General features: G+C 68.7%; 54 protein-coding genes (2 of these 54 cut by a window edge). 25 read left to right on the top strand and 29 right to left on the bottom strand.

The features are described 5' to 3' along the window. Positions 1-350: the 5' end (the start) of a ferredoxin reductase gene (locus AC3ANK_RS18855; protein WP_484171737.1), read on the bottom strand. 754 nt of this gene lie to the left of the window's left edge; 350 of the gene's 1104 nt are visible here — the first part of the coding sequence; it begins with the start codon at positions 348-350; the stop codon falls past the left edge of the window. Between the two features lie 114 nt (positions 351-464). Here AC3ANK_RS18855 and fabR point away from each other — a divergent pair, with 114 nt between their 5' ends. Next, a complete protein-coding gene (gene fabR / locus AC3ANK_RS18850) occupies positions 465-1109 on the top strand; it encodes an HTH-type transcriptional repressor FabR (RefSeq protein WP_484172904.1) in 645 nt (214 codons plus the stop codon). A 6-nt stretch (positions 1110-1115) separates the two neighbouring features. Here the strand turns inward: fabR and AC3ANK_RS18845 are convergent, their stop codons facing one another. Further along, the gene (locus tag AC3ANK_RS18845) at positions 1116-1592 is read right to left on the bottom strand and encodes an Lrp/AsnC family transcriptional regulator (protein WP_206861905.1); all 477 of its coding nucleotides are present in this window, start codon (positions 1590-1592) and stop codon (positions 1116-1118) included. A gap of 122 nt (positions 1593-1714) precedes the next feature. Here AC3ANK_RS18845 and phhA point away from each other — a divergent pair, with 122 nt between their 5' ends. Then, entirely contained in the window at positions 1715-2608 is an 894-nt protein-coding gene (phhA, locus tag AC3ANK_RS18840) for a phenylalanine 4-monooxygenase (protein WP_484171736.1), read from the top strand. A 79-nt stretch (positions 2609-2687) separates the two neighbouring features. On the opposite strand, the gene AC3ANK_RS18835 is transcribed toward phhA, so the two are convergent. Both AC3ANK_RS18835 and AC3ANK_RS18830 read right to left on the bottom strand, forming a co-directional pair. Beyond that, positions 2688-4103, bottom strand: coding sequence for an FAD/NAD(P)-binding protein (locus AC3ANK_RS18835; protein WP_484171735.1), 1416 nt, complete (start codon positions 4101-4103; stop codon positions 2688-2690). Between the two features lie 132 nt (positions 4104-4235). Continuing rightward, complete coding sequence (locus AC3ANK_RS18830; protein ID WP_484171734.1) at positions 4236-4949, bottom strand: hypothetical protein; 714 nt, start codon at positions 4947-4949, stop codon at positions 4236-4238. A gap of 155 nt (positions 4950-5104) precedes the next feature. Between AC3ANK_RS18830 and AC3ANK_RS18825 the strand changes: the two genes are divergently transcribed. Both AC3ANK_RS18825 and AC3ANK_RS18820 read left to right on the top strand, forming a co-directional pair. Next, a complete protein-coding gene (locus AC3ANK_RS18825; protein ID WP_206861909.1) occupies positions 5105-6208 on the top strand; it encodes a sensor histidine kinase in 1104 nt (367 codons plus the stop codon). Further along, positions 6205-6837 (top strand): response regulator, encoded by a 633-nt coding sequence (locus AC3ANK_RS18820; protein ID WP_206861910.1) that lies wholly within the window; start codon positions 6205-6207, stop codon positions 6835-6837. Before AC3ANK_RS18825 ends, AC3ANK_RS18820 begins: the two co-directional genes overlap by 4 nt. An 81-nt stretch (positions 6838-6918) precedes the next feature. On the opposite strand, the gene crcB is transcribed toward AC3ANK_RS18820, so the two are convergent. Next, the gene (gene crcB, locus AC3ANK_RS18815; protein ID WP_484171733.1) at positions 6919-7299 is read right to left on the bottom strand and encodes a fluoride efflux transporter CrcB; all 381 of its coding nucleotides are present in this window, start codon (positions 7297-7299) and stop codon (positions 6919-6921) included. Between the two features lie 145 nt (positions 7300-7444). On the opposite strand from crcB, the gene scpC reads away from it, so the two are divergent. Then, on the top strand, positions 7445-8956 hold the full coding sequence (gene scpC, locus AC3ANK_RS18810) for a succinyl-CoA:acetate CoA-transferase ScpC (RefSeq protein ID WP_484171732.1): 1512 nt from the start codon (positions 7445-7447) through the stop codon (positions 8954-8956). A gap of 113 nt (positions 8957-9069) precedes the next feature. Here scpC and AC3ANK_RS18805 read toward each other — a convergent pair whose 3' ends face one another. The 4 genes from AC3ANK_RS18805 to AC3ANK_RS18790 all read right to left on the bottom strand — a co-directional run bounded on the left by AC3ANK_RS18805 (position 9070) and on the right by AC3ANK_RS18790 (position 13362). Next, positions 9070-9747 carry a helix-turn-helix transcriptional regulator gene (locus AC3ANK_RS18805; RefSeq protein WP_206861913.1) on the bottom strand — a complete coding sequence of 226 codons (678 nt, stop codon included), beginning with the start codon at positions 9745-9747 and terminating at the stop codon, positions 9070-9072. Between the two features lie 76 nt (positions 9748-9823). After that, on the bottom strand, positions 9824-11245 hold the full coding sequence (locus AC3ANK_RS18800; RefSeq protein WP_484171731.1) for an NIPSNAP family protein: 1422 nt from the start codon (positions 11243-11245) through the stop codon (positions 9824-9826). 87 nt (positions 11246-11332) lie between these two features. Beyond that, the gene (locus tag AC3ANK_RS18795; RefSeq protein WP_206861915.1) at positions 11333-12697 is read right to left on the bottom strand and encodes a sensor histidine kinase; all 1365 of its coding nucleotides are present in this window, start codon (positions 12695-12697) and stop codon (positions 11333-11335) included. Beyond that, positions 12694-13362, bottom strand: coding sequence for a response regulator transcription factor (locus AC3ANK_RS18790; protein ID WP_206861916.1), 669 nt, complete (start codon positions 13360-13362; stop codon positions 12694-12696). Before AC3ANK_RS18790 ends, AC3ANK_RS18795 begins: the two co-directional genes overlap by 4 nt. A gap of 142 nt (positions 13363-13504) precedes the next feature. On the opposite strand from AC3ANK_RS18790, the gene AC3ANK_RS18785 reads away from it, so the two are divergent. The 5 genes from AC3ANK_RS18785 (at position 13505) to AC3ANK_RS18765 (ending at position 18597) form a co-directional block, all read left to right on the top strand. Continuing rightward, complete coding sequence (locus AC3ANK_RS18785; protein ID WP_484171730.1) at positions 13505-13975, top strand: N-acetyltransferase family protein; 471 nt, start codon at positions 13505-13507, stop codon at positions 13973-13975. 37 nt (positions 13976-14012) lie between these two features. Continuing rightward, positions 14013-15044: an MBL fold metallo-hydrolase gene (locus AC3ANK_RS18780; protein ID WP_484172903.1), complete on the top strand. Its 1032-nt coding sequence runs from the start codon at positions 14013-14015 to the stop codon at positions 15042-15044. 44 nt (positions 15045-15088) lie between these two features. Beyond that, the gene (locus AC3ANK_RS18775; RefSeq protein WP_206861918.1) at positions 15089-16117 is read left to right on the top strand and encodes a class 1 fructose-bisphosphatase; all 1029 of its coding nucleotides are present in this window, start codon (positions 15089-15091) and stop codon (positions 16115-16117) included. Between the two features lie 254 nt (positions 16118-16371). Further along, the gene (locus tag AC3ANK_RS18770; protein WP_484171729.1) at positions 16372-17787 is read left to right on the top strand and encodes a sigma-54 dependent transcriptional regulator; all 1416 of its coding nucleotides are present in this window, start codon (positions 16372-16374) and stop codon (positions 17785-17787) included. Between the two features lie 69 nt (positions 17788-17856). After that, on the top strand, positions 17857-18597 hold the full coding sequence (locus AC3ANK_RS18765) for a 2OG-Fe(II) oxygenase (RefSeq protein WP_484172902.1): 741 nt from the start codon (positions 17857-17859) through the stop codon (positions 18595-18597). 180 nt (positions 18598-18777) lie between these two features. Here the strand turns inward: AC3ANK_RS18765 and AC3ANK_RS18760 are convergent, their stop codons facing one another. Together AC3ANK_RS18760 and AC3ANK_RS18755 are read right to left on the bottom strand one after the other, a co-directional pair. Further along, positions 18778-19212: a response regulator gene (locus AC3ANK_RS18760; protein WP_206861921.1), complete on the bottom strand. Its 435-nt coding sequence runs from the start codon at positions 19210-19212 to the stop codon at positions 18778-18780. Continuing rightward, the gene (locus AC3ANK_RS18755) at positions 19212-20348 is read right to left on the bottom strand and encodes a sensor histidine kinase (RefSeq protein WP_206861922.1); all 1137 of its coding nucleotides are present in this window, start codon (positions 20346-20348) and stop codon (positions 19212-19214) included. Before AC3ANK_RS18755 ends, AC3ANK_RS18760 begins: the two co-directional genes overlap by 1 nt. A gap of 113 nt (positions 20349-20461) precedes the next feature. Between AC3ANK_RS18755 and AC3ANK_RS18750 the strand changes: the two genes are divergently transcribed. Further along, complete coding sequence (locus AC3ANK_RS18750; RefSeq protein WP_484171728.1) at positions 20462-22255, top strand: SLC13 family permease; 1794 nt, start codon at positions 20462-20464, stop codon at positions 22253-22255. 8 nt (positions 22256-22263) lie between these two features. On the opposite strand, the gene AC3ANK_RS18745 is transcribed toward AC3ANK_RS18750, so the two are convergent. Further along, entirely contained in the window at positions 22264-23352 is a 1089-nt protein-coding gene (locus tag AC3ANK_RS18745; protein ID WP_484171727.1) for a PA0069 family radical SAM protein, read from the bottom strand. Between the two features lie 84 nt (positions 23353-23436). On the opposite strand from AC3ANK_RS18745, the gene cls reads away from it, so the two are divergent. From cls to AC3ANK_RS18725, 4 genes are all read left to right on the top strand, one after another. Next, positions 23437-24873, top strand: a complete 1437-nt coding sequence (cls, locus tag AC3ANK_RS18740; RefSeq protein WP_484171726.1) for a cardiolipin synthase — start codon at positions 23437-23439, stop codon at positions 24871-24873. Between the two features lie 112 nt (positions 24874-24985). Beyond that, positions 24986-25249 (top strand): hypothetical protein, encoded by a 264-nt coding sequence (locus AC3ANK_RS18735; RefSeq protein ID WP_206861926.1) that lies wholly within the window; start codon positions 24986-24988, stop codon positions 25247-25249. A gap of 118 nt (positions 25250-25367) precedes the next feature. Beyond that, complete coding sequence (locus tag AC3ANK_RS18730) at positions 25368-25832, top strand: hypothetical protein (RefSeq protein ID WP_484171725.1); 465 nt, start codon at positions 25368-25370, stop codon at positions 25830-25832. Positions 25833-25875: 43 nt separating this feature from the next. Further along, the gene (locus AC3ANK_RS18725; protein WP_484171724.1) at positions 25876-26643 is read left to right on the top strand and encodes a pyridoxine 5'-phosphate synthase; all 768 of its coding nucleotides are present in this window, start codon (positions 25876-25878) and stop codon (positions 26641-26643) included. Between the two features lie 51 nt (positions 26644-26694). Here AC3ANK_RS18725 and AC3ANK_RS18720 read toward each other — a convergent pair whose 3' ends face one another. The 11 genes from AC3ANK_RS18720 to dnaA all read right to left on the bottom strand — a co-directional run bounded on the left by AC3ANK_RS18720 (position 26695) and on the right by dnaA (position 38632). Then, a complete protein-coding gene (locus AC3ANK_RS18720; RefSeq protein ID WP_484171723.1) occupies positions 26695-27114 on the bottom strand; it encodes an ExbD/TolR family protein in 420 nt (139 codons plus the stop codon). A gap of 185 nt (positions 27115-27299) precedes the next feature. After that, entirely contained in the window at positions 27300-27716 is a 417-nt protein-coding gene (locus AC3ANK_RS18715) for an ExbD/TolR family protein (protein ID WP_206861930.1), read from the bottom strand. Between the two features lie 14 nt (positions 27717-27730). Beyond that, positions 27731-28147: an ExbD/TolR family protein gene (locus tag AC3ANK_RS18710; RefSeq protein ID WP_206861931.1), complete on the bottom strand. Its 417-nt coding sequence runs from the start codon at positions 28145-28147 to the stop codon at positions 27731-27733. Between the two features lie 49 nt (positions 28148-28196). Next, on the bottom strand, positions 28197-28949 hold the full coding sequence (locus AC3ANK_RS18705) for a MotA/TolQ/ExbB proton channel family protein (RefSeq protein ID WP_206861932.1): 753 nt from the start codon (positions 28947-28949) through the stop codon (positions 28197-28199). Between the two features lie 73 nt (positions 28950-29022). Then, the gene (locus tag AC3ANK_RS18700) at positions 29023-29697 is read right to left on the bottom strand and encodes an energy transducer TonB (RefSeq protein WP_206861933.1); all 675 of its coding nucleotides are present in this window, start codon (positions 29695-29697) and stop codon (positions 29023-29025) included. A gap of 152 nt (positions 29698-29849) precedes the next feature. Then, positions 29850-31061 carry a tetratricopeptide repeat protein gene (locus AC3ANK_RS18695; protein WP_206861934.1) on the bottom strand — a complete coding sequence of 404 codons (1212 nt, stop codon included), beginning with the start codon at positions 31059-31061 and terminating at the stop codon, positions 29850-29852. A gap of 125 nt (positions 31062-31186) precedes the next feature. After that, the gene (locus AC3ANK_RS18690; RefSeq protein ID WP_206861935.1) at positions 31187-31993 is read right to left on the bottom strand and encodes a M48 family metallopeptidase; all 807 of its coding nucleotides are present in this window, start codon (positions 31991-31993) and stop codon (positions 31187-31189) included. 126 nt (positions 31994-32119) lie between these two features. After that, on the bottom strand, positions 32120-34585 hold the full coding sequence (gyrB, locus tag AC3ANK_RS18685) for a DNA topoisomerase (ATP-hydrolyzing) subunit B (protein ID WP_484171722.1): 2466 nt from the start codon (positions 34583-34585) through the stop codon (positions 32120-32122). 133 nt (positions 34586-34718) lie between these two features. Further along, the gene (gene recF, locus AC3ANK_RS18680; RefSeq protein WP_484171721.1) at positions 34719-35816 is read right to left on the bottom strand and encodes a DNA replication/repair protein RecF; all 1098 of its coding nucleotides are present in this window, start codon (positions 35814-35816) and stop codon (positions 34719-34721) included. Positions 35817-35895: 79 nt separating this feature from the next. Then, positions 35896-36996, bottom strand: a complete 1101-nt coding sequence (dnaN, locus tag AC3ANK_RS18675; protein WP_484171720.1) for a DNA polymerase III subunit beta — start codon at positions 36994-36996, stop codon at positions 35896-35898. Positions 36997-37297: 301 nt separating this feature from the next. Beyond that, entirely contained in the window at positions 37298-38632 is a 1335-nt protein-coding gene (gene dnaA / locus AC3ANK_RS18670) for a chromosomal replication initiator protein DnaA (RefSeq protein WP_206861939.1), read from the bottom strand. Between the two features lie 425 nt (positions 38633-39057). On the opposite strand from dnaA, the gene rpmH reads away from it, so the two are divergent. From rpmH to AC3ANK_RS18640, 6 genes are all read left to right on the top strand, one after another. Next, the gene (gene rpmH / locus AC3ANK_RS18665) at positions 39058-39198 is read left to right on the top strand and encodes a 50S ribosomal protein L34 (RefSeq protein WP_036139660.1); all 141 of its coding nucleotides are present in this window, start codon (positions 39058-39060) and stop codon (positions 39196-39198) included. A gap of 58 nt (positions 39199-39256) precedes the next feature. Further along, on the top strand, positions 39257-39688 hold the full coding sequence (gene rnpA / locus AC3ANK_RS18660; protein WP_206861940.1) for a ribonuclease P protein component: 432 nt from the start codon (positions 39257-39259) through the stop codon (positions 39686-39688). A 15-nt stretch (positions 39689-39703) separates the two neighbouring features. Further along, positions 39704-41401 carry a membrane protein insertase YidC gene (gene yidC / locus AC3ANK_RS18655; protein ID WP_484171719.1) on the top strand — a complete coding sequence of 566 codons (1698 nt, stop codon included), beginning with the start codon at positions 39704-39706 and terminating at the stop codon, positions 41399-41401. Positions 41402-41649: 248 nt separating this feature from the next. Next, positions 41650-42996 (top strand): tRNA uridine-5-carboxymethylaminomethyl(34) synthesis GTPase MnmE, encoded by a 1347-nt coding sequence (gene mnmE, locus AC3ANK_RS18650; RefSeq protein WP_484171718.1) that lies wholly within the window; start codon positions 41650-41652, stop codon positions 42994-42996. 81 nt (positions 42997-43077) lie between these two features. Continuing rightward, positions 43078-44355, top strand: a complete 1278-nt coding sequence (gene ubiM / locus AC3ANK_RS18645) for a 5-demethoxyubiquinol-8 5-hydroxylase UbiM (RefSeq protein ID WP_484171717.1) — start codon at positions 43078-43080, stop codon at positions 44353-44355. Between the two features lie 91 nt (positions 44356-44446). After that, the gene (locus tag AC3ANK_RS18640) at positions 44447-45493 is read left to right on the top strand and encodes an energy transducer TonB (RefSeq protein WP_206861944.1); all 1047 of its coding nucleotides are present in this window, start codon (positions 44447-44449) and stop codon (positions 45491-45493) included. A 135-nt stretch (positions 45494-45628) separates the two neighbouring features. Here the strand turns inward: AC3ANK_RS18640 and AC3ANK_RS18635 are convergent, their stop codons facing one another. The 4 genes from AC3ANK_RS18635 to AC3ANK_RS18620 form a co-directional block, all read right to left on the bottom strand. Continuing rightward, positions 45629-46840: an ABC transporter permease gene (locus tag AC3ANK_RS18635; protein WP_484171716.1), complete on the bottom strand. Its 1212-nt coding sequence runs from the start codon at positions 46838-46840 to the stop codon at positions 45629-45631. Beyond that, complete coding sequence (locus AC3ANK_RS18630; protein WP_484171715.1) at positions 46837-47583, bottom strand: ABC transporter ATP-binding protein; 747 nt, start codon at positions 47581-47583, stop codon at positions 46837-46839. Before AC3ANK_RS18630 ends, AC3ANK_RS18635 begins: the two co-directional genes overlap by 4 nt. 4 nt (positions 47584-47587) lie before the next feature. Then, positions 47588-49117 (bottom strand): alpha/beta hydrolase, encoded by a 1530-nt coding sequence (locus AC3ANK_RS18625; protein ID WP_484171714.1) that lies wholly within the window; start codon positions 49115-49117, stop codon positions 47588-47590. A gap of 123 nt (positions 49118-49240) precedes the next feature. After that, complete coding sequence (locus AC3ANK_RS18620) at positions 49241-49966, bottom strand: ferredoxin--NADP reductase (protein ID WP_242525278.1); 726 nt, start codon at positions 49964-49966, stop codon at positions 49241-49243. Positions 49967-50110: 144 nt separating this feature from the next. On the opposite strand from AC3ANK_RS18620, the gene AC3ANK_RS18615 reads away from it, so the two are divergent. From AC3ANK_RS18615 to panE, 3 genes are read left to right on the top strand one after another with little or no spacing between them, the layout of a single operon-like run. Continuing rightward, the gene (locus tag AC3ANK_RS18615; RefSeq protein WP_206861948.1) at positions 50111-51106 is read left to right on the top strand and encodes an ABC transporter ATP-binding protein; all 996 of its coding nucleotides are present in this window, start codon (positions 50111-50113) and stop codon (positions 51104-51106) included. Further along, positions 51103-51909, top strand: coding sequence for an ABC transporter permease (locus AC3ANK_RS18610; RefSeq protein WP_206861949.1), 807 nt, complete (start codon positions 51103-51105; stop codon positions 51907-51909). The genes AC3ANK_RS18615 and AC3ANK_RS18610 overlap by 4 nt, the downstream gene beginning before the upstream one ends. Further along, positions 51909-52862 carry a 2-dehydropantoate 2-reductase gene (gene panE, locus AC3ANK_RS18605; RefSeq protein ID WP_484171713.1) on the top strand — a complete coding sequence of 318 codons (954 nt, stop codon included), beginning with the start codon at positions 51909-51911 and terminating at the stop codon, positions 52860-52862. Before AC3ANK_RS18610 ends, panE begins: the two co-directional genes overlap by 1 nt. 120 nt (positions 52863-52982) lie before the next feature. On the opposite strand, the gene AC3ANK_RS18600 is transcribed toward panE, so the two are convergent. Both AC3ANK_RS18600 and AC3ANK_RS18595 read right to left on the bottom strand, forming a co-directional pair. Further along, positions 52983-53300, bottom strand: a complete 318-nt coding sequence (locus tag AC3ANK_RS18600) for a winged helix-turn-helix domain-containing protein (RefSeq protein WP_206861951.1) — start codon at positions 53298-53300, stop codon at positions 52983-52985. 100 nt (positions 53301-53400) lie between these two features. Further along, on the bottom strand, positions 53401-54243 hold the full coding sequence (locus AC3ANK_RS18595; RefSeq protein WP_484171712.1) for a TatD family hydrolase: 843 nt from the start codon (positions 54241-54243) through the stop codon (positions 53401-53403). Between the two features lie 88 nt (positions 54244-54331). On the opposite strand from AC3ANK_RS18595, the gene hrpB reads away from it, so the two are divergent. Beyond that, positions 54332-55037, top strand: partial view of an ATP-dependent helicase HrpB gene (gene hrpB / locus AC3ANK_RS18590; RefSeq protein WP_484171711.1) — the 5' end (the start) only. Its footprint extends 1784 nt past the window's final position; the window shows 706 of its 2490 coding nt (coding positions 1-706); it begins with the start codon at positions 54332-54334; the stop codon falls past the right edge of the window.

The following is a 55037-nucleotide window of genomic DNA, read 5'->3' as shown; positions in this document are numbered from 1 at the left end:
CTGAGCCTGCCGCCCTCGATGCGCTTGACCGTGATCGCCAGCAGCCCGTCCGCGCGCGGCGCGGCGCTCAGGCTGTAGCTGCGGGTGACGGCGGCGCCGTCGATCTCGGCGCTGAGGTTGATGTGCTGGCCGGCGCGGAAGCCGCGCCAGTGGCGGTTGGGCCGCAGCACCAGGGTGACGGCGTCGCGCGATTCGGCGCGGCGCTCGACGATGCGGGCCAGCGGGCGGTCCCAGGTCCAGGTGCGATCCAGGCGCTGCGCCCAGAAGTCGAACACGCTCGGGGCGACGCAGGCATGCAGGAGGCGCCGGAGACCGCGGGGGCGCTTGGACGGACGGAGGACGGCACTCATGGCCAAGCACTATACAGACATGCGAACAGATGTGTATACGACTGTATATTAAATCCCCTATATGATTCGGAACCGACCGCCGCCGTGTCCGCCGCCGTGAGCCCAACCTCCCAAATCCACGCCGATTCCGAGCACATCGCGGGGCGAAAGTCGTCGATCTCGCGCGAGGACCTGCTCGCGGCGGCGCTCAAGCTGATCGGCCCGCACCGCAGTGTGTCGACGCTCAGCCTGCGGGAGGTGGCCCGCGAGGCGGGCATCGCGCCGAACAGCTTCTATCGCCAGTTCCGCGACATGGACGAGCTGGCGGTGGCGCTGATCGATCTTGCGGGCCTTTCGTTGCAGAAGATCATCGACGCCGCCCGCGTCCGCGCGGCGATCGACCGCAGCGCGGTGCGGGGCGCGGTCGAGGCGTTCATGGAGCAGCTGCGCGCCGACGACCAGTTGCTGCACGTCCTGCTGCGCGAGGGCACGGCGGGCTCGGACGCCTTCAAGCACGCGGTCGACCGGCAGCTCAGCTTCTTCGAGGAGGAGCTGCGGATCAGCCTCATCCAGATCAACGCCGCGCAGGGCGTGACCCTGCGCGAGCCGGCGCTGGTGGCCAAGGCGATCACGCGCCTGGTGTTCGCGATGGGCGCCACGGCCATGGACCTGCCGCGCGAGAAGGACCCGGAGCTGGTCCGTCAGCTGACGCTGATGGTGCGCATGATCATTGCCGGATCGCGGACGTTGGCGGAAGAAGGGCGCCGCTCCGGCGTCTGAGCGTCTTCACCGCGTGGGTAATGGCATTCCGCCGAACGCCTTGACCGTCCGCAGCACGAAGCTCGAATTCACATCCGCCACGCCGGCCTGGGTCAGCAGCCGGTCGAGCAGGAAACGCGAGAAATGCTCCAGGTCCTGGACGACGATCTGCAGCAGGTAGTCCATGTCGCCGGTCAGCGCGTGGCAGGCGACGACCTCGTCCCACTGGTTCACGAAGGTGGCAAAAGCGGCGATCGCGTCGGCATCATGCCGGGAAAGCTGCACGCGCACGAAGGCCTGCAAGCCCAGGCCGAGGCGTTCCGGATCGACCTCGGCGCGATAGCCGGCGATCACCCCCTCGCGCTCCAGCCGCTGCACGCGGCGCAGGCAGGCCGACGCCGACAGGTGCACGCGCTCGGCCAGCTCGGCGTTGGTCAGGCGGCCTTCGCGCTGGAGTTCGGCCAGCACCAGCAGGTCGGTGCGGTCGAGTTCGACGGCAGGCATCGGATTGCGCCTCTTCGGTATCTGGCGCAAGGATCTTGCGCCCCGCCGGCCCTGTAGCGCAACAACGCAAACCCATTGCGCCCCCGCGCCGCTACAGTCGAAGTTCGACACAGGAGCAGCGCATGAATCTCGGCACCCCCAACCGCGTGGAACACCAGCTCACCGACAAGGGCTATGTGCCGGTGTACACGACGGCGGTGGTCGAGCAGCCGTGGTCGGCGTACACGTCCACCGACCACGAGGTGTGGAGCACGCTGTTCAAGCGCCAGCGCGAGATCCTGGTGGGCCGCGCCAGCGACGAATTCCTGCGCACGCAGGAAGCCATGGGCATGACGCCGGGGCACATCCCGAAGTTCGACGATCTCAACCGGATGCTGCGAAAGGCGACGGGTTGGGAGCTCGTCGGTGTCGAGGGCCTGCTGCCGGAACTGACCTTCTTCGACCACCTCGCCAACCGCCGCTTCCCGGTGACGTGGTGGATCCGCAAGCCCGAGCAGCTGGATTACCTCGCCGAGCCGGACCTGTTCCACGACCTGTTCGGCCACGTGCCGCTGCTGATGAACCCCGTCTTCGCCGACTACATGCAGGCCTACGGCCGCGGCGGCGTAAAGGCGCACGGCATCGGCCCGGACGCGCTGGTGAACCTGACGCGCCTGTACTGGTACACGGTGGAATTCGGTCTGATCAAACAGGACGACGGCCTGCGCATCTACGGCAGCGGCATCGTGTCGTCGAAGGGCGAATCGATGTACTGCCTGGAAAGCGCCGCGCCGAACCGCATCGGCTTCGACCTGGAACGGATCATGCGCACGCGCTACCGCATCGATACGTACCAGAAGACCTACTTCGTCATCGACAGCTACGAGCAGCTGATGGATGCCACGCGTCCGGACTTCACGCCGATCTACGCGAAGCTGGCGCAGCAGGACTCGATTCCTGCCGGCAACGTGCTGGACACCGACACGGTGTTCCATCGCGGCACGGGCGAGGGTTGGGCGACGGATGGGGATGTCTGAGGACCGCAGCGCTTTTGCGTGGCGCGCTTCCCGGGTGCGCTGCGCTTACCCGGGTTGCGAAGGCGCGCACCGGTTCTGATCAAGGTCGCGCCAGCGCCTCCATCCCACGCCGGATTCCCACGCTCGCCTGGCGTTCCTGCGCGCTGAGCAGCTGTCTCGCGAGCGTGCGGGCGGCGACGCGCAGTTCCGGCACGGCGGTGATTTCCCACAGCTGCGCGCGCAGCAGCGGGCCGAGCACGTAAAGCCCGCGCACCGGCGTGCCGCTGCCGTCGAGCGCCTCGTAACGCGGCGAGGCCTCGACGCCCAGGCCGAGCGGGTCCGCCCTGATCAACCCCGAATCGCGCAGCTGCGCGATCAGCGGATGGCTCGTGCGATCGACATCCGTATCGAAGCCGGTGGCGCGCACGACCACGTCGAACTCCTCGCGGCTCGCATGCGAGAACCCGCGCTCGCGGATCAGCACCTCCACCGCATCGCCGGTGCGGCGCGCGCGCAACAGCCTTCCGGCGCGCACGCGCAAACGTCCGCGCACGCGCATCTCTTCCAGTTCGCGCGAGAGCGTCGGCGCGAGGCGATGCCGCAGCACTTCCCAATGCGATCGCAGATGCCGCAGGAACCTCGCGCGCTGCGGCGCCGGCAGGCCGCGCCAGAATCCCTGCAGGTAGGGCCGCAGCGCATCGATCAGGCTTCGCCAGTCCGGCACGATCGGCGTCAGCGCACGCAGCGCGCGCACCAGTTCGCGCAGGTCGTGCGTGTTGATCGCCTGCAGCACCGTCGGCGGCAGCGCGATCGGCGGCGACGGCTCCTCGGTGTGCGATTGCGGCAGCAACCCGTGCCGCGACAGCGCGGTGATGGGCCCGCGATGGCCGCGGCGATGCAGCGTCGCCACGACGTCCGCCATCGTCAGCCCCGTGCCGATGATGAGCACGCGCTGGTTCGGCGTGATGTGGTCGATCGCGCCGATGCCGTCCAGCTCGTTCTGCCACGGCCACGCGATGTAGCTGGGATGCACCGCCAGGCGCGGCCCGATGCCCGCCAGCGGTTGCGGCGGCAGCGCGCCGACGGTGAGCACCACGCGGTCGCTGACGAAATCCGAACCGTCGGCCAGGTGCACGCGGAACGCGGCGCCTTCGCGGTCGATCGCGATGGCCTCCTGGCCGGTGCGGTTGAAGCTCGCAAGCGACAGCTGCGCGGCGGCGTGCAGGCGCGAGTGCAGGTATTCGCCGTAGACCAGCCGCGGCAGGAAAGTGGTGCGCGCGCGTTCGGTCAGGTTGAGCCAGTCGGCGAACTCGCCCGGATGATCGGCGGTGGCGCCGAGGTCGCGTGCGCGCACGTTGAGCAGGTGCTCCGGCCGCGCCTCGCCGTAGGCGACGCCGCGACCGAAGCTTTCCGGCACGCCGACCAGCCGCAGGTCCACGTCCGCCGGCGCGGCGCGCGCCAGTTCCGTCGCCAGTGCGCAACCGCTGAAGCCGGCGCCGATGATGCTGATCCGCATGTCGTCTCTCCCGGGTCGTCGTGCGGCCATTGGTAGGCGATCGGCACGCGGCGGAAGTAAACGGCGGGTTATTCGGCGGCGTTTTCGCTGCAACGTTTCGTCAGCGCGACATGACGCATCGGCATGAGGCCTTCACGCATGCTGCGGGCGGGGCGCGCCGGAAGGCGCATGCGCGGGGCGCGGCTTCCAGCGGCGGTCGAGCACGAGCTTGGCCACAATCGCCATCGCCAGCGGCCCGAACCACGACAGGTAATGCAGCACCGTGCCGTCCACCGACGGCAGCAGCCGCGGCAGGCCGATGCCGAGGAAGGCGATGTGCGTGGCGATGCCGTTGCCGATCATCGCGGTGTAGTGCTCGACCATCCACCAGCGCGGCTTCGCGCCGAGGCGCTCGCGCTGCACGCGGCGCCGCAGCATGAGCGCGCCGGTGAACAGGCCGACCGAGGAAAAGCCCATCAGCAGCGGCGCGCCGACCTTCATTCCCAGCGCGAGCACGCCCGCGCCCGACAGCAGCGACAGCACCGCGAAGGCGACGTACACCGGCCCGGTGAAGCGCACGGCCGAGGCCTTGTCGCGGATCGCGCGCCACGACACCCACACGCCCGTGCTGGTGATCACCACGAGGTATCCGAGGAACGCGGCGGTGACGCCGTGCCCGTCGACCCAGCGGACGATCGCCATCGGCGCGCCGGTGAGCACGATGCCGGCCATCGCCAACAGGTACACGCGCCCGGTATTGCGATGCGCGGGCGTGCCCTTGCGCAGCAGGCCGGCGGTCCAGAAGGTCACGAGGGCGACGACGCCCACGACTACGTGCACGGCGACGAGCATCTGATAGGCGGTCATGGCGGCGGCCCGGTTGAAAGGGTTGTCGGTGTGGTCACGATGCGCGCCGCCGCCGCGCGACCGCAGTGCCCGCGGTCATCGCCGCGACCTGCCGGAAGTCACTTTCGTCGCCGGATCCATTGCGCGCCCCGCCGGCGCGGTCGCAGCATGTCGCCATGGACGAACGCCTGCGCCGCCTGTTGCAACCGCTGAACCTCGCCGGCCTGTTCACGCTGGTCGCGGTCGGCATGGCCTTTCGCTGGATGCCGCCCGACCGCCTGCCGTGGGCCATCGCGCTGCTCGCCGCCTACGCGGGCCTGTTGCTCGCGTGCGACCTGTGGCCGCGTCGCACCTGGCTGCGCCCGGTGCAACTCACGCTGATGCCGGCCATCGCGCTGACCCTGGTGTGGCTGGACCCGCGCCCGTCCGTCGCGCCGGTGCTGCTGGTGGTGTGGACCGCGGTGATGGCCGCGCACACGCCGCTGCGGATCACGGCGATGGCGGTGATCGCGGCCGACGTCGGCTTCTGGTTCGTGCTGCGCAACGACGGCCATCGCGCCCCGCTCACCGTGGTGATGATCCACGCCGGTTTCCAGCTCTTCGCCGCGATGTGCGCGTGGTATGCGGTGAGCGCCGAACGTGCCCGCGACCAGCTCGCGCGCGTCAACGCCGACCTGCTCGCCACGCGCGCGCTGCTGGCCGACAGCGCGCGCGACAACGAACGCCTGCGCGTGGCGCGCGAACTGCACGACGTCGCCGGCCACAAGCTCACCGCGATGACGCTGAACCTGCGTGCGCTCGCGGCCGATCCGGTATTCGCGGGGCGGGCGGAAATCGCGATCGCGCAGCAGCTGTCGACCGAACTGCTCAGCGACATCCGCGGCATCGTGCAGGCGATGCGCGACGATCGCGGCCTCGACCTGGGCACTGCGCTGCGCGCGCTGGCCGCGCCGCTGCCGCGACCGGCGCTGCGGCTGCAGGTCGCCGATTCGGTCCGCGTGACCGACCCGGCCACGGCCGAAGCGGTGCTGCGCCTGGTGCAGGAAGCGCTGACCAACAGCGCGCGCCACGCCGATGCGGACTTCGTGCGGGTGTGGCTCGATCGCGACGGCGACCGGCTGCGCATCCGCGTCGAGGACGACGGCCACCTGCGCGGCGCGATCCGCGAGGGCAACGGCCTGTCGGGCATGCGCGAACGCGTGGTCGCCGCCGGCGGACAACTCACGCTCGGACGTTCCGAACGCGGCGCGCTGCGCATCGATGCGAGCCTGCCCGCATGACGGCGTTGCGCATCGCCCTGGCCGACGACCAGGCCATCGTCCGCGCCGGACTGCGCGCGCTGCTCGAACGCCACGGCATCGCCATCGCGTTCGAGGCGGACGATGGCACGCAGCTGCTCGACCGCATCGCGCAGACCCCCGTGGACGTGATCCTCAGCGACATCCGCATGGCCGGCATGGACGGAATCGAAGCGCTGCGGCAGCTGCGCGCGCGCGGCGATGCGACGCCGGTGCTGCTGCTCACCACGTTCGACGACGCGGAGCTGCTGTTGCAGGCGACCGAGGCCGGCGCGCAGGGATTCCTGCTCAAGGACGCCGCGCCGGAAGACCTGCGCGAGGCGATCGCGCGCGTGGCCGCCGGCGAAACACTGCTGCAGCCGGTGAGCACCGACCCGGTGCGCGCGCGTTACCAGTTCCACCAGCAGGAAGCGCCGCGCGAGACGTTCACCGCGCGCGAGGTCGCGATCCTGCGGCTGCTGGCCGGCGGGTATTCCAACAAGGAGATCGCGCGCGCGATGTTCCTCGCCGAGGGAACGGTGAAGAACTACGTGTCGGTGATCCTGGAGAAGCTCGGCACGCGCGATCGCACGCGTGCGGTGTTGAAGGCGATCACGTTGCGGGTGATCTGACGTCCCTGCGTTTGAAGCCCGGGGCCATGCGTGCCTCACCCGGGTGCGGCCTTCGGCCTTACCCGGTCTACAACGGCAAGATCAGCGCACCACCATCTTCACCGTCCAAAGCCCCAGCCCGGTCATCGCCAGCGAACCGAGCAGGTGCAGCGCGATCGTGCCGAAGGCCCAGCCGTAGGCCTGCCGCTGCAGCAGGTCGACGGTTTCGGCCGAGAAGGTCGAGAACGTGGTCAGCCCGCCGAGCAGCCCGGTGATCACGAACAGCCGCCATTCCGCCGCCAGCTGCGGCGCGTTGGCGAAGCCGGCCACCGCGAGGCCGATCAGGTAGCCGCCGACCAGGTTCGCCGCCAGCGTGCCCAGCGGCACCGCGTGGTGGGTCGGATTCAGCCAGACGCTCAGGCCCCAGCGCGCCCACGCACCGAGGATGGCGCCGATGGCGATCGCGAACAGGGCAAGGGGCATGCGGGCGTCTCCGGCGGGTTCCGACGCGCAGGTTAAAGGCGCGCGCACCGGCCGGCCAGCCGCGGCAAACAAGCCGCATCGTCGCGAAAAGCCCGGCGTTGCGCGCGGGTCTAGACTGCCGGTTCCCCCGCCCCGCATCGCCCCCATGAACGACCGCATCCGCCACGCCGGCCTGCGCGAGAAGCGCACGTCCGCCGAGCACGCCGCCGCCCTGATCCAGCCTGGAACGACCGTCGCGATGAGCGGCTTCACCGGCGCCGGCTACCCCAAGGCGGTGCCGCAGGCGCTGGCGGCACGCATGGAACAGGCGCACGCGCGCGGCGAGGATTTCCGCGTGAAAGTGATGACCGGCGCCTCCACCGCGCCCGAACTGGACGGCGTGCTCGCCCGCGCGCAGGGCATCGAACTGCGCCTGCCGTACCAGTCCGACCCGCACCTGCGCGAGCGCATCAACGCCGGCGACCTGCACTACATCGACATGCACCTGAGCCACGTCGCGCAGCACACGTGGTTCGGCTTCTTCGGGGCGGTCGATGTCGCGGTGATCGAGGTCAGCGGCATCACCGAAGACGGCCACCTCGTGCCGTCCTCCTCGCTCGGCAACAACAAGACGTGGCTGGAGCAGGCGGACCGCGTGATCCTCGAAGTGAACCGCTGGCAGCCAGCGGCGCTGGAAGGCATGCACGACGTGTACTACGGCACCGCGCTGCCGCCGAACCGCAAGCCGATTCCGCTGCTGCATCCGGACGACCGCATCGGCGAGCCGTGGCTGCGCTGCGATCCGGCGAAGATCATCGCGATCGTCGACACCGACGCGCCCGACCGCAATTCGCCGTTCACCCCGCCGGATGCGACCTCGCGGCAGATCGCCACGCACCTGCTCGACTTCCTCGCGCACGAAGTCCGCCGCGGCCGGCTGCAACCGCAGCTGCTGCCGTTGCAGTCGGGCGTGGGCAACATCACCAACGCGGTGCTCGCGGGGCTGGGCGAAGCGGGCTACCGCGACCTGACCGCCTTCACCGAGGTGATCCAGGACGGCATGCTCGACCTGCTCAAGCGCGGCGTGCTGCGCATGGCGTCGGCGACGTCGTTCTCGCTGAGTCCGGCAGCGATCGACGAATTCCTCGACCACGTCGATTACTACCGCGAGCGCATCGTGCTGCGCACGCAGGAGATCTCCAACCACCCCGAACTCGTGCGCCGCCTGGGCTGCATCGCGATGAACGGCATGATCGAGGTGGACCTGTACGGCAACGTCAATTCCACCCACGTCGCCGGCACGAAGATCATGAACGGCATCGGCGGCAGCGGCGATTTCGCGCGCAATGCGTACCTGTCGGTGTTCATGTCGCCGAGCACGGCGAAGAACGGCGCGATTTCGTCGATCGTGCCGATGGCCAGCCACGTCGATCACACCGAGCACGACGTCATGGTGATCGTCACCGAGCAGGGCCTGGCCGACCTGCGCGGCCTTTCGCCGAAGCAGCGCGCGCAGCGGGTGATCGAGCGGTGCGCGCATCCGGACTATCGTCCGCTGCTGCAGGACTACTTCGACCGTGCGTGCCGCGAGAGCTTCGGAAAGCACACGCCGCACCTGCTGGGCGAGGCGCTGTCGTGGCACCAGCGATTCCTGGAGTCGGCGTCGATGCGGCCGTAGTTCTCCAGGCGCACGGCAAGCGATGCCTTTGTAGCCCGGGTAAGCGGAGCGCACCCGGGGATCCGCCACGTTCGGCCCCGGGTGCGCTCCGCTTACCCGGGCTACAACAACCCCTACCCCTGCACCGCCTTCATATACGCCGCCAATCCGCGCTCGCGCGTCTCCGCGAACGTCTCCCCCGTCGGCCAGAACTCAACGATCCGGTCCGGCCGGAAGTTGCGGAAATCGCCGCGCAAGCGGCACCACGCGCCGAGCGTCCAGCTGCCGCCCCAGAAGGCCAGGCACAGCGGTTCGATCTCGCGCTCGGTCGCGCGCGCGTCGTTGTCGCGATAATTCATGCGCAGCACCAGCGAACCGGTCACGGCGGCATGCAGGTCGTCGATCAGGCCGCTGTTTTCCAGGCGGTCCACTTCCGGCGCGAAGATGCGCGTGCGTTCGCTGCGTTCGCGCAGTTCCGGCGGCAGCACCGCTTCTATCTTCAGCAGCGCCGCCGCGGCCTCGCGTCCGAGCCGGTTGCCGCCGAAGGCACGCACGAACCGCGTGCCGACCACCAGTGCTTCGAGCTCGTCGGGCGTGAACATCAGCGGCGGGATGTCCGAACCCTTGCGCAGCACGTAACCCACGCCCGCCTCGCCCTCGATCGGAACGCCCGAACGTTGCAGGTCGGCGACGTCGCGGTACACCGTGCGCAGCGAGACGCCGAGCTCCTGCGCCAGTCGTTGCGCGGTGAGGGCGGAACGGCGTCCACGCAGGGCATGGATCAGCAGGAAGAGGCGGTCGGCGCGGCGCATGCGCCATGATCGCGCGCCGCCGCGTCGTGCTCAACGTGCCGTTCCGGCTGCACGCCGGCGTATGGCGCGATGCCGGTCACGCACGCAGCTCCGATCGCGGCGTGGGCGACAGGCGCAACCGTTGCGGCGGCTGCTTCAGTCCTTGGAGCAGCGACCGCGCGACGGCCTCGCGCCAGGCGGCATCGGCGAGCAACGCGGTTTCGTAGCCATGGTGCGCGTCGATGTCGTCGAAGCGCGCGAACCACACCAGCACCTGTTCGCCTTCGCGCACCGGCAGTCGCGGGTAGGTGTTCGCGCTGCCGTGCGTGACGTATACGCCGATCAGCTCGGCGCCGGCCGCGCGCAGGCGCGGCGCCAGCTCGCGTTCGAAGCGCTCAAGGAAGCCTTCGTGCGCCGGCGGATCGAGCAGGCAGATTCCTGCTTCGATCAGTCCGGCATTTGTCGTCGCTTCGTTCGATGCGGGGCGTGCTTTCGATGGCTGCGCGAATCCCGAGTCCACGCGGGCAGGACGCAGCAACAGTACGTCGTCGCTGTCGGCCATCGTCGCGTTCGCCGCCTGGCGATGGCGTTTCCAGGTCGGGCCCGAATAGAAGCCGTCCAGCGCTTCGGCACGCACCGGCATGTCGGCGAAGCCGCGCAGCCACACGAAACGGTCGGGCGCGTCGAGATCGCGGAACTGCCCGATGACGTGCATGCCCACCGCTTCCTGCGGCTCGATGAACTCGCGCTCGAACAGGTCGATGAGTTCGTCGCGGCGCGCGGGCTGCATGGTGTACTGGCGCAGTTCGATGACGTTGTCCTCGTGCAGCAGACGGCCGTCGTCGCCCGTGCGGCGGAGCCACATGTGCCAGTTCGTTTCCCAGGTGACGCCATCGTCGATGGAGAACGCCTGCTGCCAGTGCGCGGTGTTGGCGCTGGCCTGGCTCCAGCGGAAGCGCACGCGCACCGGTCGGCCTTCGTGTTCGTCGGTGCCGAAGAAGGTGCCGGCACGCGTGCCGTCGGCTTCGTCGGCGAAGGCGCCCGTCATCGGCGGATCGAGCACGCCGTCGTGGTTGCCGGCCCAATAGATCGACCATTGCCGCGATTCCGGGCTAAACAGGCGCAGGGTCATGCCGAGGAAGCGCTCGTCCGTGCCGGGGCGCGTCCATTCGCTGACGAAATCGTCGACGTTGCCCATGCCGCCGAGCAACGGCTGGCAGACCTGCGTCGCGTCGAAGATCTCCCAGTCGGTGGCGCCCGCTAGGCGCTGTTTCAGCCGCTCGTTGCGGATGCGCCAGCGCCCGTGCAGGAAATCGAAATCGTGCCGGCCGTCGTTGCGGGGCGGGGTGTCCATCGGGTTCGCGCTCTGCTCGATGCCGGGCGCGCGTGCAGCCGCGCGCATCGGTGCGAGCCACGCGGTCTGCGCGATCGCGGCCAGTTGCAGGAACAGCCGCCGCTGCCGGCGCCAGGCCGGCTCCAGGACTGGATGCCCCAGGACGGCGTCTAAGGTGGAACCCATGGCGTTGCTCCGTCCAGGCGTGCCGATCGCACGCCGGCAGGATCGCCGGGCGCTGCTGACAGGGTCCTGTCAGCAGCCGCGTGCTGCTCAGGCGGCCGGGAAGAACACCGTGATGGCGAGGCCACGACCGTCGAGCCCATCCTCGACGTGGATGCGCGCATGGTGCGTGCGCGCGATGCGTGCCACCAGCGACAGGCCGATGCCGCTTCCGCTGCTGCGGTGCAGGCCGTTCGCGCCGCCATTGGCGCGGTAGAAGCGGTGGAAGATGCGCTCGCGCTCTTCCTTCGCGACACCCGGACCGTCGTCGGCCACGCACAGCGCGACGCCGCCGACGCCGTCGCGCACGTCGCGCCGGCACATCACCTCGATGCGACCGCCTTCGCCGGCATAGCGCACGGCATTGTCGACGAGGTTGCGGATGAGGATGCCGAGCTGGTCGACGTCGCCCAGGATGCGGCCGTCCTCCGTCTGCAGGCCGATGCGCTGCTGGCGTTCGCGCGCGAGCTGTTCGAAATCGCGCACGACCAGCACCAGCAGCGGCGCCAGGTCCAGCGGTACCAGCGCGGGCGCGGCGGTTTCGGCGTCGAGGCGGGCGAGATCGAGCAGCTGCTCCGACAGACGCGACGCGCGCGCCACGCCGGCGCTGAGACGGCGCAGCGCGGTGTCGCGTTCCTCTTCGGTCGCGGCGCGGCGCGCGAGGTCGGCATGCGCGCTGAGCACCGCCAGCGGCGTGCGCAGCTCGTGCGCGGCATCGGCGATGAAGCGGCGTTCGTTCTGCACCGCCTGGTCCACGCGCGTGAGCTGGTCGTTGAAGGCATCGACCAGCGGGCTGAATTCGGTGGGAAGTCCCGGCGCCTGCAACGGCGTGAGGTCCAGCGGCAACCGCGCGCGCAGCGTGTCGCGCAGTGCCGCGACGGGCCGCAGCGAACGGCCGATCACCACCCACACCGTCAGCACGAACAGCACGAAGATCAGCCCCGCGGCGAGCAGGCTCAGGCCGACCCAGCGCGCGATCTCGTTGGCGATCATTTCCTTCGAACGGCCGACCTGCACGATCAGGCCGCGCCGTGGATCGGACAGGCTGTACACGTGCCAGACCTGGCCGGCGATCCTGCGGCGTGCGAAGCCGTCGCGGAAATCGGGCTTGAGCGGTTCGTCCGGCGCGGCGACGGAGTACACGACGTTGCGACCGCTGGCCCACACCTGCCAGCTCATCTTGTGATCGCGATGGCCGGCCGGCACCGCGGGACGTTCGCGCGCAGGCAGGCTTTGCAGGCCGTCGGGCATGGATTCGAGGATCTGCGCGGCGACCTCGCGCTGCGACTCGTCCCAAAAGCCATAGTGCGCGCGCGAGAGCTGCCACGCCTGGCAGCCGAGCCACACCAGCCACGCGACCAGCACGCATTTCACCGACACCCAGGTGAGCCGCCAGCGCAGCGAACGCGTCCTCATGCCGGCGCTCCACCGTTGATGCGATACCCCTGCCCATGCACGGTGACGATCAGCTGCTCGCCGAGCTTGCGGCGCAGCTGGTGTACGTACACGGCGATGGTGTTGCTTTCGATGGTGCCGGAACTTCCGTACACCGCCTCTTCCAGCTGTTCGCGCGTGACCACGCGGCCCTGGCGTTCCATCAGCAGCAGCAGCGTGCGGAACTCGTGCGCGCTGAGCGACACCGGCGTGCCGTCGCGGGTGACTTCGCGGCGCGCGGGATCGAGCACGATGTTGTGCCAGCTCAATACCGGCGACACGCGGCCCTGCGTGCGGCGCATCACCGCGCGCAGGCGCGCGAAGAGTTCGTCTGGCTGGAAGGGCTTGACGATGTAGTCGTCGGCACCGGCATCGAGCCCGGCGATGCGGTCGCTGAGCTTGTCGCGCGCGGTGAGGATGATCACGGGCGTGGCGTCGTACCGGCCGCGCAGGTACGACAGCACGCTCAGGCCGGAACTGCCGGGAAGGCCGAGGTCGAGCAGCACCGCATCGAAATCGTGTTCGACCAGCGCGGTGCGCGCGAGCGCGGCGTCGCCGGCGGTGTCCACGCGGAAGCCGTGCGCGCGCAGGCCGGCGCACAGCGCCTCGGCCAGCATCGTGTCGTCTTCCACCAGCAGCAGGTTCATCGGGAATTCCGTCGTGTTGCGGTTTCGTTGCGGCGGCCAGTGTCGCGGCGCCGGTTTAAAAACTTCTTAAAGGCGCGCGCTCAGGCTCTGCATCCCACGTGCCGTGCTCCGCATCGTAGCGGCTCCTCCCCCGGTGACCCCCATGACTGCCACGTCCCTGATGTTCCGCATGCCCGTGCCGGCCGTTTCGTCCGTGACCGTGCGCCCGGTCCGGCCCGAGGACGCGGCCACGCTGCTGCGCCTCGCCCGCGAGGCCGACGGCAGCGACCACGCCTGGACCGACCTGCTCGAATTCCACGAGGCGCTGTTCGAGGCGCCCGTGCGTGCGTGGGCGTGGCTCGCCTGCGTGGACGGCGAGGCCGTCGGCCACGCGGTGGCGACGGTCGGCTTCTCGCTGCGGGCGCGCGGCTACTGCCTGCAGCTGGATACGCTGCACGCGCGCGATGAATGGGTCGACGACGCCGAAGCGGCGCTGTTCGACGAAGTGCGCGCGATGGCCCGTCGCCTCGGCTGCGCGCAGCTGCAATGGCTCGGCCCTCGCCATGGCGGCGCGCGTTTCGATGTTCCGGGCGCGCAGTGCGACGGCCCGCGCCACGTGCTGCCGCTGGCCTGACCGCGCCATGACGCGCCACCTTCTGGGCTTCCTGCTGATGACCACCGTTTCCCTCACCGGCTGTTCCACCACCTCGCCCTACGCCGATTCGCCGCAGTTCCGCGATGGCGGTTTCCACAATCCGGTCGCGCCGAAACAGGCGGGGCTCGCGCAGATGCCGCGCATGCTGTGGCGCTTCATGTTCGACAAGCCCGACGATGCGCGTCCCGACGCCCCGCCGCAGGTCACGCCGCTCACGCGCGCGCAGCTGCTGGCCGCGCCGGACGGAACGCTGTTCCGGCTGGGGCATTCGACGATGCTGATCAAGCTCGACGGCGGTTTCTGGCTGACCGATCCGGTGTTCTCCGAACGCGCCTCGCCCGTGCAATGGGCCGGACCGAAGCGCTTCCATGCGCCGCCAATCCCGCTGGAGCAGCTGCCGCCGATCGAAGGCGTGATCCTCTCGCACGATCATTACGATCACCTCGACCGCGCGGCGGTGCTCGCGCTCGCCGCGAAGACGCGCCATTTCGTCGCGCCGCTGGGCGTGGGCGACCTGCTGGTCGAATGGGGCGTGGAGGCGGCGAAGGTGCGGCAGCTGGACTGGTGGCAGGAGACCCGCGTCGGCGGCGTGCGCCTGGTCGCCACGCCGGCGCAGCATTTCTCCGGGCGCGGGTTGTTCTCGAAGAACCCGACGCTGTGGGCGTCGTGGGTGATCGAGGCCGACGGGCTGCGCATCTTCTTCAGCGGCGACAGCGGGTATTTCGACGGCTTCCGCGACATCGGCGAGCGCTTCGGGCCGTTCGACCTGACCATGGTCGAATGCGGCGCCTACGACGCGATGTGGAGCGGCGTGCACATGCAGCCCGAGGAAACGGTGCAGGCGCACCAGGACCTGCGCGGGCGCTGGCTGATGCCGGTGCACAACGGCACCTTCGACCTCGCGCTGCACGGCTGGCAGGAACCGTTTACACGCGTGTCGCGGATCGCGCGTGAACGTGGTGTAGCGCTAACAATGCCGGGTTTCGGCGAAGCGCTGGACCTGCGCGGGCCCGCGCCCGAACGCGCATGGTGGCTGCCCTCGCCGTAGTCATCGGCGACAATGGCGGCCCGTTTTCCAACACGGCGCCGCCCATGACGAACCACCCGCAGTCGATTTCCCTCACCCGCTACCTGATCGAGGAACAGCGCGCAGGCCGCATCAACGCCGACCTGCGCCTGCTGATCGAAGTGGTGGCGCGCGCGTGCAAGACGATCTCGATCGCGGTCGGCAAGGGCGCGCTCGGCGGCGTGCTCGGCGATGCGGGCACGGCCGGCGAGGCGTCGATCAACGTGCAGGGCGAAGCGCAGAAAAAGCTCGACGTGCTGTCGAACGAGATCCTGCTCGAAGCGAACGCATGGGGCGGCCATCTCGCCGGTCTCGCGTCGGAGGAGATGGATACCTCCCAGCCGATCCCGGACGTGTATCCGCGCGGCAACTACCTGCTGCTGTTCGATCCCCTCGACGGCAGTTCGAACATCGACGTGAACATCTCGGTCGGCACGATCTTCTCCGTGCTGCGCGCACCCGATGGCGTGACGCAAGCGAAGGACGAGGACTTCCTCCAGCCCGGCACCGCGCAGGTCGCCGCCGGTTACTGCACGTACGGGCCGAGCACGATGCTCGTGCTCACTGTCGGCAACGGCACGCATGCGTTCACGCTGGATCGCGAGATCGGCAGCTTCGTGCTGACCACGCGCGGCATGCGCATTCCGGAGGAGACCAGGGAATTCGCGGTGAACATGTCGAACCAGCGTTTCTGGGAAGCGCCGATGCAGCGTTACGTCGGCGACCTGCTGGCCGGCAGGGAAGGCCCGCGCGGCAAGGATTTCAACATGCGCTGGGTGGCCTCGATGGTCGCCGACGTGCATCGCATCCTCACGCGTGGCGGTATCTTCAGCTATCCGCTCGACAGCAAGTGCGCCGCGAAGGGCGGCAAGCTGCGGCTGATGTACGAGGCCAACCCGATGGCGTTGCTGGTCGAACAGGCCGGCGGCGCGGCGAGCACCGGTCGCCAGCGCATGCTCGAAGTGCAGCCGACCGGACTGCATCAGCGCGTGCCGGTGTTCCTCGGCTCGAAGATCGAAGTGGAAACCGCGGTGCGTTACCACCTCGAAGGCTAGGAACCGGGGGACGGGAACGGGAAACGAGGGAGCGATGCGCCAACTGGTTTCCCGTTCCGCTCCACTCGTTCCTTCCGGGTGCCCGCCCCTCACGAACGTGAATCCCATTGGCGCGTTTCATGTCGCGTGCCGATGCGATGCCTGCACGAGCGACGCGTCGTTTCTGACCGCTCATCGTCGAACGGTCCGTTGAATACACTGCGTAACTTCGCGCAGTGGCAGCATCGGCTGCCCCGGACTGCGTCAGGAATGACATGTCGATGGACGGAATGCAGGAATCCGAAGCGGCGCAGAACGGCGCCCGTGAACTGATCTACGTGACGAGGGGCGGGGCAGGACGCGTGCTGGCGCTCGGCGGGCTGCAGCAGCTCGGCTGGAACCTGCGCCGCGCGCCGGATGCGCGCAGCGTACTGCGCATCCTCAACGGCGATACGCGAAAACCGCACGCGGCGCTGCTCGATCTGCGCGAAGGCTTCACCCAGCAGGACCTGGCCGAGTTCGGCTCGGCGTTGTCGGCAGGCAACGTCGGCTGGGTCGCGGGCATCGACGCGCGGCAGCTCGACGAATCGCCGGTGCGCGACCTGATCCGCGACTACTGCTACGACTACCTCACGCTGCCCTGTCCGGAAACCGTGCTGAACACGGTCATCGGCCACGCGCACGGCATGGCGATGCTCGCGTGCGAACGCGGCGATGCGACGAGCGAGGCCGGCTTCGACGGCATGATCGGCGAGAGTCCCGCGATGCGCACGCTGTGCCGCACGCTGCGCAAGGCCGCGTTGACCGAAGCGCCGGTGTTCATCGCCGGCGAAACCGGCACGGGCAAGGAACTGGCCGCGATGGCGGTGCATCGGCACTCGCGCCGTCACGCGCATCCGTTCGTGGCGATCAATTGCGGCGCGATTCCGCATAGCCTGATCCAGTCGGAACTGTTCGGTTACGAGCGCGGTGCGTTCACCGGCGCGCAGCAGCGCAAGCTCGGCCGCATCGAGATGGCCAACAGCGGCACGCTGTTCCTCGACGAGATCGGCGACCTGCCGCTGGAAAGCCAGGCCTCATTGCTGCGCTTCCTGCAGCAGGGCAGCATCGAGCGGCTCGGCGGGCACGAGCAGATCCCGGTGGACGTGCGCATCATCTCGGCAACGCATCACGATCTGGATCGTGCGGTCGCCGAAGGCCGCTTCCGCGCCGATCTGTACCACCGCCTTTGCGTGCTGCGGCTGCAACAGCCGCCGCTGCGCGAACGCGGCAGCGACATCGACCGCATCGCCGAGTACGCCTTGCAGCGCTATTCGCAGGAAGGCCATCGCACGCTCAAGGGCTTCGCGCCGTGCGCGCGGCAGGCGTTGCACAGCCACACCTGGCCCGGCAACGTGCGCGAGCTCATCAACCGCGTGCGGCAGGCGGTGGTGATGGCGGAAGGCCGGCTGATCACGGCGGCCGACCTGCACATCGAAGGCTCGTTGACCACGCCGCCGCCGACGCTCGACGAAGTGCGCGATGCGGCGACGCGTGCGGCGATCGAACGTTCGCTGCATCGCAATCGCGGCCGGCTGGTGGATGTCGCGCGCGAGTTGGGCGTTTCGCGGGTGACGCTGTACCGCCTGATGCAGCGCCACGGCCTGCGCGCGCACGAACCCGATTCGCCGAGCACGCTGCATATCGTCTGAGCTGCGTTCCGCGTTTGCATCGCGCGCGCGCCGTGCGAGGATGCGGCATTCCCGCCTCCCTTGCGCGCCATGCACAGCCAGGATCGCGATGCGGCCGACACAGGATCGGCCGACTTCATCGAAGTCTTCGACGACGCGCTCGATCGCGACACGTGCGCGCGGCTGGTCGAGCGGTTCATCGCCAGCGCGGACACCGTGCCCGGTCGCATCGGCGGCGGCGTGCTGCCCGACCTGAAGGACAGCCGCGACCTCACCATCACCGGCCGCGATGCGTGGCGCGATGCGGAAGCGCTGCTGAACGCGGCGGTGTTCAAGGGGCTGATCGCGTACTTGCGGCGGTATCCGCATGCGTTGATCGCGCCGTTGATGCTGGAAGTGCCGGGCGAGAACGGCGCGCGGCATCGCCTCACCGCGGAGCGCCTGATGGCGATGGACGACGCGACGCTGACGCCCGTGGTGCAGACCGTGCTGCGCCCGGGGGCGATCAACCTGCAGCGCTATACGGCCGATCGCGGCGGGTATCCGTACTGGCATTGCGAACTGTACCCGCGCGATCCGCATGGCGAGACGCTGCATCGGCATCTGCTGTGGACGATCTATCTCAACGATGGATTCGAGGCGGGCGAGACGGAGTTCCTCTATCAGCGGCGCAGGATCGCGCCGCGCGCGGGCAGCCTGTTGATCGCGCCGGCGGCGTTCACGCATACGCACCGCGGCAACCGGCCGGGTGGCGGCGACAAGTTCATCGCGACGAGCTGGGTGTTGTTCCAGCGCGCGGAGCGGTTGTTCGGGGCTTCCCAGGTTTCATAGGTCGGGCGGCACGCAGCGGGGGCGCGGTCGGCTCTCCTTCCCGGGTGCGCTTCGCTTACCCGGGCGACAGAAGCAGCGCCGTCATTCCGGACACATGCCGCCATTCCAGAGAAGCTGGAATCCATCCTGCTGTTGCTGTTGCCTTTTTTCCCGCGCGTTACAGGCCCAACGGCGCAGCCCTCACACATGCCGCGGATGGTTCAACACCAGCCAGTACAGCCCCACCTGCTTCACCGCCCACACGAACTGCTCGAAATCCACCGGCTTCTGGATGTAGCTGTTCACGCCCAGCGCGTAGCTGGCTTCCACGTCGAACGGCTCCGCGCTCGTGGTCAGCACCACCACCGGCAGCGTGCGCGTGGCCTCGTTCGCGCGCACGGCCTGGAGGACCTCGCGGCCGTCGACCTTGGGCAGGTTCAGGTCCAGCAGCATGATGGAGGGAAGGTCGTCCGGATCGCGGTCGGCGTACTTGCCGCGCGCGAAGAGGTAGTCGAGCGCTTCCGCACCGTCGTTCACCACGACCAGGCGATTGGCGATCTTGGCCTCGTCGAAGGCGATGCGGGTGAGCTCGACATCGTCCGGGTTGTCCTCGACCAGCAGGATTTCCTTGTGCATCAGGCGCTCTCCTCCGCCGCCGATTCGGCCGGCAATTCGAGGGTGAACGTGGCGCCGGATTCGGGACTGGAATCGGCGCGGACGCTGCCGTGGTGTCGTTCGGCGATTCGCCGCACGATCGCCAGGCCCAGGCCGTGACCTCCCCCCTGGTCCGGCCCGTGCAATCGCTGGAATGGCTCGAACAGCTTGTGCGCATAGCGCATGTCGAATCCGATGCCCTCGTCACGGATTTCGAGTTGCAGGCGCTTGCCCTCGCGACGTCCGCTGACCTGGATGCGGATCGGCTCGCGCTCGCGCGAGAACTTCCACGCATTGCCCATCAACTGGCTGAGCAGCAGCTTGAGCAGGCGTTCGTCGCCCCAGGCGTGCAGGCTGGGTTGCACGCGGATGTCGGCGCGGCGCTGCGGCTCGGCGTCCTGCAGCTCGGCGCCGACCCAGTCGGCCAGCAGGCTCAGGTCGACGTCGGCGGGCTTGAGGTCGGCGCGCGTGACGTAGGCCAGGTCGTTGAGCGCGCTCAGCAAGCCGCTCATGCGCGCGGCGGCGGCGCGGATGCGCGCGAGATAGTCGCGATCGGTTTCGTCCAGCCGCGTGCTCGCGCGGTCGGCGAGCAGGGCGGAGAAACTCTCGATCGACCGCAACGGCGCGCGCAGATCGTGCGCGACCGCATCGGCGAACAGCTGCAGCTGGTTGCTGGCGGTGTCGCGCGCGGCATGCTCGGCTTCGGCGTGGGCGCGCAGCGCGAGTTCGGCGGCATGCTGCGCGGTGACGTCGCGCAGCTGCACCAGCAGGTAGAGCGGCGCGCCTTCGGCATCGCGCACCACCGAGACGTTGACGTGCGCCCACACCGCGTGGCCGTCACGGTGCAGGTAGCGCTTGCTCGCGTCGAGTGAGGGAATGCTGCCGTCGACCAGCCCGCGCAGGAACGACTGGCTCATGACGAGGTCGTCCGGATGCGTCAGCGCCGCGGCCGGCGTACCGACGATGTCATGCGCGCTGTATCCGAACATGCGTTCGAAGGCGGGGTTTACTTCTAGCCATCGACCCTGCAGGTCGACCACCGCCATGCCGACGCCGGAGGCGTCCATCGCGAGACGGAAGCGGTCGATTCCCGTGGCCTGACCGGGGATATCGCTCATCGATGGAGTGGCTCAAGCTAGTCCTGTCGCGGCGGTAGTGTAGCGGGGCCGGTCGTGACGGTGCGGTGCAGGCTGTCGCGCGCGATCGCCGCGGCTTGTCGCACAATCGGGACATGGAGATCCAACAGATCCTCTTCCTGGTCATCCTCGCGGGCTCGCTGTATCTGTTCATCAGCGAGCGTCTGCGCGTGGACGTGACGGCGATGCTCACGTTGCTGGCCATGGTGCTCGCCGGCGTGCTCGATGCGCGCGAGGCGCTGTCGGGCTTCGCGAGCGAACCGGCGATCATCGTCGCGGCGGTGTTCATCATCTCCGGCGGACTGGCCGCTACGGGCATCACCGAACGCATCGGCCAGGCCGTGGAACGCGCGGCCGGACGCACGGAAAGCCGGGCGATCGCGGTGGTGATGCTCGCCGTGGCGGCGCTGTCGTCGTTCACCCACCACGTGATGGTCACCGCGATGATGCTGCCGATCGTCACGCGTTTCGCACGCGCGCGCGGGATGTCGGCCTCGCGCCTGCTGATGCCGATGTCGTTCGCGGCGTCGCTGGGCACCACGCTGACGCTGGTCAGCGCCCCGGCCTTCCTGCTGGCGGACAACCTGATCGAACGCACCGGCAGCGAGGGATTGGGCATTTTCTCGATCACCCCGATCGGACTGGCGCTGGTCATGGTCGGTGTCGCCTACATGCTGCTGGCGCGATGGCTGCTGCCCAAGCGCTTCGGCGCGCTGGGCGATGCGGGCTATTTCCGGCTCGATCGCTACCGCACGGAACTCGTCGTCGGCGAAGGACCGCGCTGGAACACGCGTCCATTGTCGGAGCTGCAGAAATCGCTGGGCGATCGCTTCCGGCTGGTGAGCTGGATGCGCGACGGCCAGGTGCGCGACGACCTGACGCCTTCCAGTCCGCTGATCAACGGCGACATCCTGCGCGTTGAAGCCTCGGCCGACGCGCTCGCGTCGCTGCACGCCGACTCGGGGCTGGCGCTGCAGGCGATCAAGCGTTACGGCGCGCTCGCCACCGGCGAGGGCGAGGCGCAGCTGGTGCAGGCGGTGATCGCGCCGGCGTCGGAGTTCATCGGCCGCACGCTGCGCGAGCTGGACTTCGCCAAGCGGTTCCACGTGGTGATCATCGGTCTGTGGCGGCGTGGCGAGGACGAATCGCCACGCCTGACCGAAACGCGGTTGCGCGAGGGCGATCTGCTGGTGCTGTGGGGCCGGCCGTCGCGCTTCGCCGAACTGGCGACGCACCACGGCTTCCTGATGCTGGTGCCGTTCGCCGGCGAGGCGCGGCGCCGCGTGCGCGCGCCGTTGGCGCTGGCGATCCTCGCCGCGACCGTGCTCGCCGCCGCGACCGAATGGCTGCCGGCGCCACTGGCGTTCCTGCTCGGCGCGGTGGCGATGGTCGCGGCGCGCTGCGTCGACGTCGACCAGGCCTACCGCGAAGTCGACGTGCGGATCTTCGTGATGATCGCCGGCGTGATCCCGCTCGGCATCGCGATGGAACAGACCGGCACGGCGCAGTGGCTCGCGTCGGGGCTGTTGCAGGTCATGTCGGGATGGCCGCCATTGGCGGTGCTGCTGGTGATGTTCGGCGTCGCGGCGGTGCTGACGCAGATCCTCTCCGACGCGGCGACGACGGTGCTGCTCGGCCCGATCGCGGTGGAACTGGCGCAGTCGCTCGGGCTGGCGCCGACGCCCTTCGTGGTGTGCACGGCGCTGGGCGCGGTGGCGTCGTTCCTCACCCCGATCGGGCACCACGGCAACCTGCTGATCCTGGGGCCCGGGCAGTACCGCTTCGCGGATTTCCTGCGCATCGGGTTGCCGCTGACGGCGATGATCGCGCTGGTCAGCGCGTGGATGGCGCGCTGGCTGTGGCTCGGCGGGCCGCTGCTTCCGGGATGAACGTCAGGTCAGAAAAGCTCGCCCTGCGGCGACGGCTTGCGCGGCGGGACGAACTGGCTCGTGTCGAGGTTCGGCATAGAGCCGAAGCCCAGCCGCGCGTGCGCCTTGCGGAAGCGCTGGGCGATGAGCTGCGCGAACGGCCCTTCGCCGCGCATGCGCGTACCGAAGGTGCTGTCGTAATCCTTGCCGCCGCGCATCTGCTGGATGAGGCTCATCACGTGCTCGGCGCGATCGGGGTAGTGCAGCTGCAGCCATTCGCGCCAGACCTGCTTGAGTTCGTGCGGCAGCCGCAGCAGCACGTAACCGGCGGAAGTGGCGCCGTGGTCGCGACAGGCTTCGAGGATGTGCTCGATCTCGCGGTCGTTGATCATCGGAATCACCGGCGCGACCATGATCCCCACCGGCACGCCGGCATCGACCAGCGTGCGGATCGCCTTCAACCGCGCATGCGGCGCGGACGCGCGCGGCTCCATGCGCGCGGACAGGCGGTTGTCGAGCGAGGTGACGGAGAACGCGATGCTCGCCAGGCCGCGCTTCGCCATCGGCGCGATGAGGTCGATGTCGCGCACCACGCCCGCGTTCTTGGTGATGATGCTGAAAGGATGCGAGCAGGCGCTGAGCACTTCGATCAACGATCGCGTGACGCGGTAGCGGCGTTCGATCGGCTGGTAGGAATCGGTGTTGATGCCCAGCGCCAGCGGCACGCACTGGTAGGACGGACGCGCCAGCTCGTTCTGCAGCAGCTCGGCGGCGTTGGTTTTCGCGAACAGGCGGGTTTCGAAATCCAGCCCCGGCGAGAGGTCCAGGTACGCATGCGACGGACGCGCGAAGCAGTAGACGCAGCCGTGCTCGCAGCCGCGATACGGATTCACCGACGCGCTGTGACCGACATCGGGCGAGTCGTTGCGGCTGACGATGCTGCGCGCGCGTTCCTCGGTGACGCGGGTCTGCGGGCTGGGCGCTTCGGACAGGTCCTCGTAGACCGAGCCCCAGCCGTCGTCCTCGCCTTGCGCGACGGTCACCGCATAGCGGCCATCGACGTGGGAGGCGGCGCCGCGACCTTTGATCGGGGCCTGGGCTTTGCGGGCATCGTCCATCCGCCTTAGCCTACGCGCGGCCCGTCGCAGCCCGTGAGACGGGCGAGCGCGCGAGCGCCTGAACGGAGGAGGAGACCGCCCCGCATGCCCGACATCCTGCGCAGCGCGTGGAGCGCGTTCACCTCGATCCCCAATATCGCCCTGTACCTGACGCTCGGCTGGCTGACCTACCTGGTGTGGCTCGGCCTATGGATCGTCCTGCAGAAACGCGAGCCGGTCGCGACGCTGAGCTGGCTGATCAGCCTGGCGGCGCTGCCGTACATCGGCTTCGTCATCTATTTCTTCTTCGGTCCGCAGCGCATCCGCCGGCATCGCCTGCGTCGCGTGCGCGCCCGCTCGACGCTGCCGCCTCCGCCGGAAGGGCTGGTGCCGACGCCGGACGCGATCGAACTGGCACGCCTGGCGCAATCGACCACCGGCCTGCCGCCGATCACCGCCACGCGCGCGGACCTGCTGGTCGACGGTTCGGCCAAGTACACCGCGCTGCTGGAGGCCATCGCCAAGGCGCGCGACCACGTCCACCTGGAGTACTACATCTACCTGCCCGACCGCACCGGCACGGCGCTGCGCGACGCGCTGGTCGAACGCGCGCGCGCCGGCGTGCAGGTGCGGTTGCTGCTCGATGCGGTGGGCTCGGGGCGCACCAAGCGGAAGTTCCTGAAGCCGCTCGTCGAGGCCGGCGCGGAGGTGGCGTGGTTCCACCCGATGAAGCTGCAATGGTTCTGGAAGCGGCCGTGGCTCAACCTGCGCACGCACCGGAAGATCGTCGTGATCGACGGCGAGATCGGCTTCACCGGCGGCATCAACATCACCGACGAGGAAGACGAGCGCTTGCGCGAGGACGCCTACCGCGACCTGCACCTGCGCCTGGAAGGCGACATCGTCCGCGAGCTGCAGCTGGTCTTCATCGAGGACTGGGCGTATGCGACCGGCCAGCCGCCGCTGCGCGTGCACCATCCGGCACCGCGACGCGGGACGATTTCCGCGCAGGTGCTGGTGTCGGGGCCCGACTCGTCGTGGGAGGCGATCCACCGCGTGCACGTGGCGGCGATCCATTCCGCGCAGCGTCGCGTATGGCTGGTGACGCCGTACTTCGTGCCCGGCGAGGCGGCGCGCATGGCGCTGACGTCGGCGGCGCTGGGCGGACTGGACGTGCGCCTGCTCGTGCCGAAGGTCTGCGACAGCCGGCTGGTCACGCTGGCGGCGCGGTCGTATTTCGACGAGCTGCTCGAGGCCGGCGTGAAGGTGCACGAGTACGGCCCGCGCATGCTGCACAGCAAGGCGCTGCTGTGCGACGACGATCTGGCGATCGTCGGCAGCGCGAACTTCGATCACCGCAGCTTCCGGCTCAACTTCGAAGTGTCGGTGATGTTCCGCGACAGCGAGCTCGCGGGCGAACTGGCGAAGCTGATCCAGGGCGAGTGCAACCTGGCGCCGCGCGTGCGCGCCGACCGGCCGCAGCCGCTGTGGAGCACGCGCGTGCCCGAGGGCCTCGCGCGGCTGGTCTCACCGCTGCTGTGACCGGTGCCGCGCTTCGCTGACGGACGGTCGCGCGTGGGCGGCGACCGGACGAGGGTGCGCCGGCGCGCGCGCTAAACTGCCGGCGCCAACGCCCAAGCACACGGAGCTTCCCATGCAATGGCTGTATCTGCTGCTCGCCCTGGTCGCGCTGGCGGTGGCGTTCAAGACGACGTCGGTGGCGGTGCTGATGGTGAGCTTGCTGGCGGCGCTGGGCTTCCTGCTCGCGTGGGTGCTCAAGCTGCTCGCCGCACGCGTGGACAGCCAGACGCGGGACGCCTCGCTGATCCTCGATCCGGTCGAACTGCGTCGCCTGCGCGAGCAGGCCGAGGCGCGCCGCGCCGCCGCGGGCACTCCGCCGACGACGCCGGGCGCCTGAGCTTCGTCCCCGCGAACAGTCGCCGCGGAAAGCGCTAGGATCGGCATGCCGGAGAAGCCGCCCCTGGCGGCGTGATCGCATTCGCGCGCACCGGTCGCGCGGCTTCCGGGAGATCGCCATGAACGCGCTCGGCCTTCCGTTGCTGTCCCTCGTCCTGATCGCCGGATCCGGTATCGCGGCGCCGCCCGAAGCAGGCTCGCCTGCGGCGGCCGACGCGGCCCCCGGCTGCGGACGCATCAGCATCTTCGACGTCGCGCCGCGCAGCCAGGAGCTCTATCGCGCGCGGATCATGAACATCGACGGCCGGCTGCCCGGCCCCACGGGCACGAAGACCTTCAGGCTGCCGGCGGGCCGCCACGTCCTGGAAGTCGCGGAACTGATCGATCCCGAGCAGTTCAACGACATCCAGCTCCGGCAGCGCGACATGCGCCAGCATCCCTACAAGGAACTGGTGGTCGACGTGCGGCCCGACACCACCTATCTTCTGGGCGCGCGACTGGTCCAGGCGCGCCGCAACTTCATCAGCGACGGCTCCTACTGGGAGCCGGTCATCTACAGACAGAATTCCGAACCGTGCCAGTGAACCGCGCATTGAGCAGGGCGACGTCCGGGCAGGGCGTCGCGCGATGACCGTACTGAGCGTCAACGTCAACAAGATCGCGGTGCTGCGCAATTCGCGCGGCGGCGCGGAGCCCGACGTGGTGCGCGCCGCGCGCGCGTGCCTCGACGCCGGCGCCCATGGCATCACCGTGCATCCGCGGCCGGACGCGCGCCATATCCGCGCGGACGATGTCCATGCTCTGGCCGAACTCACGCGCGAACGTGGCGTGGAGTTCAACCTGGAAGGCAACCCTTTCGCGCCGCCACGCGCGGGGTATCCGGGCTTCTTCGCGCTGTGCGAGGCGGTGCGTCCCGCGCAGGCGACGCTGGTGCCGGACAGCGATGCACAACTGACCTCCGACCACGGTTTCGATTTCGTCCGCGATGCCGAGGTCCTGCGTCCGCACGTCGAAGCGCTGAAGGGCATCGGCTGTCGCGTGAGCCTGTTCGCCGATGCGCATACGTCCGCCGGCCGCGAGGGAATCGCGCATGCGGCGGACGTCGGCGCCGATCGCGTCGAGTTGTACACCGGACCCTGGGCGGAAGCGTTCGCGCAGGGGCAGGGCGATGCGATGGCGGCGCAGTTCGCCGAGGCCGCGCGTCGCGCGCAGGACGCCGGGTTGGGCGTCAACGCCGGGCACGATCTGAGCCAGGAAAACCTCGGCGCGTTCCTTCGTGCCGTGCCGGGCGTGCTCGAGGTGTCGATCGGTCACGCGCTGGTCGGCGAAGCGCTGTACGAAGGCTTCGACGCGACGATCCGCGCCTATCTGCGCGTGCTCGACGCCGCTCGCTGAGCCGATCGCAAAGCGACGCCCACCCTCAGGGGGCGGGCGTCGGAACGCGGCTCACTGCCAGGCGATCTGGCGAATCCCGCTGCGCTGCGCTTCGGCCAGCGTCCAGGCGAAGTCCTGGTAATCGGCGTCGGCGTTCGCGCTGATCCGCACGATGGCGCGTGGGTCGTCATGGGCAAGATCGCCCAACGCCCGAGGCAGATCGGCCCGTGCGAGCGCGATGCCATCGAGTCGGAACCGCCCTTGGCCGTCCACCTGCAGATCGACCTGGCGAGGCGGATCGGTCGACGCGGGCCCGTCATGGCGTTGCGGAATACGGGTGTCGATGCGGCCGGTGACCATCGGCGCGGCCATCATGAAGATCACCAGCAGGACCAGCATCACGTCGATCAGCGGAGTGATGTTGATCTGGGCGACCTCGCTGTGGCCGCCGCGGGAGGACGAAGGGGAATCGCGGAAGACGGAAGCAGCCATCGTGCAACCTCCATGGGTCCCATGCCCGGTTCCACGCTAAACCTGGCGGGGCGGCGGCTGCAAGTAGGACCAGGCAAGGTCGCAGGGGAGGGCGCCCGCGGCTTCTCGCCTACATCGGCTCTCGCCGGCGCCACAAAAGAAAACGCCGCCCGGAGGCGGCGTTTTTCACGACAGGTAAGCGTCAATCAGTTGTTCTGAACAAAGCCAATCTTTTCCATATTGGCATTCTTCGCATGCGCCAGCACCTTGGCCAGGATGCCGTAATCGGCGTCCGGGCTCGTGTCGACCTCGAGCATGGGCTGGTTGGTCGGGTCGCGGTTGACCTCGACTTCCATCATGTTCTGGATCGCCGAAAGGGGCTGCGGCGCATCATTCCAATACACCTGGCCGGAGGCGTCGATGCGCAGCCTGATCGGCGGCGGCGGCGTCTTCGTCTGCGGCGGGGGGTTCAACGACTTCTGGGGCAGGTTCACGTCGATCGGATACGACAGGGTCGGCGCGGTCACCATGAAGATGATCAGCAGCACGAGCATCACGTCCACGAGGGGCGTGACGTTCATGTCGGCCATCGGGCCACTACCGGAGTTGGAAGCAAATGCCATGTTCGTGTGCTCCGTCAGTGTTCCTTGATCGCCACGAAGCCGACCTTGCGCATGCCCTGGGCCTGCGCGATCTGCACCACTTCGGACACGATGCGGTACTTGGTCGTCTTATCGCCGCGGACGTTGATCTGCGGCTGCGGCGTCTTCTGCGCTTCGATCGACAGGCGGCTTTCGAGCAGGTCCTTCGTGATCAGCTCGTCGTTCCAGTAGATCTTGCCCGTGTCCTCGACCGCCAGCGTGATCGGCGGCACCGGCGGTGCCGTCTGATCGAGCTTGTCGAGGTTGGCTTCGGGAAGATCGACCTTGACCTTATGCGACATCAGGGGCGCGGTGATCATGAAGATGATGAGCAACACCAGCATCACGTCCACGAGGGGCGTGACGTTGATCTCGGCCATCGGGCCGCCGCTATCGCCAGTACTGAAGGCCATTACGAAACTCCAACCTGCTGCAAGAGGGTGTCGTTGTTACAACGCGTTCTTAGCGCTTCGCGCCCACTTCGCCGACGCGCGAGCCGGTGGCGAAGAAGTCGTGCAGATCGTGCGCGAACGTATCGAACTTGTTGTTGGTGACGCGGTTGAGGCGGGTGAAGAAGTTGTACGCCAGCACCGCCGGGATCGCGACGAACAGACCGATGGCGGTCATGATCAGCGCTTCACCCACCGGGCCCGCGACGGCGTCGATCGAAGCCTGGCCGGTCGCACCGATGCGGATAAGGGCGTGGTAGATGCCCCACACGGTGCCGAGCAGACCGACGAACGGAGCGGTCGAACCGACGGTGGCGAGCACGGTCAGGCCGGCTTCCAGCTTCGAGCTCTCGCGGGTCACGCCCTGGCGCAGGGCGCGGTCGACGAACTCGGAACGGTTCAGCGACTCGACCAGACGCGAACCTTCATGGCGCTGGTGGTGGGCAGCCGCCTGGGCGGCGTCGAGGGCGATCTTCGAGAAGGGTTCGAAACGGCCCTGCTCTTCCATGAAACGGATCGCGTCCTGCGCGTTCGGGGTTTCCCAGAACGTGGAGACGACACGGTCCGAACTGGCGCGCAGGCGCAGGTTCTTCACGAAGTTCACGACGATCCAGTAGATCGACAGGATCGACATGATCGCCAGAGTGATGAAGACGACCCAGCCGACGAAGTCGAAGTTCTGCAACAGATGCGCGAAGCTCATCTGCTGAAGTGCCTGGGCGTTGGAGCCTCCAGCAGTCGCAGCGGTGGTGGTTTCCTGCAGCATGACGCTTACCTTTGAAATGTCGTGGAAAAGGAGTGTGTTGCGGGTTTGTTGCTAACGGATCCCGTGACCCCGATCAGGTCGGCGGGACGAAATCGACCGGGACGCGGACGCGGCTCTGCACACCGACACCGTTCTGCATTTCCGGGTTGAACTTCCACTTCCGGGCAGCATCCATTGCGGCGCGGTCGAGGTTGCGGTTGCGGCTCGACTTCTCCACGGAGACGTCCAGCACGTTGCCCTGGCCGTCGATGGTGATGACCAGCACGACCGTGCCACCAATGCCTTGACGGGCTTCAGTCGGCGGATACCGCGGCGGGTTCAGACGCTTCGAGGACGGGTCGACGCTCGAACCGATGGTCGTGGCCGGTGCGGGCGGCGACGGCGGGCTCGGCGGCGGCGCCTGCACGTCCACCGGGCTCGGGTCGTCCACCACGATCGGCGGCTCTTCCGGCGGCGGCGGCAACGGCGTCGGCTGCGGCGGCGTGAGCTTCGGCGGCGGCTTCAGCTCCTTCGGCGGTTCCGGCGGCGGCGGCGGCGGCGGCGGGGGCGGCGGCGGCGGCTTGATGAGGTTGACGAACGTGACCTCCTCTTCCTTTTGCTGCTGGGCCGGAGGCGCCATCGGAGCAAGCAGGAGGAGCAGGGCCGCGACGTGGAAGGCGATCGCGATGGTGATACCGGCAATGCGTGCCCAGTTCAAGCCTTCGCTGTCGTCGTCGTTTCTAGCGTGAATTTCGAGGTCTTGCGTCATGCGCCGTAGCTCGGGAGGTAATTCCGGACGCCAGGGCGCCTCGGGCCGTCAGATACGATTCCCGTGACCCAGTGTCGAGTCGCGGGAACCTCCTAGCATATACCAATTCGCGTCCATGTAATCACGCGAATCGGCGTATTCGCTTTGCCGAATTACTTCCCGGGCAGTGCGAGAATCTTCTTCGCGTCGTCGGGCTTCTTGACGCCCTTCGCGACGGCTTGCCGGGCGGCTTCCTTGGCCTCGGGGATGCGGTCTTCCTGCCACAGCACGCGGGCGAGGTTCAGGTACGCCTCGCCATCCGGGGCCAGCGGGGCCGCCTTCTTGTAGGCGTCGATGGCCGGACCGAACTGATCAGAGAAATAGTACGCCTGCGCCTGCGCCAGGTAGGTCTGGTAGTCGGGCTTCAGGATGCCCTTCTGGATGCCCTCGTTGATGACCGAGATGGCTTCCTTCTCCTTCCCTTCCATGTTCAGGTAGGTGGCGTAGAGCTGGCGGTACTCCTTGTCGTCGGTCAGCTGGCCGGACGCGCGGAGCTTCTCCAGCACCGCGGCCGACTTGTCGAGCATGTCGCCCTGCTGGTAGACGGCGGCCAGGTTGAGCTGGGCGCGCTTGTCGTTCGGGTTCTTGGCGGCGACGGCCTCGGCCATCTTCGCCGCTTCGCCGGCGTTGCCGGATTCGGCGTAGGTCGCCATCAGCAGCTGCTGCCATTCCGGCTTCGGATTCGGGCTGCTGTCGATGGCCTGCTTCAGGACCGTCGCGGCTTCCGGGTAACGCTCCATGCGGTACAGGGCGTTGCCCTTGACCACCAGCTGCTCCGGCTTGGTGCTCTTGGTCTCGGCGAAGAAGGTGTCGAGGGTCTTCAGCGACTCGGCGTACTGCTCGTCCTGCAGCTGCAGCTGGGCGAGCATGTACATCGCGCCGTAATGGCCGTTGTTGTCCAGGCCGTTGAGTTCGATCGCCTTGCGCAGGTAGTTCTTGGCGGCGTTGGTGTCGTCGGCGTCGTAGGCGATCTGCGCGCCCATCTGTGCGGCGAATGCGCGGTCGTAGGCGTTGAAGGCTTCGTTGGCGATGATCTCGTCGGCGGCGGCGCGGGCCTCCGCGCCCTTGTCGTCGTCATACAGGCCGATCATCTTCTGCAGCTTCTGGCCGCCCTTCGACGACGCCTTCGCTTCGGCCTTGCGCGTGGCTTCCGGGTATTCCTCGGCCGGCTTGCTCGCCTGCTTGCCTTCCGACTGGCGGGCGCGACGCTCCTCGGCGCGCTGCTGCGCGGACTGGGCATTCACCTGGCTGACCGCACCGAATACGAGGACCGCGCCAATGGCCGCGGCCAGCACGCTACGGTTGCGGAGGGAGAACTTGTTCATCGAGCACCTCAGATCTGCTGCCGCACGCGGGCACGAGCGGGACGATGGCACCGGGGCCAGGGGGGCGTCACGCTAACAGAAACGCGCGGCGCTGTGATACGGGGTTGTGTGCCGGATTTGCAGTCTTACGGACCGCACTTCGGCGTATGGCCGGCGGCGCGGGCCTGTTCGAAGGTCGGCATGAGACTGCCCGCACGGGCGCCAAGTTCATTGATGCGCGACTGCGGATCGGGGTGGGTGGACAGCCACTGCGGCGGACGGCTGCTGCCGGCAGCGATCATGTTCTCCCACAGATTCACCGCCTGGCGCGGATCGAAACCCGCCTTGGCAGCGAGCTGCTGGCCCACGACGTCGGCCTCGGTTTCCTGGGTGCGCGAGTTCGGCAGCAGGTAGAAGGTCTGGGCCGCGGCGCCGCCGATCTGGCCCGCGGCGTTGCCGGCGGTCGAACCGTAGGCGCTGCCGAGGATGGCGCTGCCGATGCCGAGCAGCGTGGACGTGCCCTGCTGCTTGGTGATGCGTTCGTCGTGGTGGCGCGAGACCACGTGGCCGATCTCGTGCGCGATCACCGCCGCCAGCTGGTCCTGGTTCCTGGCGACGGTGAAGATGCCGGTGTTCACGCCGATCTTGCCGCCGGGCAGGGCGAAGGCGTTCGGTGAATCGTCCTGGAACACCGCGACTTCCCACTGCGTCTGCCAGCCCGGCGGAAGCTCGCGGGTGATGGCGTTGACCACGCAGCGCACGTAGCCGTTCTTGCGCGCGTCGGTGCTGAGCGTTTCCTTCGCCTTGGCTTCGGCGAACGCCTGCGCCCCCAACTGGTTGAGCTGGTCCTGCGAGACCGCGCCGACGTACTGGGTGCGACCGGTGGGCGAGGTCGTGGTCGCGCAGGCGACCACGAGGCTGGCAACGGCGAGGCCGAGCAATGCGCGTTTCATCGTTGGGAACACCCTGAAGTGGCTGTTGGCGGTTGTAGCCCCCGCCGGATTAACACTTCGTCAATGGCTGAACGGGCGCGGCGGCCGGCTCCGGGGCGGGCATCCCGGTCCGGCCGCGCGATGGCCTCAGACGTCGAGGTTGGCGACCTTGAGCGCGTTGTCCTCGATGAACTCGCGGCGCGGTTCGACCACGTCGCCCATCAGGGTGCTGAAGATCTGGTCCGCCGCGACGGCGTCCTCGATCCGCACCTGCAGCAGGCGGCGGGTTTCCGGATTCACCGTGGTTTCCCACAGCTGCTCGGGGTTCATTTCGCCCAGGCCCTTGAAGCGCTGGATCTGGCGGCCCTTCTTGGCTTCGTCGAGCAGCCAGGCCTGCGCCTGCGCGAAGCTGGTGATCGGCTGCGCGCGGCTGCCGCGCACGATCTGCGCGCCTTCGCGGATCAGGCCGTGCAACTGCGCGGCGGCTTCGCGCACGGCGCGCAGTTCGCCGGCCTCGAAGATCGACAGCGGCAGCACCTGGGTGAGTTCCTCGCCCATGTGCAGGCGCTTGACCAGCAGCGCGGGCTGCCCACCGCCTTCGTGCAGCTCGAGCTTGTAGCGCGGCTTGCCGAGCCCCCCGCGATTGAGGCGCGCCTCGAGCGCATCGAACTCGCGACGCAGCGCGGCGTGGTCGGCCAGCGCGGCGGCGTCCAGCGGGATCGAGTCGATCAGCGCCTCGATCACGCTCGGATCGTAGCGGTGGGCGTTGCGACCGATCGCCTCGCGCGCGCCGGCGTAGGCGAGCAGCAGTTTCTCGAGCGCCGCGCCTTCGATCGCCGGCTCGTTCGCGGCCGGCACCAGCGAGGCGCCTTCCACGGCGTTGTTGGCCAGGTACGCGTCGAGCGCCGCGTCGTCCTTGAGGTACAGCTCGTTCTTGCCCTGCTTGATCTTGTACAGCGGCGGCAGGCCGATGTAGACGTGGCCGCGCTCGATCAGCTCCGGCATCTGCCGGTAGAAGAACGTCAGCAGCAGCGTGCGGATGTGGCTACCGTCGACGTCCGCGTCGGTCATCAGGATGATGCGGTGGTAGCGCAGCTTGTCGGGGTTGTACTCGTCCTTGCCGATGCCGGTGCCCAACGCCGTGATCAGCGTGCCGACTTCAGCGCTGCCGAGCATGCGGTCGAAACGCGCGCGCTCGACGTTGAGGATCTTGCCCTTGAGCGGAAGGATCGCCTGCGTCTTGCGGTTGCGCCCCTGCTTGGCCGAGCCGCCTGCGGAGTCACCCTCGACGATGAACAGTTCCGACAGCGCCGGGTCCTTTTCCTGGCAGTCGGCGAGTTTGCCGGGCAGGCCGGCGATGTCGAGCGCGCCCTTGCGGCGGGTGAGGTCGCGCGCCTTGCGCGCGGCTTCGCGCGCTCGCGCGGCATCGACGACCTTCTCGCAGATCGCGCGGGCTTCCTGCGGGTGCTCCTGCAGGAATTCCTCCAGGCGCGCACCGAAGGTGCTTTCCACCACCGGCTTCACGTCGGAGCTGACCAGCTTTTCCTTGGTCTGCGAGGAGAAACTCGGGTCGGGCACCTTCACCGACAGCACGGCGATCATGCCTTCGCGCATGTCGTCGCCCGACAGGCTGATCTTGGCCTGCCTGGCGATGCCGTTCTGTTCGATGTAGTTGGACAGCGTGCGCGTCAGCGCGGCACGGAAGCCGGCAAGGTGCGTACCGCCGTCCTTCTGCGGGATGTTGTTGGTGAAGCAGAACATCGTTTCCTGGTAGGCGTCGGTCCACTGCAGGGCGACGTCCACGGTGATGCCGTTCTGCTCGCCGGACACGGCGATGACGTTCGGGTGCAGCGGGTTCTTCAGCTGCGCCAGGTGCTCGACGAACGAGCGGATGCCGCCGGCGTACTGGAAGACGTCGCGCTTGCCTTCGCCGCGCTCGTCGACCAGCGTGATCTTCACGCCGGAGTTGAGGAACGACAGCTCGCGCAGGCGGCGGGCCAGGATGTCGTAGTGGAACTCGACGTCGGTGAAGATCGCCGCCGAGGGCTTGAAGCGCAGGCGCGTGCCGCGCTTTTCCGACGCTTCCAGCTGCTTGAGCGGGAACACCGGCTCGCCCAGCGCGTATTCCTGGTGGTGGTGGAAGCCGTCGCGCCACACGTCCAGCCACAGGTGCTCGGACAGCGCGTTGACCACCGAGACGCCCACGCCATGCAGGCCGCCGGACACCTTGTAGCTGTTGTCGTCGAACTTGCCGCCCGCGTGCAGCACGGTGAGGATCACCTCGGCCGCGGAGACGCCTTCCTCCTTGTGGATGTCGACCGGCATGCCGCGGCCGTTGTCCAGCACGGAGACCGAGCCGTCCTCGTGGATCGTCACCACGATGTCGTCGGCGTGGCCGGCGAGGGCCTCGTCGACCGAGTTGTCGACGACCTCGAAGACCATGTGGTGCAGGCCGGTGCCGTCGTGCACGTCGCCGATGTACATGCCCGGACGCTTGCGCACGGCTTCCAGACCACGCAGCACGGTGATCTTGCTGGAGTCGTAGGTCTGGGGAACGGCAGGGGTCGAAGCGGCGGACGGATCTTGCGAGGGATCGTGCTCGATGTGGGTCATTCGGCGACAGGCTCCGTCGACGCGGGTCGCGGCGGGGCCGGGCGCGTCGAGACACATTAGCTATACAAACCGGGAGTATAACAGCCGGAATTCGGACGCTGGACAGCGGCCTTTCCAGTCGGCAACGCGCGGCTCAGCGGGGTGCGACGGCGCCATGTTCCACGTGGAACCGTTGGACGGAGAAATCCGTCGGAAGCCCGGGCGGCGCCTCGGTCCCCGTGATGAACACCTGCGCGCCGCTGGCCTCCAGGCGCGCCAGCACCCGTCCTTGATGGTGGCGATCGAGTTCGGATGCAAGGTCGTCCAGCGCCACGACGGGCCACTCGCCCTGGATTTCGTCGTGGTGTTCAGCCTGAGCGAGCAGGGCGGCGAGGGCGGTGAGCTTCGACTGGCCGCGGGACAAGGCTTCGCGTCCCGGCAGGTTGCCGAAGAGGACGCGCCAGTCCGCGCGATGCGGCCCAACCGAGGTGTAGCCGGCGGCCACGTCGCGGTCGCGAGCCAGCAGGAGCGCGTCCGATAGGGAAAGCTCCTCCCGACGCCACCCGGGTGCGTATTCCAGACGGCTTCGGCCGAGTGCGGGCGCCAGCTCGACCAACAGGGGCTCGAAGCGCGCCTGGAGCAGATCCAGATAACGTTCGCGGAAGCGGCTGAGCGGTTCACCCGCCTCGGCGAGCTCCCGATCCCAGGCATCCAGCTGCGCGTCGCGGGCCCGTGCCTTGAGCAGGGCGTTCCGTTGCTTCAGCGCCCGGTTGTAGCGGCGCCATACCGGCAGGAAGTCATGTTCCACGTGAAACAGCCCCCAATCGAGATACCGGCGGCGGGATTCACCACCGCCGGTGATCAGGGCGTGGCTGCCCGGCTCGAACGTCACCACGGCCAGTGCCGCACAGAGATCGCCCAGCTGGGCGACATTCGATCCGTCCAGCCTGCCGGTCCACTCCTGCCCTGTGTGGCGAAGACCGGCTTTGCGCGTCCGCTCGACCTCGCTGCCACGACCGGCCTTCTCCTGCCACTCGACGAAAACCTCGAGCCCGCTGTCACCCGCCCGCACCAGCCCATCGCGCACCCGTCCGCGGAAGCTGCGGCCGTATGCCATCAGATGCAGGGCTTCGAGCACGGTTGTCTTGCCCGCGCCGTTGTCGCCGGTGATGAGGTTCAGGCCGGGGGCGGGATCGAGCCGGAGTTCCTGGAAGCGGCGCAGGTGGCGCAGCTCGAGTCGGGTGACGTGCATCGCGGCAAGTTTAGCGGAGGGGCCAAAACAAAACGCCCGGCGCAAGGCCGGGCGTCGATGTTCCACGTGAAACCGAACGTCAGAGACGCAGCGGCATCACCACGTGGCGGCAGCGATCGTTGGCCGCTTCCCGCACCAATGCGGAGGAGTTCGCATCGCGCAGCATGATCACCACGTGCTCGTCCTTCAGCGCGGTCAGCGCGTCCAGCAGGTAGTTCACGTTGAAGCCGACCGCGAGATCGTCCACGCGGGTGTCGGCCTCGACCTCCTCCTGCGCCTCTTCCTGCTCCGGGTTGTGCGCGCTGATCTTGAGCTGGCCCGGCGAAACCTCCAGGCGGACGCCACGGTACTTCTCGTTCGACAGGATCGCCGCACGCTGCAGAGAGGCACGCAGCACTTCGCGGTCGATGCGCACCTCGCGGTCGGCGCCGATCGGGATCACCGCTTCGTAATCCGGGAAGCGTCCATCGATCAGCTTGCTGGTAAAGGTCACATCGTCGCGCTTCACCCGCAGGTGGCCACGGCCCATTTCCAGCTCCAGTTCACGCTCGCCGCCTTCCAGCAGGCGCTGCAGCTCCTGCACGCCCTTGCGTGGGACGATCAGCTGGCGCTTGGTCTGTGCACCGTTCTCCAGCGGCGATTCGCACAGCGCCAGCCGGTGGCCGTCGGTGGCTACGCAGCGCAGGCTGGCTTCGCGCAGGTCGAACAGCAAACCGTTGAGGTAGTAGCGGACGTCCTGCTGCGCCATCGCGAAGGCAGTGCGCTCGATCAGCTCCTTCAGCGAAGCCTCCGGTACGCGGACGCGCTCGTTGGCTTCGACCTCGTCGATCGACGGGAAGTCGTTCGCCGGCAGGCTCGACAGGGTGAAGCGCGAACGCCCCGCCTGCACGGTGATCTTTTCCGCCGACTGCGAGACGGTGACCTTGCTGCCATCTGGCAGGGCACGAACGATCTCGAACAGCTTGCGCGCCGGGATCGTGGTTTCGCCGTCCTGCGCTTCATCCACCAGAACGCGCGAGACCATTTCCACTTCCAGGTCGGTGCCGGTCAGCGATAGCTGTCCGTCCTTCACCTGCACCAGCAGATTGGCCAGGACCGGAAGGGTCTGGCGGCGCTCGACGACGTTGACGACTTGAGCGAGCGGCTTGAGAAAGACTTCGCGTTGAAGGGAAAAACGCATGCGGACCCCGTCCCCGTGCCATTACTAAGGATGTGGAATAAATCAAAAGCATGGTGGTGATGGTGTCGCCGAAAACCCGGGAAAACCATCTCAAGCCTTTGATTCTCAATATTTTTCTTGCTTGTGAAACTTCGGTAGAACCGGCCGGGCAACCGGCGGACAAACTGTGGACAACTCTAGCGCACCGCGCCGGTGGCGAAACTGTCCACAACTTGTGCCCGCACCATACACGGCTTGCCCCGCGCGGACGGGGATAAGTATGTATCGGCGGCCGTCGCTTTGCGCTGCGACCGCCTCCGCGTCACTCGCTGAGCTTGCGGATCAGCTTGTCCCAGTCTTCGCGCAGCTTGCCGTCGGTCTCCATCAGCGTGCGGATCTGGCGGCACGCGTGCAGCACCGTGGTGTGATCGCGGCCGGCGAACGCGTCGCCGATCTCCGGCAGGCTGTGTTCGGTCAGTTCCTTCGCCAGCGCCATCGCCATCTGGCGCGGGCGCGCCAGCGAGCGCGTGCGGCGCTTGGACAGCAGGTCCTTCATCTGCAGGCCGTAGTAATCGGCCACCGTCTTCTGGATGTTCGGAATGCCGATGGCCTGCTGCTGCGCGCGCAGCAGATCGCGCAGGGTTTCCTGGGCGAATTCGACCGTGATCGCGCGGCCGGTGAAATTGGCACGCGCGGCGAGCGTGTTGAGCGCGCCCTCCAGGTCGCGCACGTTGCTGCGCATCTTCTTGGCGAGCAGGAACGCGACTTCCTCGGGAATGTGCGCGCCGCGCTCGCGCGCCTTGCTCAGCACGATCTGCGCGCGCGTCTCGAAGTCCGGCGGCTCGATCGCCACGCTCAGGCCCCAGGCCAGGCGCGACTTCAGGCGCGGCTCCAGGCCTTCGACCTCGCGCGGGTAGCGGTCGCAGGTCAGGATGATCTGCTGCTTGCCGTCGAACAGCGCATTGAAGGTGTGGAAGAACTCCTCCTGCGTGCGGTCCTTGCCGGCGAAGAACTGGATGTCGTCGATCAGCAGCGCGTCGACCTGCTGGAACTGGCGCTTGAACGCGTCCATGGTCTTGTCCTGCAGCGACTTCATCATCGCGCTGAAGAACTGCTCGCTGCGCAGGTAGAGCACGCGCATGTTCGGATTCGCCGCGCGCATCGCGTTGCCGGCGGCGAACATCAGGTGCGTCTTCCCCAGGCCCGTGCCGCCGTACAGCAGCAGCGGGTTGTGCGCGCGATCGCCCGGCTTGAGCGACGCCTGCCACGCGGCGGCGCGGCCGAGCTGGTTGCTGCGGCCTTCGACGAAGTTCTCGAAGGTGTAGTGGTTGTCCAGGTGGCCGTTGAAGGGCTCGGACGCCACGCTGCGCGGTTGCGGCACGGGCGCGGGGACCAGCGCCTCCGGCACCGGCGACGCGACGCGGGGCAGGGAGCCGATCTCCAGGCTCACCTCGCCGCTGCCGGAGAAATGCGCCAGCAGCTCGCGGATGCGCGGCAGGTAGCGCTCGCGCACGTGTTCGACCACGAACGCGTTGGGCGCGTACAGCACCGTCGTGTCGTCGCGCCGGGTCGCCTGCAGGGGCTTGAGCCAGGTGTGGATATCCTCGGCCGGAAGTTCGGCTTCGAGGCGTTCGAGGCAGCGGGGCCAGGCATCCATCGGTTCGGAAGTCTTCGTCTCTTGTGCGACCAGCACCGCGGACAGGGAAAACCGCGGCGAAAAGCGTCCCGCCGCGCGATGCGCGGATCGCGGCGAACGGGGCGGGGAGTGCGGGCAGACTATCACCGCGACCGGGCGCGGAACAGGACTTGTCCACAGGTGGATTAACAGGTAGTCCACAGGCTTGCCGCCTTTGCCGGCTGCGCCTCCAAAGTTCGCGCTGCGAACTTTGGGCCCCGTGTCCGTACTATCCACACCCCGCTTCGCGCAGGCGCGAAGCGCCCCCTAACTTAGGGGGCTGATGTCGCTCCGTTTTCCGTGAGCCACTGGTTCGCAGCGGGCGCACGTAGAGCACGGTTGACCGGGGACTCCTCGGGCCGCTAGAATCCGCGGTCCATTTTGCCGTTTACGCATCGAGCCGAGCCATGGCCACCAAGCGCACCTACCAGCCCAGCAACCTCAAGCGCAAGCGCGACCACGGTTTCCGTGCCCGCATGGCGACCGCCGACGGCCGCAAGGTCCTCGCCCGTCGTCGTGCCAAGGGCCGCAAGCGTCTTTGCGCCTAAGCGTCGCCGCTGCCGCGCCTTGCGGCAGCCGCACACCGGCCCACGCCGGTAGCTTCAGATGACGTCGGCCCGCTTCCCGCGCAGCGCGCGGGTTCGCGCGAAGCCCGATTTCGACCGCATCTTCCAGCACGGGCGACGCACCGCGTCGCCCGTGCTGGCTTTGCATTGGCTTCCCGGCGACACGCCCGCGCGACTCGGCCTGGCCGTGTCGCGCAAGGTCGATCCCAACGCCGTCGGTCGCAACCGCATCAAGCGCGTCCTCCGCGATACCTTCCGTCGCCTGCGCGGGCAGCTCCCCGCGGGCGATTTCGTCGTGGTCGCGCGCCCGCCCGCGCGACAGGCCACCGGGCCGGAACTCGTCGCCGCCTTCCGCGGTCTGCTCCAGCGCAGCGGCGCCCTGGCGCCCGCCGCGTTGCCCCTGCCAGCCGCGCCCGGCACAATGCCGGCCGCTTCCCCTTCCGCCCCTGCGCCGCATGTCGATCGCGGCTGAGCCTGCCTGTCGCCCATGAACCAGACCCGTGTCTTCCTGATCTTCGCCTGGCTGATGGTGGCGACCCTGCTGTGGATGGAGTGGGGCAAGGAGAAGGCCGCGCCGCCGGTCCAGGCCCAGACCGCCACGACCGCGGCCGCTGCCGGCAGCATCCCGGGCCCAGCGGCAACGCCGGGCGCCGTGCCGACCGCTCCGAGCATCGCCGCCGCGACGCCGGCGGCATCCGCGACGCCCGCCGCCGCGCAGGCCGTCACCGTCACCACCGACGTGCTGAAGCTGGTCCTCGACGGCGGCGAGATGCGCCAGGCCGACCTGCTCCACTACCCGAGCACCGCCGATGACGACAGCGCGCCGGTCCGCCTGTTCGCCACCGATCCGGCCAACTACTTCGTCGCCCAGAGCGGCTGGGTGAGCCAGGGCGGCCAGGCGCCCACGCACCAGGCCGGCTTCGTGCCCGAAGGCGGCAAGACCGCTTTCACGCTGGCCGATGGCGCGAACTCCATCGAGGTTCCGTTCGTCTGGACCGGCAGCGACGGCGTGACCATCCGCCGCACCTACACCTTCACCCGCAGCAACTACGTCGTGCAGGTGCGCGATGAGGTGATCAACGCCGGCACGCAGCCGTGGCAGGGCTTCGTCTACCGCCAGCTCAGCCGCGTCCCGCGCGCGCTGGTGAAGAAGGGCCCGATGAGCGCCGAGCAGTACAGCTTCCAGGGCGCCGCGTGGTACTCCAGCGCCGACAAGTACGAGAAGCGCAAGTACGACGACTTCGTCGACGACGGCCCGCTCGACAAGCAGGTCACCGGCGGCTGGATCGGCATGCTCCAGCACCACTTCTTCGCCGCCTGGATCCCGGGCGACAAGGACACCAGCACCTTCTCGCTCGCCACGCCCAGCGGCACCGGCGGCACGCAGTACCTCATCCGCGAAGTCGGCCCGGGCGTCACCGTCGCGCCGGGCGCGAAGGCCGAAACCACCGCGCGCCTGTGGGTCGGCCCGAAGCTGGTCAAGGCGATCGAAGCGCAGAACGTCCCGGGCCTGGATCGCGCGGTCGACTTCAGCAGCTTCAGCATCATGGCCACCATCGCCGGCTGGCTGTTCTGGGTGCTTGAGTGGATCTACGGTCTGGTCGGCAACTGGGGCTGGTCGATCGTCGGCCTGGTCTTCCTGATCAAGCTCGCGATGTACCCGCTGTCGGCCGCGCAGTACAAGTCGATGGCGAAGATGCGCAAGTTCCAGCCGCGCATGGCGCAGCTGAAGGAACGTTACGGCGACGATCGCCAGAAGCTCCAGATGGCGATGATGGAGCTGTACAAGAAGGAGAAGATCAACCCGGTCGGCGGCTGCCTGCCGATCCTGCTGCAGATGCCGATCTTCCTGGCGCTGTACTGGATGCTCTCCGAGTCGGTCGAACTGCGCCACGCGCCCTGGATCGGCTGGATCACCGACCTGACCTCGCGCGATCCGTTCTTCGTGCTGCCCATCATCAACGTCGCGATCATGTGGTTCACGCAGAAGTTGAACCCGACCACCGGCATGGATCCGATGCAGGCCAAGATGATGCAGTTCATGCCGCTGGTGTTCGGCGTCATGTTCGCCTTCTTCCCGGCCGGCCTGGTGCTGTACTGGGTCACCAACGGTGCGCTGGGCCTGCTCCAGCAGTGGTGGATGGTGAAGAAGTACAGCGAGGAACCGGCGAAGGCGACGACCTGACGGTCCGCCCCGGACGACCACGAAGCCCGCCACCCGGCGGGCTTTGTTTTTCCGGCGCCGCGAATCCACGCTAACTTTGGCGGGCGCGTTTGTGCGATGGAAGAGGTGTTACCCCGAAACCGAGTAACGCCTTGAAGCCACCCGCGAAGACGTGCCCGATCCCCACGCCTTGCGTCATCGGATGGAACTCGACGACGACGCGGAGCGGAAGCTGGCGCGAGATCACTTCAAGAACAACCCCGGCCCGAATGAGCACTGATCCCGACCGCGACACCATCGCCGCCATCGCCACCGCACCCGGTGCGGGGGGCGTCGGCATCGTGCGGCTTTCGGGGCCGCGCTCGCGTGCGATCGCCGAAACCCTGAGCGATCGCGCGCTCGTTCCACGCCAGGCGCATTACGTGCGCTTCCGCGATGGCGAAGGCGAGACGATCGACGACGGCATCGCGTTGTACTTCGCCGCGCCCGCCAGCTACACCGGCGAGGACGTGGTCGAACTGCAGGCGCACGGCAGTCCCGCCGTGCTGCACGAACTGATCGCGCGTTGCGTCGCGCTCGGCGCACGTCGCGCGCGTCCGGGCGAGTTCAGCGAGCGCGCGTTCCTCGAAGGCCGCCTCGACCTCGCCCAGGCCGAAGCCGTCGCCGACCTCATCGCGGCGGCCGACGTGCGCGCCGCACGCGCGGCCCGTCGTGCACTGGATGGCGAGTTCTCGCGTCGCGTCGAGGCGATCGGCGACGAACTGCTCGCGATTCGCGTCCACGTCGAAGCCGCGATCGACTTCGCCGACGAACCCATCGACACGCTCGGTGGCGCGCAGCTGCGCATGCGCCTGGACGACACCGCGCTCGCGCTCGACGAACTGCTGAAGGCCGCCGAGCGTGGCCGCCGCCTGCGCGATGGCCTGCATGCGGTGATCGTCGGCCCGCCCAACGCCGGCAAGAGTTCGCTGCTCAACGTGCTGGCCGGCAGCGAGCGCGCCATCGTTACCGACATCGCCGGCACCACGCGCGACCTGCTGCACGAAACCATCCGCATCGACGGCGTCGAACTCACGCTGGTCGACACCGCCGGCCTGCGCGAAGGCGGCGACGCCATCGAACGCGAGGGCATGCGCCGCGCACGCGGCGAACTGCAACGCGCGGATCTCGCGCTGGTGGTGCTGGATGCGCGCGATCCCGAAGAGGGGCGCGAGTCGGTGGGCGATGCGATCGCCGGCGTGCCGCTGCGCGTGTGGGTCCACAACAAGGCCGACCTGCTCGATGCCGCCGCATCGAACACGGCCGACGCGCTGTACGTTTCCGCGCGCACCGGCGCCGGCATCGACATGTTGCACGCACGGCTCCGCGAACTCGCGCAGGGCAATGCCGATGCCGCCGGCGAAGGCGCGTTCACCGCGCGCGCGCGCCATGTCGATGCGCTGGCGATCGCGCGCGAACACCTCGCGCAGGCCCGCGCCGAACTCGATCGCGAGGCGCTCGACCTGGCCGCCGAATCGCTTCGCCTCGCGCACGACGCGCTGGGCGAGATCACCGGCCGCGTCCACGCCGACGACCTGCTGGGCCACATCTTCTCGAGCTTCTGCATCGGCAAGTAGCCCACCGCACCTTTGACGCGGATCAAGGCGCACGCGCCACATGCGCGGGACAGTGCGCGCACCACCGCACGCGAGCGCCCCATGCAGACCATCGAAACCGACGTGATCGTGATCGGCGCCGGCCCTGCCGGCCTGTGCCTGGCGCGCGCGCTGCAGCGCAGCGGTTTGCGCGTGACGGTGCTTGAACGCGAGGCCGAGGCGGGCCTGCGCGCGCCGGCGTTCGATGGACGCGAGATCGCGCTGACCCAGCGCTCCGTGCGGCTGCTGCGCGAACTGGACATGTGGCGGAGGCTGCCGCCCGACGAGTGCCATCCACTGTGCGAAGCGCGCGTGTTCGACACCGACGTGCGCGACCCGATGCGGGTCGGCGGCAGCGACGAACCGCTGGGCTGGCTCGTGCCGAACCACGCGATCCGCGCCGCGGCGTTCGAAGCGGCCGCGGCCTCTGGCGACGTCGAGCTCCATGCCGGCGTGCGCATCGCGGGCGTGGACACCGACGCGATCCGCGCACGGGTCGGGCTCGAAGACGGCCGCGTCTTCACCGCGAATCTCATCGTCGCCGCCGACGGCCGCTTCTCGGAAACGCGCCGCGCGCTCGGCATCGCCACGCGCATGCACGATTTCGGCCGCGCCATGCTGGTCTGTCGCGTCACGCACGAACGCCCGCACGAGGACACCGCATGGGAGTGGTTCGACCATGGCCAGACGCTGGCGCGACTGCCGCTCGGCCGCGCGACGCCGGCGGGGCATCGTTCCTCGATCGTGCTGACCTTGCCGTCGACGCGGATGCGCGCGGTGCAGGCGATGGACGATGCGGCCTTCGCGGACGACATCGCGGGCCGGTTCGACGGCCGGCTCGGCGCGGTGTCCGAGCCTGGCGAGCGACACGTCTATCCGCTGGTCGGCACGTGGGCGACGCGTTTCGTCGGCACGCGCGCGGCGCTGCTGGGCGATGCGGCGGTGGGCATGCATCCGGTGACGGCGCACGGGTTCAATCTCGGACTGCTCGGCGTGGAGCGGCTCGCGAGGGAGCTGCGCGAGGCCGCGCAGGGCGGTGCCGATCCGGGCGAACCGGCGCGGCTGGCCCGCTACGAGCGCGGGCATCGCATCGCCACGGCGCCGTTGTACCTGGCCACGCGCGGGGTGGTCGGACTGTTCACCGATGACCGGCGGCCGGCCCGAGCGGTGCGCGCCGCTTTGTTGCGCACGAGCGCGCATTTCCCGCCGTTCCGGCGCCTCCTTGCCGCGTTCCTGGCCGACCGGCCGGGCAAGAACGGGCTTGCGGACCGTCAGACGACGGGCCGCCACGGTTTTGCTGAACAGGGCGATGGGCGGCCACGGGGCGCCGACCGATGGTAGGCTCGACGGGTCGTTCGCTTGACAAACGGGGCCCGCTCACGCGATCTAGTCCCGTGTGCTCGTGACGGCGCACTTCAGGGGAGCTTTGCCAATGACGTTCGTTAATCCACAAGACCGGCGTTCGCGCCGACTGTCTGTCGTATCGCACCTGTCCGTCGCGCTGGCCCTGGGCTGCGCGCTGGCGGCATGCCAGAAAGAAGAACCCGCACAGCCCACCGCCGCCGCACCGGCCGCGACCCCCCAGGCCGCGCCTGCGGTCACGGCGGAAACCGCGGTGTCGGCCAAGGTCACGGCACTGACCGCCGACCAGCTGCGCGACGCCGCCCGCAAGGCGTATGCGGAAAACCGCCTGTACGCACCGGCCGGCGACAACGCGGTCGAGTACTACCTGGCGCTGCGCGACAAGGCGCCGGGGGACGCCGCCGTCTCCAGCGCACTGACCGACCTGCTGCCGATGACGGTCATCGCGACGGAGCAGAGCGTCAATCGCGAGGACTTCGCCGAAGCCCAGCGCCTGGCCGCGCTGCTGGAGAAGGCCGATGCCCAGCATCCGGCGCTCGCGCGCCTGAAGACGAGCATCGCCGCGCAGCAGGACGCATCGGTCAAGCGCGCGGCGCAGCAGCAGCTGAGCGCCGAGGAAGAGGCCAGGAAGAAGGTCGAACTCGAGAAGAAGCGCGCCGAGGACCAGAAGAAGCAGCAGGAAGAGGCCGCCCGCCAGCTCGCCGCCCAGCAGGCCGCGAGCAGGCAGGCCGACGACAAGGCCGCCGCCGACCGCGCCGCCGAACAGCGTGCGGCCGAGGCCCGCGCCGCCGAACAGCGCGCCGCGGAACAGCGTGCCGCCGCGGCCCGCCAGGCCGCCGCCGCGCCGGCCACGGCCGATGCGAGCGACCTGCGTCCGCTGTCGATGCCGCCGCCGCGTTACCCGCCGGAAGCGCTGCGCGCCGGCACTTCGGGCGAGGTGCAGGTCGAGTTCACGGTCGGCACCGACGGTTCGGTCACCGCCGCCCGCGTGGTGCGCTCCAACCCGGCGCGCATCTTCGATCGCGAAGCGGTCAACGCGGTGCGCAAGTGGCGCTTCCAGCCCGTCGATGCGCCGGTGACGACCCGCCGCACGATCGGCTTCAACCCGCAGAGCTGATCGCGCGCGGCGGCGAAGGTTGGGGGACCGACGCCACCGCGGGCGCTCCGCAAAGCAACGCTGCAAACGAAAGGCCCGGCGAATGCCGGGCCTTTCTCTTTGGTCGGGTTCCACACCCTCCAGCACTCGCCACACTCACCCCGAAATCGCCAGCCGCTCCTGGTGATAGCGCCGCACCGCGACCAACCACAGCAACGCCGCCACGGCGAAGCCGGTGCCGAGGTAAATCCCCCACGTGCGCAGGTCGATCGCCTCGCCGCGGATCACCTTCAGCAGCATCTGGTTCTGCGCGAGGAACGGCACCATGAACTGCCACGCCTGCGTCTTCACCGGATTCACGATCAGCGCGATCGTCGGGATCATCGGCAGCAGCATCAGCCACGTCATGTGGCTCTGCGCCTCCTTCAGGCTCTTCGCCGCTGCGGCCAGGCAGGTGAGCAGCGTCGTGCCGATGAACACCATCGGCAGCAGGATCAGCAGCATGCGTCCGATCGACGCGAAGCTCACGTCGAGCATGCGTCCGACGCCCGTGCTCATCTGGGCGCTGAGCTTGAATGCAACGAGCGTCAGCAGCAGCGACAGCAGCCCCATCGCACAGGCGGCGGCGATCTTGCCGCTGACGATCGCACCGCGCGAAGCCGGCGTGGCGAGCAGCGGTTCGAGCGACTGGCGTTCGCGTTCGCCGGCGGTCGCGTCCATGATCAGGTACGCGCCACCGATGAAGGACATCAGGATCAGCAGGTACGGCATGATCGCCGCGAGCATCAGCCCGCGCTTGGCTTCCTCCGTCGCCAGATCGCGGCTGCCGACGCTCACCGCTCGCACGATCGAAGGATCGATGCCGCGCGCCAGCAGGCGCAGCGCGCCGACCTGCGCACCGTAACCTTCCAGCGCCGCACGCACGCGCGCGCTCGGGATCTCGCTGTCGCGCCGCGTCGTGTCGGCGACGATCTCCACCAGCCCCGGCTTCCCCGCACGCCAGTCATTGGCGAATTCCGCATCGATGCGCAGCGCCACGTCGAACTCCTGGCGCACGATCGCCGCATCGACATCCTCCGGCGCTTTCACCGCACGGATGCCCTGCGTGCCGAGGAACGCCACCAGATTCGGCGCGCGTTCGATGCCGACCGTCGGCACTTCGAGCACGCGATCGAGCTGCGTGCGGGCGCGCGATTCGGCGAGCGACCCCATGCCGATCATCAGCACCGGATACAGCAGCGGTCCGAGCAGCAACGCGAGCGCGAGCGTGCGCCGGTCGCGCGAGATGTCGCGCAGTTCCTTGCGCATCACCGACCACATCGACGCGAACATGCCGGGACGATGGCGATTCATCGAAGCGGCGCTCATGCGTGCAGGCCCTCGTCCGAACCGATCGCCCTGACGAACGCGTCCTCCAGGTTCGCCTCGCCCGTCTGCTCGCGCAGCTCATCGGCCGTACCCGACGCGACGACGTGGCCCTTGGCGATGATCACGATGCGATCGCACAAGGCCGCGACCTCCTGCATGATGTGGCTGGAGAAGATCACGCAGCGTCCCTCCGCGCGCAGTTGTTGCAGGAATCCGCGCATCGCGCGCGTGGTCATCACGTCCAGTCCGTTGGTGGGCTCGTCGAGGATCACGTTGCGCGGATCGTGCACGAGCGCGCGCGCGATCGCCGTCTTGGTGCGTTGTCCCTGCGAGAAACCTTCCGTGCGGCGATCGAGGATGTCGTGCATCTGCAACGCGTCGGCGAGCACCTGCGTGCGCGCCTCGATCGCCTGTCTCGACATGCCGTGCAGTTCGCCGAAGTACGCGATGTTCTCGCGCGCGGTCAGGCGCTTGTACACGCCGCGCGCGTCGGGCAGCACGCCGAGCGCGCCGCGCACCGATGCCGGATCGCGCGTCGCATCGACGCCGTCGACCAGCACCTGTCCGGCGTCGGGTTTCATCAGCGTGTACAGCATGCGCAGCGTGGTGGTCTTGCCGGCGCCGTTGGGGCCGAGCAGCCCGGTGATCTCGCCATCGCGCGCGGTGAAGCGCACGCCTTCCACGGCGCGCACCACGCCGGTGGGCGTCCTGAAACTCTTGTGCAGGTCCTGTGCGACGATCATTCGGTCACGGCTCCCATCCGTTGTATCCGGTGAACGGCGGCACGTAGCCCACCGAATCCAGGCACTTCGCATCCAGCGACTTCGCGTCGAGCGATTCGACGAACTGCCCGACGAGCTTGGGCAGGCACCCGGTCGCGCCGACGTTGTGACCCTGGCCACGCAGCACGAAATGGCGGCCGTTCGGCAGGCCCTTCAGCACGCGCTCGCCATACGCGGGCGGCGTGACCGGATCGATCTCGCCCGACAGAAGCAGCGCCGGCACGTCCGATTTCAATGGTGTATCGAACGACGCCGGACGCGTGCCGTGCGGCCACGAAGTGCAGGCGGCGAAGAACGCCGGGCCCGTTTCCGCGCCGAGCACGGTGTCGGCATCGGCCGGATCGGGCGTGTAGCGATCGGCGTCCTCGGCGCAGATCACCGACCACTGCATCGCGCGCGACATGCGCCCGTCCATGCTGCGCGTGGCCAGCTGCGCGAGCGCCATCAGCGGTGCGTACTCGCCGCGGTCGGCTTCGTCGATCACCACCGGCATCAGGGACATCATCTGCGGCATGTACGAGAACAGGTGCGTGAGACCGACGACGGTGTCGGCGGTCAGCGTGTCGCGACGCCGCTGCGCGGTGGCGGGATCGCGGAAATCCACCTGCACCGGCGTGGCCTCCAGGCGTACCTTCAGGCCACGCAGCTGCGTGCGCAGGTCGCGCGGATAGCGTTCGCGACACGTCGGCAGCGACTGGCAATGCGCCGACTGCAGCTCGAGCGCGCGTTCGAACGTGCGTGCGAACTCACCGCCGACGACCAGGTCGTTCGGCGCCACGCCATCGAGCACGAGCGAACGCGTGTGCTGCGGATAACGCGCGGCGTACTGCTGCGCCACGCGCGTGCCGTACGACACGCCGACGAGGTTGACCTGTTCGACGCCGAGCGCGGCGCGCACGGCATCGAGATCGCCGATCGCCTGCGTCGTCGTGTAGAAGCGCGGATCGGCCTTGCCTTCCAGCGCCTTCGCGCAACGTGCGGCGAAGGCGGCGACGGCGTTCGCGTCGACTTCCTCGTCGGCCGGCAGGCGCAGTTCGGTGCCATTGGCGTCGCGGCACGCGAGCGGGCTCAGCTTGCCCGTGCCGCGCTGGTCGATCAGCACCACGTCGCGATGCTTGCGCACTTCGCGCAGCGCGACGTCGACTTCGGTCGCGTACTCGGTGGCCGCCTGCCCCGGGCCGCCGGCGAGGAAGAACACCGGATCGGGCGCCTTCGACCCCTTGTCGCCGGCGGGCAGCCACGCGACGTTCAGCGGAATGCGGCGGCCGTCCGGGTGCAGCGGGTTCTCGGGCACGTCGAACCGGGCGCATTGCGCGTCGATGCTGGACGAGGCGAGCGCGCCCGACAGCGTGCAGGGTTCGAAGGCGATCGAACCGAAGGTGCGGCGGCCAGCGTCCTTCGGCGACGTCGCGGTGGCCGCGTCATCGCCTGGGCTGCAGGCGGCAAGGCAACAGAGCGCCGCGAGCGCGGCGATCCACGTGTGACAGGTGCGCATCGGGTCCCTCGCGCGACGTGAAGGCCGCCAGCATGCCAGAGGCGCCGGGCGCTTGGATTGCACGCGCCATGGCGGTTGGATCTTCCGCCGTCATCCGGGGAACGCGGGGCGAAGCGCGAAGCCCTACTTGCTGCTGACGTACTTCTCCCGCCGAACCTGCGGCACGGGAAGTCCGTATTCCTTCAGCGCCTCGAAGCACGCATCGACCATGTTCGGGTTGCCGCACAGGTAGGCGATGTCGTCGGTCGCGTTCGGCCCGAATTCGCCGAGGAACTGCTGCACGTAGCCGTGCCGCACGTCGGCATGCGCGTGTGGCGACCCCGGCGACGGCAGCTCGCGCGAGAAGCACGGGACGAAGCGGAAATGCCCGGGATGCCTGTCGGCGAATGCGCGGAACTCGTCGCCGTACAGCAGTTCCTCCGGATTGCGCGCGCCGAACAGCAGCACCACGCGCACGCCGCGCTCGCGGATCAGCGCCTCCAGCTGCGGCAGCATCGCGCGGTAGGGCGTCACGCCGGTGCCGGTGGCGATGAGCAGGTAACGCGGGTTCGCATCGGTCGGCATCAGGCAGAAGCGGCCGAACGGGCCGCTCGCATCCACGCGCCCGCCTTCCTCCAGCCCTTCGAACAGCGCCGTCGCAGCGCCACCGGGCACGTAGCTCACGGCGATCTCCACCGCCTCGCCCGGGCCCAGCGCGTGATCATGGATCGTCGCCAGCGAATAGCTGCGCTTGGTCGCGGTGCCATCGGCGTACTGGAAATGCACCTGGATGAACTGGCCGGGGATGAAATCCAGCGGCTGGCCGTCGTCGCGCACGAAGGTGTAGTGGCCCACGCTGGGGGCCAGCATGCGACGGGAAACGAGCTTGAGCGGGAAATGCGCGATGGCCACGGCGGTACCGACGATGATGCAACAGTGTGTGGCCGGAGCGCCCACACGGGGGCGCCTATACTACCGTCTATCGCCGCGAGGCCGCGGCACAGGCCTTCACCGATGACCCCGGCAACCGCATCCCCGCCCGCGTCCCCCTCCATTCCCGCGCTGCGCGTCCGCGATCTGCGCAAGACCTACGACAACAAGGTGCAGGCGCTCAAGGGCGTCTCGCTCGACGTCGCGCCCGGCGACTTCTTTGCGCTGCTCGGCCCCAACGGCGCCGGCAAGAGCACGCTGATCGGCATCGTCAGTTCGCTGGTGAACCTGAGCTCCGGTTCCGTGTCGATCTTCGGCGTCGACCTGCAGCGCGAGCGCGACGCCGCGATGCGCCTGATCGGCCTGGTGCCGCAGGAGCTGAACTTCAACATGTTCGAGAAGCCGGTCGACATCCTCGTCAACTACGCCGGCTTCTACGGCGTGCCGCGCGAGGAAGCGTTGCAGCGCGCCGAAGTCGAACTCAAGCGCGCGCACCTGTGGGAGAAGGCGACGGTGATGAGCCGCACGCTCTCCGGCGGCATGAAGCGCCGGCTGATGATCGCCCGCGCGATGATGACGCAGCCCCGGCTGCTGATCCTCGACGAGCCCACCGCGGGCGTCGACATCGAGATCCGCCGCGGCATGTGGAAGACGCTGAAGGAAATCAACGGCGCCGGCACGACGATCATCCTCACCACGCATTACCTGGAGGAAGCCGAGAGCCTGTGCCGCAACCTCGCGATCATCGATCGTGGTCGCATCGTCGAACAGGGCCCGATGAAGGCGCTGCTGGCCAAGCTCGACGTGGAAGGCTTCCTGCTCGACATCGACGGCACGCTGCCGGCGCAATTGCCAGCGATCGAAGGCACCACGCTGGTGGCGACCGACGACCACACGCTCGACATCGAAATGCCGCGCGCGATGGACCTCAACCGCGTGTTCGCCGCCTTGGGCGAAGCCGGCATCCGCGTGCGCTCGATGCGCACCAAATCCAACCGGCTGGAAGAACTCTTCGTGCGCCTCACCGGTGAGAACGCGCAGGACAGCACGGCGCAGACGCCGCCGGAGCAGGTGGCATGAACGACATGACGCAAACCAGCCTCGAACTCTCCGCCACGCAGCGCAACTTCGTCGCGCTGGGCACCATCGTGCGTCGCGAAGTGAACCGCATCCTGCGCATCTGGGGCCAGACGCTGGTGCCGCCGGCGATCACGATGACGCTGTACTTCCTGATCTTCGGCGGCCTCATCGGTTCGCGCGTGGGCATGATGGACGGCATCAAGTACATGGATTTCATCGTCCCCGGCCTGGTGATGATGAGCGTGATCCAGAACAGCTACGGCAACATCTCGTCCTCGTTCTTCGGCGCCAAGTTCGGCCGGCACGTGGAGGAACTGCTGGTCAGTCCGATGCCGAGCTGGGTGATCCTCACCGGGTACGTGACTGGCGCCGTGCTGCGCGGGCTGATGGTGGGCGCGATCGTGCTCGTCATCGCGATGTTCTTCACCAAGGTGCGCCTGCCGCATCCGTTGATCACGCTCACCACGGTGATCTTGGGCGCGACGATCTTCTCGCTCGCCGGATTCGTCAACGCGGTGTACGCGAAGAAGTTCGACGACATCGCGATCGTGCCGACGTTCATCCTCACGCCGCTGACGTATCTCGGCGGCGTGTTCTACTCGGTGAAGCTGCTGCCGCCGTGGGCCGAGGCGATGACGCATGCGAACCCGATCTTCTACATGGTCAACGCATTCCGCTACGGCCTGCTCGGCGTGTCCGACGTGCCGGTGTGGGTGGCGTACGCGCTGATGCTGGGCTTCGTCGTCGCACTGGCGAGCCTGGGCCTGTGGCTGCTCAAGCGTGGCGTGGGCCTGCGCAGCTGATGCGCATCCTGGTGCTCGGCGCCGGTGGAACCGGCGGTTACTTCGGTGGACGCCTCGCGCAATCCGGCGCGGACGTGACGTTCCTCGTGCGTCCGGCGCGTGCGGCGGAACTCGACGCGAACGGCCTGCGCCTGCGCAGCCCGCTGGGCGATGCGGACCTGCGCGTGGCGCACGTGACGGCCGATGCGTTGCCGCAGCTCGCGAAGGCGCGCCCGTTCGACATGGTGCTGCTGAGCTGCAAGGCCTACGACCTGGACAGCTCGATGGACGCCATCGCACCGGCGATGGGCGAGGACACCTGGGTGCTGCCGATCCTCAATGGCCTGCGCCATTACGCGCCGCTGGACGAACGTTTCGGCGCGCGGCGCGTGGTCGGCGGGCTGTGCTTCATCAGCGCGATGAAGGGCGCGGACGGCGAAGTGCGGCATCTCGGCCAACCGGCGTCGATCACCTTCGGCGAGCGCGTGGACGAGGGAGAACCTCACGCCGACAGCAAGCGAACCGCGGCGTTCGCGGCGCTGTGCGCGCGGGCCAACGTCGATCACGTGCGTTCCCTGCGCATCGCGCGCGAGCAGTGGACCAAGTTCACCTTCCTCGCCACGCTCGCCGCCGGCACCTGCCTGATGCGCGCGCCGGTGGGCCGCATCGTGGCGGCACAGGGCGGCGACGCGTTCATGCGCGCGCTTTACGCCGAATGCCTCGCGGTGGCGCAGGCCGAAGGCGAGCCGATCGAAGAGGCGGCGCAGCAGACCGCGCTGGCGACGCTGACCGCGCCGGGCTCGCCACTGAAGGCGTCGATGCTGCGCGACCTCGAAGCGGGGCAGAAGGTGGAGGCGATGCAGATCGTCGGCGACATGTTCCTGCGCGCACGCAACGCCGGCATGGAAGCCCCGCTGCTGGCGACGGCCTGGGTGCACCTGCAGGCATACGAAACCGGCCGCGCGACGGCCTGAATCACCCGCGCCCCGCTTTTTGTAGCCCGGGTAAGCGAAGCGCACCCGGGTTCGCCTTGCCGAAGCAGGAGCCCCGGTGCGGCTACGCCCGCGGGCTACATAGGCCAAACCGCGACCGCCCTACGGCCGATCGAACCGGTACCCATATCCCCTCACCGCATGCAGATAGCGCGGCTGCCGCGCGTCATCGCCCAGTGCGGTCCGAAGGAGGGCGACGATCTGCCCCAACGCGCCCGGCGGCACGTCGTGGTGGCCCCAGACCTCGTCCAGGATCTCCTCCGGCGAGAACACCTGTCCCGGCGAGCGCGCCAGCAGGCACAGCACCGCGAACGCCCGCGGATCCAGCGGCTGCACCTCGCCCGCGCGCAGCAGGCGCCGCCCGGCGAGGTCGAGCGTGATGTCGTCGAAGGCGAGCACGGGCGGGTCGGGGCAGGTCATCGGCGCGGCGGGATTCACCCATTACCCGATACGGTACGCGCCGCCGGAGCCGGCCCCCCCACCTCCGGGCGCCCACGCCGGGCGCGCCCGATGGACGGCGTCAGCGTTCCGGCAGGCGGAAGAACGCCCGCGCGGTTGCCGTGGTGATCGCCGCGGTGGTCGTCACCTCCTCGCCGCGATCGCGCGCCAGCTCCTCGACGATGTGGGCCAGGTACATCGGCTCGTTGCGACGATGCGACGGCGCCGGCCTGATCGTGCGCGGCAGCAGGTAGGGCGCGTCGGTCTCGATCATCAGCCGTTCCGCCGGGATGTGGCGCACGAGTTCGCGCAGATGCTGGCCGCGGCGCTCGTCGCACAGCCAGCCGGTGATGCCGATGTGCCAGTCGCGGTCGAGGTAATCGAACATCTCCTCGCGCGTACCGGTGAAACAGTGCACCACGGCGGGGCCGAGGCGGCCGTCGAAGTTGCGCATCACCGACATGAAGTCCGCATGCGCGTCGCGCTGGTGCAGGAACAGGGGTTTCCCGGTCTCCGCGGCGATCTGCAGCTGCATCTCGAACGCTCGCCGTTGCGCCGGACGCGGCGAGAAATCGCGGAAATAGTCGAGCCCGCACTCGCCGACCGCAACCACTTCGCTGTGCGTGTGCAGCTCGCGCATCTCCGCGTCGCATTCGACCGTGTACTCGCTCGCGTGGTGCGGATGCACGCCGGCGGTGGCGAACAGCTCGCCGGGATGCTGCCTGGCCAGCTTCAGCGCCAGCGGCGAATGCTCGCGGCTGGCGCCGGTGATCACCATTTGCGCAACGCCGGCCTCGCGCGCGCGGGCGAGCACGGCGTCGCGGTCGTGGTCGAAGGAGTCGTGGGTGAGGTTGGCGCCGATGTCGATGAGCGATTGCACGTGATTCGTGATTCGTGATTCGTGATTCGATGGCGCGCCGCGCATCCTGCTGGCGGCCGGACAGCAGGCATCGTAACCGCTGCGGCGGCTATCCTTTGTCCAATCACGAATCACCCATCACGAACCACGGCTTGTGACCTTCCCCATCGACCCGCTGCTGCCGCGGATCCGCGCCAGCCTGGCCACGCATCCCCGCCTCGTCCTGGAAGCCCCGCCCGGCGCGGGCAAGACGACGCAGGTGCCGCCGGCGCTGCTGGACGAGCCGTGGCTGGCGGGGCGCAAGATCGTGATGCTCGAACCACGCCGCGTGGCCGCGCGCGCCGCGGCGCACTTCATGGCGCGCCAGCGCGGCGAGGACGTGGGCGGCACGGTCGGTTACCGCATCCGCTTCGAGAACCGCGTATCGGCATCCACGCGGATCGAGGTCGTCACCGAGGGCATCCTCACGCGCATGTTGCAGGACGATCCGATGCTGGAAGAGGTCGGTGCGCTGCTGTTCGACGAATTCCACGAGCGCCATCTGTCCGCCGATCTTGGACTCGCGCTGGCGCTCGACGTGCAGGCCGGGCTGCGCGAGGACCTGCGCATCGTGGTGATGTCGGCGACGCTCGACGGCGAGCGGCTGGCGAACCTGCTCGACGCGCCGCGCCTGAGCAGCGCCGGCCGCAGTTTTCCGGTGTCGATCGCGCACTTCGCGTCGCGTCGCGACGAGGCGCCGGAACACCAGACGCGCCGCGCCGTCGAGCACGCCCTCGCGCAGCATCCGGGCGACGTGCTGGTGTTCCTGCCGGGGCAGCGCGAGATCTCGCGGGTGGAATCGCTGCTCGCGACGTCGCAGG

This window comes from Lysobacter sp. SCRH-1R (assembly GCF_057747855.1).
This window is presented reverse-complemented; position numbering and strand designations above follow the sequence as displayed.

Excerpts from the sequence above, each read along its gene's own strand:
- AC3ANK_RS18845 (WP_206861905.1), bottom strand. The coding sequence starts at position 1,592 with ATGCCTGCCGTCGAACTCGACCGCACCGACCTGCTGGTGCTGGCCGAA.
- phhA (WP_484171736.1), top strand. The coding sequence starts at position 1,715 with ATGAATCTCGGCACCCCCAACCGCGTGGAACACCAGCTCACCGACAAG.
- AC3ANK_RS18835 (WP_484171735.1), bottom strand. The coding sequence starts at position 4,103 with ATGCGGATCAGCATCATCGGCGCCGGCTTCAGCGGTTGCGCACTGGCG.
- AC3ANK_RS18830 (WP_484171734.1), bottom strand. The coding sequence starts at position 4,949 with ATGACCGCCTATCAGATGCTCGTCGCCGTGCACGTAGTCGTGGGCGTC.
- AC3ANK_RS18825 (WP_206861909.1), top strand. The coding sequence starts at position 5,105 with ATGGACGAACGCCTGCGCCGCCTGTTGCAACCGCTGAACCTCGCCGGC.
- AC3ANK_RS18820 (WP_206861910.1), top strand. The coding sequence starts at position 6,205 with ATGACGGCGTTGCGCATCGCCCTGGCCGACGACCAGGCCATCGTCCGC.
- crcB (WP_484171733.1), bottom strand. The coding sequence starts at position 7,299 with ATGCCCCTTGCCCTGTTCGCGATCGCCATCGGCGCCATCCTCGGTGCG.
- scpC (WP_484171732.1), top strand. The coding sequence starts at position 7,445 with ATGAACGACCGCATCCGCCACGCCGGCCTGCGCGAGAAGCGCACGTCC.
- AC3ANK_RS18805 (WP_206861913.1), bottom strand. The coding sequence starts at position 9,747 with ATGCGCCGCGCCGACCGCCTCTTCCTGCTGATCCATGCCCTGCGTGGA.
- AC3ANK_RS18800 (WP_484171731.1), bottom strand. The coding sequence starts at position 11,245 with ATGGGTTCCACCTTAGACGCCGTCCTGGGGCATCCAGTCCTGGAGCCG.
- AC3ANK_RS18795 (WP_206861915.1), bottom strand. The coding sequence starts at position 12,697 with ATGAGGACGCGTTCGCTGCGCTGGCGGCTCACCTGGGTGTCGGTGAAA.
- AC3ANK_RS18790 (WP_206861916.1), bottom strand. The coding sequence starts at position 13,362 with ATGAACCTGCTGCTGGTGGAAGACGACACGATGCTGGCCGAGGCGCTG.
- AC3ANK_RS18785 (WP_484171730.1), top strand. The coding sequence starts at position 13,505 with ATGACTGCCACGTCCCTGATGTTCCGCATGCCCGTGCCGGCCGTTTCG.
- AC3ANK_RS18780 (WP_484172903.1), top strand. The coding sequence starts at position 14,013 with ATGACCACCGTTTCCCTCACCGGCTGTTCCACCACCTCGCCCTACGCC.
- AC3ANK_RS18775 (WP_206861918.1), top strand. The coding sequence starts at position 15,089 with ATGACGAACCACCCGCAGTCGATTTCCCTCACCCGCTACCTGATCGAG.
- AC3ANK_RS18770 (WP_484171729.1), top strand. The coding sequence starts at position 16,372 with ATGTCGATGGACGGAATGCAGGAATCCGAAGCGGCGCAGAACGGCGCC.
- AC3ANK_RS18765 (WP_484172902.1), top strand. The coding sequence starts at position 17,857 with ATGCACAGCCAGGATCGCGATGCGGCCGACACAGGATCGGCCGACTTC.
- AC3ANK_RS18760 (WP_206861921.1), bottom strand. The coding sequence starts at position 19,212 with ATGCACAAGGAAATCCTGCTGGTCGAGGACAACCCGGACGATGTCGAG.
- AC3ANK_RS18755 (WP_206861922.1), bottom strand. The coding sequence starts at position 20,348 with ATGAGCGATATCCCCGGTCAGGCCACGGGAATCGACCGCTTCCGTCTC.
- AC3ANK_RS18750 (WP_484171728.1), top strand. The coding sequence starts at position 20,462 with ATGGAGATCCAACAGATCCTCTTCCTGGTCATCCTCGCGGGCTCGCTG.
- AC3ANK_RS18745 (WP_484171727.1), bottom strand. The coding sequence starts at position 23,352 with ATGGACGATGCCCGCAAAGCCCAGGCCCCGATCAAAGGTCGCGGCGCC.
- cls (WP_484171726.1), top strand. The coding sequence starts at position 23,437 with ATGCCCGACATCCTGCGCAGCGCGTGGAGCGCGTTCACCTCGATCCCC.
- AC3ANK_RS18735 (WP_206861926.1), top strand. The coding sequence starts at position 24,986 with ATGCAATGGCTGTATCTGCTGCTCGCCCTGGTCGCGCTGGCGGTGGCG.
- AC3ANK_RS18730 (WP_484171725.1), top strand. The coding sequence starts at position 25,368 with ATGAACGCGCTCGGCCTTCCGTTGCTGTCCCTCGTCCTGATCGCCGGA.
- AC3ANK_RS18725 (WP_484171724.1), top strand. The coding sequence starts at position 25,876 with ATGACCGTACTGAGCGTCAACGTCAACAAGATCGCGGTGCTGCGCAAT.
- AC3ANK_RS18720 (WP_484171723.1), bottom strand. The coding sequence starts at position 27,114 with ATGGCTGCTTCCGTCTTCCGCGATTCCCCTTCGTCCTCCCGCGGCGGC.
- AC3ANK_RS18715 (WP_206861930.1), bottom strand. The coding sequence starts at position 27,716 with ATGGCATTTGCTTCCAACTCCGGTAGTGGCCCGATGGCCGACATGAAC.
- AC3ANK_RS18710 (WP_206861931.1), bottom strand. The coding sequence starts at position 28,147 with ATGGCCTTCAGTACTGGCGATAGCGGCGGCCCGATGGCCGAGATCAAC.
- AC3ANK_RS18705 (WP_206861932.1), bottom strand. The coding sequence starts at position 28,949 with ATGCTGCAGGAAACCACCACCGCTGCGACTGCTGGAGGCTCCAACGCC.
- AC3ANK_RS18700 (WP_206861933.1), bottom strand. The coding sequence starts at position 29,697 with ATGACGCAAGACCTCGAAATTCACGCTAGAAACGACGACGACAGCGAA.
- AC3ANK_RS18695 (WP_206861934.1), bottom strand. The coding sequence starts at position 31,061 with ATGAACAAGTTCTCCCTCCGCAACCGTAGCGTGCTGGCCGCGGCCATT.
- AC3ANK_RS18690 (WP_206861935.1), bottom strand. The coding sequence starts at position 31,993 with ATGAAACGCGCATTGCTCGGCCTCGCCGTTGCCAGCCTCGTGGTCGCC.
- gyrB (WP_484171722.1), bottom strand. The coding sequence starts at position 34,585 with ATGACCCACATCGAGCACGATCCCTCGCAAGATCCGTCCGCCGCTTCG.
- recF (WP_484171721.1), bottom strand. The coding sequence starts at position 35,816 with ATGCACGTCACCCGACTCGAGCTGCGCCACCTGCGCCGCTTCCAGGAA.
- dnaN (WP_484171720.1), bottom strand. The coding sequence starts at position 36,996 with ATGCGTTTTTCCCTTCAACGCGAAGTCTTTCTCAAGCCGCTCGCTCAA.
- dnaA (WP_206861939.1), bottom strand. The coding sequence starts at position 38,632 with ATGGATGCCTGGCCCCGCTGCCTCGAACGCCTCGAAGCCGAACTTCCG.
- rpmH (WP_036139660.1), top strand. The coding sequence starts at position 39,058 with ATGGCCACCAAGCGCACCTACCAGCCCAGCAACCTCAAGCGCAAGCGC.
- rnpA (WP_206861940.1), top strand. The coding sequence starts at position 39,257 with ATGACGTCGGCCCGCTTCCCGCGCAGCGCGCGGGTTCGCGCGAAGCCC.
- yidC (WP_484171719.1), top strand. The coding sequence starts at position 39,704 with ATGAACCAGACCCGTGTCTTCCTGATCTTCGCCTGGCTGATGGTGGCG.
- mnmE (WP_484171718.1), top strand. The coding sequence starts at position 41,650 with ATGAGCACTGATCCCGACCGCGACACCATCGCCGCCATCGCCACCGCA.
- ubiM (WP_484171717.1), top strand. The coding sequence starts at position 43,078 with ATGCAGACCATCGAAACCGACGTGATCGTGATCGGCGCCGGCCCTGCC.
- AC3ANK_RS18640 (WP_206861944.1), top strand. The coding sequence starts at position 44,447 with ATGACGTTCGTTAATCCACAAGACCGGCGTTCGCGCCGACTGTCTGTC.
- AC3ANK_RS18635 (WP_484171716.1), bottom strand. The coding sequence starts at position 46,840 with ATGAGCGCCGCTTCGATGAATCGCCATCGTCCCGGCATGTTCGCGTCG.
- AC3ANK_RS18630 (WP_484171715.1), bottom strand. The coding sequence starts at position 47,583 with ATGATCGTCGCACAGGACCTGCACAAGAGTTTCAGGACGCCCACCGGC.
- AC3ANK_RS18625 (WP_484171714.1), bottom strand. The coding sequence starts at position 49,117 with ATGCGCACCTGTCACACGTGGATCGCCGCGCTCGCGGCGCTCTGTTGC.
- AC3ANK_RS18620 (WP_242525278.1), bottom strand. The coding sequence starts at position 49,966 with ATGCTGGCCCCCAGCGTGGGCCACTACACCTTCGTGCGCGACGACGGC.
- AC3ANK_RS18615 (WP_206861948.1), top strand. The coding sequence starts at position 50,111 with ATGACCCCGGCAACCGCATCCCCGCCCGCGTCCCCCTCCATTCCCGCG.
- AC3ANK_RS18610 (WP_206861949.1), top strand. The coding sequence starts at position 51,103 with ATGAACGACATGACGCAAACCAGCCTCGAACTCTCCGCCACGCAGCGC.
- panE (WP_484171713.1), top strand. The coding sequence starts at position 51,909 with ATGCGCATCCTGGTGCTCGGCGCCGGTGGAACCGGCGGTTACTTCGGT.
- AC3ANK_RS18600 (WP_206861951.1), bottom strand. The coding sequence starts at position 53,300 with ATGACCTGCCCCGACCCGCCCGTGCTCGCCTTCGACGACATCACGCTC.
- AC3ANK_RS18595 (WP_484171712.1), bottom strand. The coding sequence starts at position 54,243 with ATGCGCGGCGCGCCATCGAATCACGAATCACGAATCACGAATCACGTG.